40 protein-coding genes and 1 riboswitch (1 of these 41 only partly in view) are annotated in these 43,433 nt (G+C 55.2%); of the genes, 25 read left to right on the top strand and 15 right to left on the bottom strand.

The features are described 5' to 3' along the window. From WA318_RS15090 to ftsY, 10 genes are all read left to right on the top strand, one after another. Positions 1-4,893: beta strand repeat-containing protein (locus tag WA318_RS15090; protein ID WP_443082642.1), on the top strand; the 4,893-nt coding region annotated here is incomplete at its 5' end. A gap of 159 nt (positions 4,894-5,052) precedes the next feature. Next, positions 5,053-5,187, top strand: coding sequence for a 50S ribosomal protein L34 (gene rpmH / locus WA318_RS15085; RefSeq protein WP_007091264.1), 135 nt, complete (start codon positions 5,053-5,055; stop codon positions 5,185-5,187). Between the two features lie 4 nt (positions 5,188-5,191). Next, positions 5,192-5,653 (top strand): ribonuclease P protein component, encoded by a 462-nt coding sequence (rnpA, locus tag WA318_RS15080; RefSeq protein WP_336082390.1) that lies wholly within the window; start codon positions 5,192-5,194, stop codon positions 5,651-5,653. Then, complete coding sequence (gene yidD / locus WA318_RS15075) at positions 5,650-5,961, top strand: membrane protein insertion efficiency factor YidD (RefSeq protein WP_114098892.1); 312 nt, start codon at positions 5,650-5,652, stop codon at positions 5,959-5,961. Before rnpA ends, yidD begins: the two co-directional genes overlap by 4 nt. 45 nt (positions 5,962-6,006) lie before the next feature. Continuing rightward, positions 6,007-7,719 (top strand): membrane protein insertase YidC, encoded by a 1,713-nt coding sequence (yidC, locus tag WA318_RS15070; RefSeq protein WP_114098893.1) that lies wholly within the window; start codon positions 6,007-6,009, stop codon positions 7,717-7,719. 73 nt (positions 7,720-7,792) lie between these two features. Next, positions 7,793-8,455, top strand: a complete 663-nt coding sequence (yihA, locus tag WA318_RS15065) for a ribosome biogenesis GTP-binding protein YihA/YsxC (RefSeq protein WP_336082387.1) — start codon at positions 7,793-7,795, stop codon at positions 8,453-8,455. 37 nt (positions 8,456-8,492) lie between these two features. After that, entirely contained in the window at positions 8,493-9,422 is a 930-nt protein-coding gene (gene argB, locus WA318_RS15060; protein WP_336082385.1) for an acetylglutamate kinase, read from the top strand. 150 nt (positions 9,423-9,572) lie between these two features. Beyond that, positions 9,573-10,598 (top strand): GGDEF domain-containing protein, encoded by a 1,026-nt coding sequence (locus tag WA318_RS15055; RefSeq protein ID WP_336082382.1) that lies wholly within the window; start codon positions 9,573-9,575, stop codon positions 10,596-10,598. Between the two features lie 219 nt (positions 10,599-10,817). Continuing rightward, positions 10,818-12,065, top strand: a complete 1,248-nt coding sequence (mtaB, locus tag WA318_RS15050; RefSeq protein WP_336082380.1) for a tRNA (N(6)-L-threonylcarbamoyladenosine(37)-C(2))-methylthiotransferase MtaB — start codon at positions 10,818-10,820, stop codon at positions 12,063-12,065. Then, positions 12,062-12,997, top strand: a complete 936-nt coding sequence (gene ftsY / locus WA318_RS15045; protein WP_336082378.1) for a signal recognition particle-docking protein FtsY — start codon at positions 12,062-12,064, stop codon at positions 12,995-12,997. Before mtaB ends, ftsY begins: the two co-directional genes overlap by 4 nt. A gap of 55 nt (positions 12,998-13,052) precedes the next feature. Here ftsY and WA318_RS15040 read toward each other — a convergent pair whose 3' ends face one another. Both WA318_RS15040 and WA318_RS15035 read right to left on the bottom strand, forming a co-directional pair. Next, complete coding sequence (locus WA318_RS15040) at positions 13,053-14,432, bottom strand: diacylglycerol/lipid kinase family protein (protein ID WP_336082376.1); 1,380 nt, start codon at positions 14,430-14,432, stop codon at positions 13,053-13,055. A gap of 74 nt (positions 14,433-14,506) precedes the next feature. Then, the gene (locus WA318_RS15035) at positions 14,507-15,010 is read right to left on the bottom strand and encodes a Dps family protein (RefSeq protein WP_114098899.1); all 504 of its coding nucleotides are present in this window, start codon (positions 15,008-15,010) and stop codon (positions 14,507-14,509) included. A gap of 225 nt (positions 15,011-15,235) precedes the next feature. Here WA318_RS15035 and WA318_RS15030 point away from each other — a divergent pair, with 225 nt between their 5' ends. Beyond that, positions 15,236-15,703 (top strand): hypothetical protein, encoded by a 468-nt coding sequence (locus WA318_RS15030; protein ID WP_114099037.1) that lies wholly within the window; start codon positions 15,236-15,238, stop codon positions 15,701-15,703. Positions 15,704-15,799: 96 nt separating this feature from the next. Beyond that, positions 15,800-16,390 carry a YqaA family protein gene (locus WA318_RS15025; protein WP_336082372.1) on the top strand — a complete coding sequence of 197 codons (591 nt, stop codon included), beginning with the start codon at positions 15,800-15,802 and terminating at the stop codon, positions 16,388-16,390. Positions 16,391-16,462: 72 nt separating this feature from the next. On the opposite strand, the gene WA318_RS15020 is transcribed toward WA318_RS15025, so the two are convergent. Then, a complete protein-coding gene (locus WA318_RS15020) occupies positions 16,463-16,672 on the bottom strand; it encodes a hypothetical protein (RefSeq protein ID WP_147252016.1) in 210 nt (69 codons plus the stop codon). A 344-nt stretch (positions 16,673-17,016) separates the two neighbouring features. On the opposite strand from WA318_RS15020, the gene WA318_RS15015 reads away from it, so the two are divergent. The 4 genes from WA318_RS15015 (at position 17,017) to chrA (ending at position 21,236) form a co-directional block, all read left to right on the top strand. Continuing rightward, the gene (locus WA318_RS15015; RefSeq protein ID WP_114099038.1) at positions 17,017-17,544 is read left to right on the top strand and encodes an RNA polymerase sigma factor; all 528 of its coding nucleotides are present in this window, start codon (positions 17,017-17,019) and stop codon (positions 17,542-17,544) included. A 1-nt stretch (position 17,545) separates the two neighbouring features. Continuing rightward, positions 17,546-17,788 carry a hypothetical protein gene (locus WA318_RS15010; RefSeq protein WP_336082369.1) on the top strand — a complete coding sequence of 81 codons (243 nt, stop codon included), beginning with the start codon at positions 17,546-17,548 and terminating at the stop codon, positions 17,786-17,788. A gap of 515 nt (positions 17,789-18,303) precedes the next feature. Further along, positions 18,304-19,773 (top strand): AMP nucleosidase, encoded by a 1,470-nt coding sequence (locus WA318_RS15005; protein ID WP_114098903.1) that lies wholly within the window; start codon positions 18,304-18,306, stop codon positions 19,771-19,773. A 236-nt stretch (positions 19,774-20,009) separates the two neighbouring features. Beyond that, the gene (chrA, locus tag WA318_RS15000; protein ID WP_336082366.1) at positions 20,010-21,236 is read left to right on the top strand and encodes a chromate efflux transporter; all 1,227 of its coding nucleotides are present in this window, start codon (positions 20,010-20,012) and stop codon (positions 21,234-21,236) included. Between the two features lie 45 nt (positions 21,237-21,281). On the opposite strand, the gene WA318_RS14995 is transcribed toward chrA, so the two are convergent. The 6 genes from WA318_RS14995 to WA318_RS14970 form a co-directional block, all read right to left on the bottom strand. Next, a complete protein-coding gene (locus tag WA318_RS14995) occupies positions 21,282-22,742 on the bottom strand; it encodes a serine hydrolase domain-containing protein (RefSeq protein WP_336082364.1) in 1,461 nt (486 codons plus the stop codon). Between the two features lie 95 nt (positions 22,743-22,837). After that, complete coding sequence (locus WA318_RS14990; RefSeq protein WP_336082362.1) at positions 22,838-24,004, bottom strand: MFS transporter; 1,167 nt, start codon at positions 24,002-24,004, stop codon at positions 22,838-22,840. A gap of 119 nt (positions 24,005-24,123) precedes the next feature. Beyond that, complete coding sequence (locus tag WA318_RS14985) at positions 24,124-24,705, bottom strand: helix-turn-helix domain-containing protein (protein ID WP_336082360.1); 582 nt, start codon at positions 24,703-24,705, stop codon at positions 24,124-24,126. Positions 24,706-24,822: 117 nt separating this feature from the next. Next, positions 24,823-25,392: a 16S rRNA (guanine(966)-N(2))-methyltransferase RsmD gene (gene rsmD / locus WA318_RS14980; RefSeq protein WP_336082358.1), complete on the bottom strand. Its 570-nt coding sequence runs from the start codon at positions 25,390-25,392 to the stop codon at positions 24,823-24,825. Positions 25,393-25,398: 6 nt separating this feature from the next. Then, the gene (locus WA318_RS14975) at positions 25,399-26,724 is read right to left on the bottom strand and encodes a pseudouridine synthase (RefSeq protein ID WP_336082356.1); all 1,326 of its coding nucleotides are present in this window, start codon (positions 26,722-26,724) and stop codon (positions 25,399-25,401) included. Next, positions 26,721-27,443 (bottom strand): gamma-glutamyl-gamma-aminobutyrate hydrolase family protein, encoded by a 723-nt coding sequence (locus tag WA318_RS14970; protein WP_114098910.1) that lies wholly within the window; start codon positions 27,441-27,443, stop codon positions 26,721-26,723. The genes WA318_RS14975 and WA318_RS14970 overlap by 4 nt, the downstream gene beginning before the upstream one ends. 309 nt (positions 27,444-27,752) lie before the next feature. Between WA318_RS14970 and WA318_RS14965 the strand changes: the two genes are divergently transcribed. After that, positions 27,753-28,205 carry a nucleoside deaminase gene (locus WA318_RS14965; RefSeq protein ID WP_114098911.1) on the top strand — a complete coding sequence of 151 codons (453 nt, stop codon included), beginning with the start codon at positions 27,753-27,755 and terminating at the stop codon, positions 28,203-28,205. Between the two features lie 37 nt (positions 28,206-28,242). Here the strand turns inward: WA318_RS14965 and WA318_RS14960 are convergent, their stop codons facing one another. Further along, positions 28,243-28,680, bottom strand: a complete 438-nt coding sequence (locus WA318_RS14960; protein ID WP_336082351.1) for an RrF2 family transcriptional regulator — start codon at positions 28,678-28,680, stop codon at positions 28,243-28,245. Between the two features lie 156 nt (positions 28,681-28,836). On the opposite strand from WA318_RS14960, the gene WA318_RS14955 reads away from it, so the two are divergent. Then, positions 28,837-29,481 (top strand): class I SAM-dependent methyltransferase, encoded by a 645-nt coding sequence (locus tag WA318_RS14955; RefSeq protein WP_336082349.1) that lies wholly within the window; start codon positions 28,837-28,839, stop codon positions 29,479-29,481. Positions 29,482-29,560: 79 nt separating this feature from the next. Here WA318_RS14955 and WA318_RS14950 read toward each other — a convergent pair whose 3' ends face one another. Then, on the bottom strand, positions 29,561-30,307 hold the full coding sequence (locus WA318_RS14950; RefSeq protein ID WP_220150330.1) for an SDR family oxidoreductase: 747 nt from the start codon (positions 30,305-30,307) through the stop codon (positions 29,561-29,563). A gap of 170 nt (positions 30,308-30,477) precedes the next feature. Between WA318_RS14950 and WA318_RS14945 the strand changes: the two genes are divergently transcribed. Further along, positions 30,478-31,395 (top strand): AraC family transcriptional regulator, encoded by a 918-nt coding sequence (locus tag WA318_RS14945; protein ID WP_336082347.1) that lies wholly within the window; start codon positions 30,478-30,480, stop codon positions 31,393-31,395. A gap of 45 nt (positions 31,396-31,440) precedes the next feature. Here the strand turns inward: WA318_RS14945 and WA318_RS14940 are convergent, their stop codons facing one another. Beyond that, on the bottom strand, positions 31,441-33,042 hold the full coding sequence (locus WA318_RS14940; protein WP_336082345.1) for a glucan biosynthesis protein: 1,602 nt from the start codon (positions 33,040-33,042) through the stop codon (positions 31,441-31,443). A gap of 171 nt (positions 33,043-33,213) precedes the next feature. Then, positions 33,214-33,417, top strand: a riboswitch (cobalamin riboswitch). Between the two features lie 227 nt (positions 33,418-33,644). Between WA318_RS14940 and WA318_RS14935 the strand changes: the two genes are divergently transcribed. The 3 genes from WA318_RS14935 to WA318_RS14925 are packed head-to-tail and all read left to right on the top strand — an operon-like array spanning position 33,645 to position 36,572. Further along, complete coding sequence (locus WA318_RS14935) at positions 33,645-34,670, top strand: ABC transporter substrate-binding protein (RefSeq protein WP_336082343.1); 1,026 nt, start codon at positions 33,645-33,647, stop codon at positions 34,668-34,670. Positions 34,671-34,710: 40 nt separating this feature from the next. Further along, a complete protein-coding gene (locus WA318_RS14930) occupies positions 34,711-35,775 on the top strand; it encodes a FecCD family ABC transporter permease (protein WP_336082341.1) in 1,065 nt (354 codons plus the stop codon). Beyond that, positions 35,772-36,572: an ABC transporter ATP-binding protein gene (locus tag WA318_RS14925; protein WP_114098917.1), complete on the top strand. Its 801-nt coding sequence runs from the start codon at positions 35,772-35,774 to the stop codon at positions 36,570-36,572. Before WA318_RS14930 ends, WA318_RS14925 begins: the two co-directional genes overlap by 4 nt. 32 nt (positions 36,573-36,604) lie before the next feature. On the opposite strand, the gene purD is transcribed toward WA318_RS14925, so the two are convergent. Continuing rightward, complete coding sequence (purD, locus tag WA318_RS14920; protein ID WP_336082338.1) at positions 36,605-37,888, bottom strand: phosphoribosylamine--glycine ligase; 1,284 nt, start codon at positions 37,886-37,888, stop codon at positions 36,605-36,607. Between the two features lie 119 nt (positions 37,889-38,007). Between purD and xseA the strand changes: the two genes are divergently transcribed. Genes xseA through WA318_RS14905 form a run of 3 tightly spaced genes read left to right on the top strand, consistent with a single transcriptional unit; the run spans position 38,008 to position 42,107 of the window. Further along, positions 38,008-39,690 carry an exodeoxyribonuclease VII large subunit gene (gene xseA, locus WA318_RS14915; RefSeq protein ID WP_336082336.1) on the top strand — a complete coding sequence of 561 codons (1,683 nt, stop codon included), beginning with the start codon at positions 38,008-38,010 and terminating at the stop codon, positions 39,688-39,690. After that, entirely contained in the window at positions 39,690-40,544 is an 855-nt protein-coding gene (locus WA318_RS14910; protein WP_114098920.1) for a M23 family metallopeptidase, read from the top strand. The genes xseA and WA318_RS14910 overlap by 1 nt, the downstream gene beginning before the upstream one ends. A 15-nt stretch (positions 40,545-40,559) precedes the next feature. Then, complete coding sequence (locus WA318_RS14905; protein ID WP_336082332.1) at positions 40,560-42,107, top strand: gamma-glutamyltransferase; 1,548 nt, start codon at positions 40,560-40,562, stop codon at positions 42,105-42,107. Between the two features lie 4 nt (positions 42,108-42,111). Here WA318_RS14905 and WA318_RS14900 read toward each other — a convergent pair whose 3' ends face one another. Together WA318_RS14900 and WA318_RS14895 are read right to left on the bottom strand one after the other, a co-directional pair. Continuing rightward, the gene (locus WA318_RS14900; protein ID WP_336082330.1) at positions 42,112-42,702 is read right to left on the bottom strand and encodes a TetR/AcrR family transcriptional regulator; all 591 of its coding nucleotides are present in this window, start codon (positions 42,700-42,702) and stop codon (positions 42,112-42,114) included. A gap of 85 nt (positions 42,703-42,787) precedes the next feature. Further along, positions 42,788-43,433, bottom strand: the 3' portion of a protein-coding gene (locus tag WA318_RS14895) for an aldo/keto reductase (protein ID WP_114098923.1). 419 nt of this gene lie beyond the right edge of the window; 646 of the gene's 1,065 nt are visible here — the last part of the coding sequence; the start codon falls outside the window, past its right edge; the stop codon is at positions 42,788-42,790.

Raw genomic sequence — 43,433 nt, 5'->3', positions numbered from 1 at the left:
TCTTTGAAACTGGTTAAGCCGTCTTCAGCGCAGCTTGTAGCCGTTTTGTGCGCGATTGCAACGAAATGCAAGAAATCAGACCTCGAAGGTCTGACACTTGCCCCTGCGGATGATTATTCAGGGTCCTTCGATCTAGGTGTCACCGTCACATCGACTGATGGTGACGATACCGCAACTACATCCGGCTCGATAACCGTTGATGTAGCGGGTGTCGCAGATGCTCCGAGCCTTGAAGTCTCGGATGCGTCTGGCAGTGAAGAAGGCGCGATTGCGCTTGATATTGACGCTGGCCTGACTGACGCAAGCGAAGTCCTGTCGATTACGATCTCTGGTGTGCCGGATGGGGCAGAACTTTCTGCTGGTACCGATAATGGTGATGGCACCTGGACGCTCACAGCGGATGATCTTGAAGGTCTGACGATCACGCCAGTCGATGATTATTCCGGTTCGTTCGATCTGGGCGTCATCGTCACCTCGACTGATGGTGAGGATACCGCGACTACCTCGGGCTCAATCACCGTTGATGTTACCGGTGTTGCGGATGCGCCGACCCTTGAAGTGTCGGATGCTTCTGGCAGCGAAGAGGGCGCGATTGCGCTCGATATCGATGCGGGCCTGACTGACGTAAGCGAAGTCCTTTCTATAATCATCTCTGGTGTTCCAGATGGAGCAGTGCTCTCTGCCGGTGCCGATAATGGTGACGGTACCTGGACACTCTCTGCTTCTGATCTTGAAGGGCTGACGATTACCCCTGCCGATGATTATTCAGGGTCGTTCGATCTGGGTGTCACCGTCACCTCGACTGATGGCGACGATACCGCAACCACTTCGGGTTCCATCACCGTTGATGTTACCGGTGTTGCGGATGCACCAACCCTTGAAGTGTCAGATGCTTCCGGCAGTGAAGAAGGTGCAATTGCGCTCGATATTGACGCTGGCCTGAGTGATGCATCGGAAGTTCTGTCGATCACGATTTCTGGTGTGCCCGAAGGAGCCGTGCTGTCGGCTGGTTCTGATAATGGTGACGGCACCTGGACGCTGTCTGCCTCTGATCTTGATCTTGAAGGGCTGACGATCACGCCTGCCGATGATTATTCCGGCTCGTTTGATCTGGGCGTCACCGTCACCTCGACCGATGGTGAGGATACCGCAACCACTTCGGGTTCCATCACCGTTGATGTTACCGGTGTTGCGGATGCTCCGACCCTTGAAGTGTCAGATGCGTCTGGCAGCGAAGAAGGTTCAATTGCGCTTGATATCGATGCGGGCCTGACTGACGTAAGCGAAGTCCTTTCCATAACCATCTCTGGTGTTCCAGATGGAGCAGTGCTCTCTGCCGGTGCCGATAATGGTGACGGCACCTGGACGCTGACGGCGGATGACCTCGAAGGCCTGACGATTACGCCTGCCGATGATTATTCCGGATCGTTTGATCTGGGTGTTACGGTGACCTCGACGGATGGGGACGATATCGCGACCACTTCGGGTTCAATCACCGTTGATGTTGCCGGTGTTGCAGATGCACCGACGCTTGAAGTCTCGGATGCTTCTGGCAGCGAAGAGGGTGCGATTGCACTTGATATTGACGCTGGCCTGACTGACGCATCGGAAGTTCTGTCGATTACGATCTCTGGCGTGCCCGATGGAGCCGTGCTGTCGGCTGGTTCTGATAATGGTGATGGCACATGGACGCTCACAGCGGATGATCTTGAAGGTCTGACGATCACGCCCGCCGATGATTACTCTGGTTCGTTTGATCTGAGTGTGACCGTTACGTCTACGGATGGTGAAGATACGGCCAGTGTTAGCGACACTATTACCGTTGATGTTGCTGGTGTCGCAGATGCTCCGACACTTGAAGTCTCCGACGCGTCGGGCAGCGAAGACAGTGCGATCACTCTCAATATCGACGCGGGACTCGCGGATAGTTCAGAAACCCTGACAATAACGATTTCCGGTGTGCCGGAAGGTGCGACCTTGTCGGCAGGTACTCTGAATGATGACGGAACCTGGTCGCTGACGTCGGATGATCTTGACGGGCTGTCAATAACGCCTCCCGATGATTATAGCGGTAGTTTTGATCTCGAAATTACGGCGAGTACTCAGGACGGCGTAGATATCGCAAGTGTGACGGATACCGTCATGGTCAATGTGATTGGCGATGCAGATTTGCCAACCCTTGAAGTGTCTGATGCTTCGGGTAACGAAGAAGGTGCGATAGCGCTCGATATTGATGCGGGCCTGACGGATGCATCGGAAGTTCTGTCGATCACGATTTCTGGTGTTCCGGATGGCGCCGAGTTGTCAGCCGGGACCGATAATGGCGATGGTACCTGGACGCTCTCGGCCTCAGACCTCGAAGGTCTGACGATCACGCCTGCCGATGATTATTCCGGATCGTTCGATCTGGGTGTGACGGTGACTTCGACCGATGGTGATGACACCGCAACGGTCACTGATGCCATTACTGTCGATGTTGCCGGTGTCGCAGATGCGCCGACCCTTGAAGTGTCGGATGCTTCTGGCAGCGAAGAGGGCGCGATTGCGCTCGATATCGATGCGGGCCTGACTGACGTAAGCGAAGTCCTTTCTATAACCATCTCTGGTGTTCCGGATGGAGCTGTGTTGTCAGCCGGTACCGATAATGGTGACGGTACCTGGACGCTCTCGGCCTCAGACCTCGAAGGTCTGACGATCACGCCAGCCGATGACTATTCCGGTTCCTTCGATCTGGGCGTCACCGTCACCTCGACCGATGGTGATGACACCGCAACGGTCACTGACGCCATTACTGTCGATGTTGCCGGTGTCGCAGATGCACCGACCCTTGAAGTGTCGGATGCTTCCGGCAGCGAAGAGGGCGCGATTGCGCTCGATATCGATGCGGGCCTGACTGACGTAAGCGAAGTCCTTTCTATAACCATCTCTGGTGTTCCAGATGGAGCCGTGTTGTCAGCCGGTACCGATAATGGTGACGGCACCTGGACGCTCTCGGCGGATGATCTTGAAGGTCTGACGATTACGCCCGCCGATGATTATTCCGGATCGTTCGATCTGGGTGTGACGGTGACTTCGACCGATGGTGATGACACCGCAACGGTCACTGACGCCATTACTGTCGATGTTGCCGGTGTTGCGGATACTCCGACGCTTGAAGTAACGGACGCGACCGGTGAGGAGGGTAGTAGTGTTGCCCTTGATATTGATGCCGCTGTAACCGACAGCAGTGAAACACTGACGGTGACCATTAGCGGTGTGCCCTCAGGGGCGAGCCTGTCGGCCGGTACCAATAACGGTGATGGCAGCTGGACGTTAAGTGCAGCCCAGTTGGCTGGCCTTACGATCGCGACGGCAAGTGACTATTCCGGGACATTCGAGCTGACTGTTTCTGTGCAGTCCCAGGATGGAGAGGATACCGCCACGACCACAGCAATCCTTGAAGTAACGATCGAGGAAATGGCAGCGGGTGACGAAACCCTTTGGGGAACTGACGCGAGCGAAGTCTTCGAGACGGGGGCTGGTAACGACACTGTCGGCGCTGGTGGTGGCAATGATACGGTTTCGACGAATGCCGGTGACGATACGATCTGGGGCGGTAACGGCAATGATGTGATCTATGCCGGGGATGGTAACGACAGCATCACCGGTGATGGCGGCAATGACTATATTGATGGTGGTGCCGGTGACGACACCATTCATGGTGGCGAGGGAACCAACACCATCTATGGCGGCGCCGGGAACAACTACATTACCGGTGGCAGTGGCAATGACAGCATCTATGCCAGTGATGGTGACAACATCATCTATGCCAATGAGGGCAATAACCACATCGAAACCGGTGCTGGAAATGACAGCCTGTATGCCGGAAGCGGTGACGACACCATCATTGGCGGAGATGGCAATAATTATGTCAGTGCCGGTGAAGGTAAAAACTATGTCGAGACCGGGTCGGGCAATGACACGATCACGTCAGGCAGCAATGATGACAAAATCAATGCGGGTGATGGTGACAACCTGATTTCTGCTGGCGAGGGCAAAAACACCATCTGGGGTGGTTCGGGTGCGGACAGCATCAGTGTCGGTTCTGGCGATGACAGGATTTATGCCGGGGACGGTGACAATACCGTCAATGCCGGCGAGGGCCGGAACTATATCGAAACCGGCAGCGGCGATGACACCATCACGTCGGGCAGCGACAACGATACGGTTTCGTCGGGGGCTGGCGATGACAACATTGATGTCAGCGGCGGCAAGAACACTGTCTGGGGAGGCGACGGCAACGATTCCATTCATGGAGCCTGGGGCAACGACACTTTCTATGGCGGGGCTGGAAATGACATCCTGAATGCGGATGGGGGCGACAACTATTTCGATGGCGGTGCCGACAACGATACCCTGACCGGTGGCTGGGGCAAGGATACCTTCTATGGCGGATCGGGCGATGACACGCTTGATGGCGGTGGCGGGGATGACAGGCTGTATGGTGAGGACGGGGATGACACCCTTTCTGGCGGTGCAGGCAAGGACACACTCAGTGGCGGAGATGGTAATGACCTTCTGCTGGGTGGGGATGACGACGATACGCTGATGGGCGGGATCGGGGACGACACGCTGTATGGCGATGGCGGATCGGATCTGTTCATCTTCAATATGGGCGAGGGCAATGACCATGTAGATGGTGGTGCCAATGGCTGGACGACCGATACCATCGAATTGCACGGTATTGGCGGCGGCAATCTCGACTCGAGTGACTGGACCTTGATCCTTGATGAGGGAACCATCACCGATTCGAAGAAACACTCGCTTGAACTTTCCACCGATTCGTCTGGAACCATCGTCTTTTCGGATGGTTCCGAGTTGACATTCTCCAATGTCGAACGTATCGAGTGGTGACGAATTCACATTTCGGGTGCCGTCGGGACGAAATCCCGGCGGCATTGCCGGTTTTCTGGGGGTGAACACCTTGTCTCGAGTTGACAGCCATGGTGTGAAGCCCTATACAGCGGACCTCGAATTTTATCGGATTACCTTATTTAGAACGGAGTAAGTGCAGTGAAGCGCACCTACCAGCCAAGCAAACTCGTACGGAAACGCCGCCACGGCTTCCGTTCCCGCAGCGCGACCGTCGGTGGCCGCCGTGTGCTGACCGCACGCCGCGCCAAGGGCCGCAAGCGTCTGTCGGCCTAATGTTGTGACCATTTCGGTGGAACGCCTTAAAAAGCGTGCGGAATTCCTCCGTGTTGCGGGCACCCGCCGAAAATGGGTTACACAGGGGTTGATCCTGCAGGGCGCACCACGCCCGGGGATCAAGCCGGATACAGAATACGCCGGTGAAGAACGACTCGCCCGAGTCGGTTTCACTGTCACCAAAAAGGTGGGAAAGGCCGTCGTCCGCAATCGCGTTCGGCGGCGTTTGCGTGCTGTGGCAGAGCAATTGATGAGCGAACTCGCATTGCCCGGATGGGATTATGTCGTGATCGGTCGCGCCCAAACCATTGATCGGCCTTTTGAAAAGTTGATTGATGATTTGAAATTTGCTCTGCGTCGGGTTCCTGATGCCAAGCCGTCTGCACCGGATTCGCGCCGTCCCCGCAAGGGACGCAGTGCCAGTTCGTCAGGTGGGACAGCAAAGGCAGGAGGTCCGTCAAAATGACCTCTTCGAATCCTGCACCCGGTTTCCTTGCCCGCCTTCTTCAAATCGCAGTTCGCGGTTATCAGCTGTTTTTGTCGCCTTATATCGGGTGGTCATGTCGCTATCAGCCGACCTGTTCGGCATACATGATGGAAGCATTGGCCCGGCACGGGGCAATAAAAGGCAGCTGGATGGGAATTAAACGGATAATGCGTTGCCATCCATGGGGTGGTCATGGTTATGATCCCGTGCCCGGATGTGGCTGCGAACAAAACAAAGCGTCGTCGGATGGTGAAAACCGGTCCCCGGCGCTTTCGTCATGTAAATAGAATAAGCGGTCGGCAAATGCTGGCTGAGCAAAGCGGAATGAGGCGATGAACGAACAACGTAACCTGTGGGTGGCAATTGCATCGGCAGTTGTGATTCTTATCGGGTGGCAATTCTTCTTTGCGCCGGAACCTGATACCCAGGTTCGCGAAGCGCAAGTTCGTGAACAGCTTGATGCAAACGGCAGCAACGCGCCGCAGGTATCAACCGGTGGGCCCAGTGTCCCGGGCGGTCAGCCAGCAGTGCCGACTGTCAAGCGTGAAGACGCGTTGGCGAAATCGCCGCGTATCACCATCGAAACCCCGCGTGTCGAAGGCTCGATTCGCCTTGTCGGCGGTGTGATTGACGATATTCAGCTTCAGGATTACCGCGAGACCGAAGAACCTGACAGCCCGCTGATCCATGTTCTGAACCCGACGGGCAGCAATGATGCCTATTTTGCGGAGTTCGGCTGGGTCGCCGGTGAAAAGGGGATCAGTCTTCCCAATAGTGATACCCGCTGGACCGCAAGCAGTGACAAGCTGACGCCCGATAGTCCGGTAACGCTGAGCTGGGATAACGGCGCAGGCCTTACCTTCAAGCGTCAGATCGCAATTGACGAGAACTATCTGTTCACCGTCAATCAGTCGGTCGTGAACAACAGCGGTGGCGCAGTCACCCTGTATCCGTACGGACTGATTTCGCGTAAGAACAAGCCGCTCACTGCCGGTTTCTATATTCTGCATGAAGGTCCGCTTGGTGTGATCGACGGTACGCTTACCGAGATCGACTATGACGATCTGGCCGACGACGGTGCAGTTGAAAAGAAAACCACCGGCGGATGGCTTGGCATAACAGACAAATACTGGCTGGTTGCTCTTGCGCCGTCTTCGGACGAAGCGCTGACCGCACGTTTCAGCCACCATGTGGCGGACAATTCCGACAAGTACCAGACGGATTATCTTGGTGCGCCGCGCACGATTGCTGATGGGGCAGAAGCCGCTGCCGAGACGCGTTTGTTTGCCGGTGCAAAAGAAGTCACATTGCTCGATAGCTATGCCGAGGAATACGGGATTACCAACTTTGATCTCGCGATTGACTTTGGCTGGTTCTACTTCCTGACCAAGCCGTTCTTCCTGTTCTTGCAGTACCTGTATCATCTGGTTGGCAACTTTGGTGTGTCGATCCTGATCATCACGGTCATCATCAAGGGGATCATGTTCCCGCTTGCAAACAAATCGTACAAATCCATGAGTGCGATGAAAAAGTTGCAGCCGCAGATCACCAAGATGCGCGAACAGTTCAAGGATGACCGTCAGCGTCAACAGCAGGAAATGATGGCTCTGTACAAGCGCGAGAAGATCAACCCGGCTTCGGGTTGCCTTCCGATCATTGTCCAGATCCCTGTCTTCTTTGCGCTTTACAAGGTTCTGTTTGTCAGCATCGAAATGCGCCATGCGCCGTTCTTTGGCTGGATTCAGGATCTGTCGGCGCCGGACCCCACGTCGTTGTTCAACCTGTTTGGTCTGATTCCATGGGATCCGCCGCAGATGCTGATGATCGGTGTCTGGCCGTTGATCATGGGTATTACCATGTATCTGCAACAGAAACTCAACCCGGCTCCGGCTGATCCGACCCAGGCAAAGATCATGATGTTCCTTCCGCTGATCTTTACCTTCATGCTGGCAAGTTTCCCGGCGGGTCTTGTGATCTACTGGGCATGGAACAACACGCTGTCGATTATTCAGCAGCGCTACATCATGTACAAGATGGGGGTTTAACCCCCCATCTACCCTTTACGGGTCCATCTTCCCTTCGGGGGAAAATCCCCGCAAAACCGGGGAAGGAATAACGATGACACAAGAAAATCTGCCGTCGGCAACTGCAATTCCGACGCATGAAGACTCAGTAATCGAAGCCGGGCGGAAGCTTTTTAGCCGCCCGGTTAACTTCGTTCTTGGTGTGGCGCAGCTCGAACAGCTGCCGCCCGAGGAAAAAACCGAAATCTGTTTTGCCGGACGCTCAAACGTTGGCAAATCCAGCCTGATCAATTCGATCACGGGGCGTAAGGACATTGCACGCACGTCCAATACGCCGGGTCGTACCCAGCAGCTGAACTATTTCGATCTTGATGGCGCATGCCATATTGTCGACTTGCCGGGCTATGGCTTTGCACAGGCCCCGAAGGATATTGTCGATACCTGGCATGCCCTGATCAAACAGTATCTGCGTGGGCGTGTTACGTTGCGTCGCGTGTTTGTTCTGATCGATTCCAGACATGGTTTCAAAAAGGCCGATCTGGACATGATGAAGCTGCTTGATGAGTCGGCTGTGCCATATCAGGTTGTACTGACCAAGTCGGACAAGCTAAAAAAGGGACAGCTTGAAAAACGCATCAAGGAAGTGGTCGATGCTCTGGTGAAACATCCGGCGGCCTTGCCACAGATTTTTGCGACATCAAGTGAAAAGAATACCGGACTTGCGGAATTGCGGGCAGAAATCTCGACGCTGCTCTGAGGCCGTCAGGTTCATCGCTTAAATATGGGGAAGTGAGATGAACGAAGAAATCCGTTCTGAAGAAGATCAATCGGAATCCAGCGCATACCGGACGTTGGCACGCGCCAAAGTCCTTTCCGAGGCTCTTCCCTATATGCGACGATTCAATGGCCAGACGATCGTGATCAAGTATGGCGGTCACGCCATGGGTGATCCGGAACTGGCGCGTCTGTTTGCGCAGGATATGGTGCTTCTCAAGCAGGTTGGCATGAACCCGATTGTCGTTCATGGCGGTGGCCCGCAGATTGGCCAGATGCTCAAGCAGCTCAATATCCAGTCGGAATTCGTTGACGGTCTTCGCGTAACCGATCAGCAAACAATCGACGTTGTCGAAATGGTTCTGGCGGGCAAGATCAACAAGGAAATCGTTTCCAATATCAATGCCGCAGGTGGCATCGGTGTTGGCCTGTGCGGCAAGGATGCGCATCTTATCACCGCGCGCAAGCTGACCCGTACCAAACGCGATCCGGAAAGCAATATCGAGAAGGTCCTTGATCTGGGCTTTGTTGGCGAACCGGCAAAGGTCAATCCCCACGTTCTTGATTGCTTCATCAATACCGACATCATTCCGGTTATCTCACCGATCGGTGTTGGCGAAGACGGTCAGACATATAATATCAATGCTGATACTGCTGCCGGTGCAATTGCCAAGGCAGTTGGTGCGCGTCGTCTCTATATGCTGACGGATGTTAAGGGGATTCTTGATGGCGAGAAGAACCTTGTAAGGGATGCGGATATTGACCACATCAATGCAATGATTGCAGATGGTACCATTCAGGGAGGCATGATCCCGAAAACCGAAACCTGTATGGATGCGGTTAAAAACGGGGTCGAGGCAGCGGTTATTGTTGATGGCCGTGCGCCACACGCCGTCTTGCTGGAGCTTTTCACCGAGCGCGGTGCCGGGACAATGATCCGCGGAAACTGACCGTCAACAGAGAGCCAACACTTTAGTATAGTTTTGTGCGACGTATATCTGGTTCCGTGAATTGAATTAGGATATGTTGATGCGATAAATAACGCCGGTCAGGCGTAACGTATTGACTTAACTATGAAAACACGAGCTGGAGCAACCGTTGTGACCACGACGGAACAACAGATATCTCGCCACTGGGATTATGCGGAAGCGACTTTGAAGGCTCTGCGCGAGCGGGGCCTTCGTCCGACGCCTGAACTATACCATGTGTGGTTCGTTTACTTTGCTGAAGAAAATCCTGAAATCCTGCGGGTTATCGATGCTGTTCAGGCCAGTGGTGACCAACTGGCCGAAGACACGCTGCTTCAGCTTTATTACCGCTATATTTTCGACCGGCAGGCGGCTGATTTCCTTCAGCGCGGCATGGAAGACTTTTCCGAACTGGTTGAAAACAGTGACGAATGCCTGACCACGGCAAAGTCGGGTCTTGGCAGTTATGGTGACTTGCTGAACAGGTCGCTCAAGACACTGGAAAAGCACAAGGAAGTCAGTCCGGTGCTGCGTGAAGTCATCAGCCATACTGACCAGATGAAAGAAACCATCGATAATCTTCACAAGCGTCTGGATAGCTATCTGAACAGTGTTGCGCTGTTGCAGCGCGAACTCGACGAGACCCGCGAGCGGTCCTATACCGATGGCCTGACCCGTGTTTCCAACCGCATGTATTTCGAAGAGCAACTGGCACTGCTTGCCGCCGAATATGATGCCTCGGCAAGCCCGGAGCCGTTCTGCGTGATGATGGTCGATCTTGATCAGTTCAAATCGGTCAATGACCGGTTCGGGCATCGGATTGGTGATGAAATTCTGGTCCTGATTGCCTCGATGCTGAAGGCCAATATCAAGGGGCGTGATATTGTGGCGCGCTATGGCGGGGATGAATTTGCCATCCTGTTGCCCCAGACACCGTTGGCCGATGCCATGGCCCTGGCCGAAGATATGAGCAAGCGCATTGCCGCGCGCGAAATCAAATCAAAGTCCTCCGGGGCATCTTATGGTCATATGACGGTATCTGTCGGTGCTGCGCAATATGTCGCCAACGAGGGCGGCGCCAAACTGATTGATCGCGCGGATAGTGCGCTATATCGCGCCAAGAAGGATGGTCGGAACCGTAATTTCGCGGCCGAGTAACGAATTCTACCGTCGATAGGGGCTGCTGGCGTGGTTTTAAGCCTGCCATGCATGTGTGCCATGACGGTGGCGGACTTGCATTGAAGCGTTCAAAAGCGTATGTAACCAGCGCCCGGCACGGTCAGACGACTTTGCCGGGCGTTCCGCACTTGCTGCATCTGACTTGTTTGCGCAGGCGGAATGTTTCCCGGAATAAAGACAGATCACAGAAAGCCGAGCATGAAAGAGCCGCGCGTAGTTACATTTGGATGTCGTCTGAACACCTATGAGTCCGAGGTGATGCGCGATCATGCCAAAAATGCCGGCCTTGATGATGCGATCATCATCAATACCTGTGCTGTCACGACCGAGGCCGAACGCCAGGCGCGCCAGAGCATCCGTAGGCTGCGCCGGGAAAATCCCGATGCCAAGATTTTCGTGACCGGCTGCGCGGTACAGGTCAATCCGGACAAATTTGCCAAAATGACCGAGATCGACCGTATCTTTGGTAATGATGCCAAGATGAAGGCCGAAACGTTCCTGATGCCGGAACATGAACGTGTTGTCGTCAATGACATCATGTCGGTGGAAGAAACTGCAAGTCACCTTGTATCGGGGTTCGAGGGGCGTGCGCGTGCGTTCGTTCAGGTCCAGAACGGTTGCGATCATCGTTGTACGTTCTGCATCATTCCGTTTGGTCGCGGCAATTCGCGCAGTGTCCCGATGGGCGAGATCGTCACCCAGGTCCGGGAGCTGGTTGCCAATGGCTATGGCGAGGTTGTCCTGACCGGGGTCGATATCACGTCCTATGGTCATGATCTTCCGGGGCAGCCGACCCTTGGGCAGATGTCGCGCCGTTTGCTGGCGCAGGTTCCTGAATTGCCGCGCTTGCGCATTTCATCAATTGATCCGGTCGAAGTTGACGCAGACCTGTTTCGACTGATCGAAACCGAACCGCGCCTGATGCCGCATATGCATATCAGTTTGCAGGCAGGTGATGACATGGTGCTTAAACGCATGAAGCGCCGCCATCTGCGTCAGGATGTTGTGGATTTCTGCAAAAAGGTCCGCGAATTGCGCCCCGACGTGACATTCGGTGCCGATATCATCGCAGGTTTCCCGACCGAAACCGACGAGATGGCTGAAAATACGCTGCGCCTTGTTGATGAATGCGGTCTGATTTACCTGCATGTCTTTCCCTATTCAGCGCGCCCGGGAACCCCGGCCGCACGGATGCCGCAGGTGCCAAAGGATCTTCGCAAGGAACGCGCAAGTGCGCTTCGCGACGCAGGCGACGTTCAGTTGAACAATTTCCTGAAATCACGCATCGGCATGATCGAGAATGTGTTGGTTGAAAAGGAAAATACCGGCCATACGGAGCATTTTGCTCCCGTTCTGCTTGATCGCGTGATAGAACCGGGCTCGATAGCAAAGGCCAAGGTTACCGGTCTTGAAGATGGAAAACTGATTGCGGAGCTTGTGGGATGACCGAAGAGGGGAAAAAGAGCTGGTTTAGCCGCCTGAAAGACGGGTTGAAACGCTCCTCCTCAAAGCTGACCACCGGGATTGCCGATATCTTCACCAAGCGTCGTCTTGATGACGATGCGCTTGAAGAATTTGAAGACCTTCTCATTACATCGGATCTGGGTGTCACAACCGCGGCCAAACTGAGCGCGGAGCTGGCGAAAACGCGTTTCGACAAGGAAGTCGATTCAAGCGAAATTCAGGAATTCATTGCCGACGAAGTCGCCAAAATCCTTGAACCTGTTGCCAAGCCGCTGGTGATTGATCCGGGCAAGAAACCCCATGTGGTTCTGGTTGTCGGGGTGAACGGATCGGGCAAGACGACCACGATTGGCAAGCTTGCCAAAACCTACAAGGATCAGGGCCTTAAGGTCATGATGGCGGCGGGCGATACATTCCGTGCTGCTGCGGTTGAGCAGCTCAAGGTCTGGGGTGAGCGGACCGATTGTCCGGTGATAGCGCGTGATACCGGTGCCGATGCGGCCGGTCTTGCCTTTGATGCCATTGAGCAGGCCCAGCGCGAAGGCTATGATCTGTTGCTGATTGATACGGCCGGTCGCCTTCAGAACAAGGCGCATCTGATGGACGAGCTTAAAAAGATCGTCCGCGTGATCAAAAAGCGTGATGAAAGTGCCCCCCATGACACGCTTCTGGTGCTTGATGCCACGACCGGACAGAACGCCCATTCACAGGTCGAAACCTTTGGCGAGGCGACCAATGTTTCCGGCCTGATTGTGACCAAGCTTGACGGGACGGCAAAGGGTGGTGTTGTGGTTGCCCTGGCAGAGAAATTCGGCAAGCCGGTTCATGCGATTGGTGTTGGCGAAGCTGCCGAGGATTTGCGCCCGTTTGAGGCAAGGTCATTTGCACGCAGTCTGGCCGGGCTTGAAGACTGATTGCAGACAAAGCCGAAATGACGAAAGGCAGCCTGGTAGGCTGCCTTTTTCCGTTCTAGCGGGTCTTGATAAAGTCGTTAATCGAATTGCGAAACTGGCCGATTTCCCGATCAAGGGCGGCAACCGGATCGCGCAAATCTTCGGGCAGTTTTTCAATGACCAGTTCGTCAAGTTCTGCCGCCAATTGTGCGGCCCGCTGATCAAGGCCGATGGCCAGGCGCTGATCGGCATCATTAAACAGCCAATCCATGATCCGGTCCCGTAACTCTTCAAGGCTTTGCAAATCAGGGTCTGGTATTGCCGCAATAACGCCGAGCGGGCGCAAGGCCAGTTCGATCTGACGATAGATGTCGCGCAAGTTCCGGGTGCTGTCATGGCAAAGTGATTTCAGTTTGCTGTCGCGGACAACCGGAAAAATCGCCTCAAGCCGAAGTGCGAAATCAAGAGTATCGCGCAAGACATCCTTGACCGCGTCTTGCTGAGGGATTGTGGTCGGGCTGTTTGCCTGATGCCTGTTTTCTTCCTCGACATAGCTGTTGGGGGCAAATACAGGAAGGGTGCTTGCGCGAAGGGTAAAGCGTGCCGGAAGTTCCCCGATGATTTCACCGTCGGCAAGAACTGGCGCGCCGTCGGCCCCTTCAATCGTGATTTCGTTGCATTCCATCGCCATGGCATAGCTGCTGTTATCGACCGAACCAAACAGAAGCTCGGCTGCGATATCAAGACCGCTTAGCGTATCGACGCTGTCGCGGATGGCAAACATGTGCAAGAGCCCGTCCTCGGGGCTTTTGGTGTCGCTGGGACGCAGGCCGCCGCCAAAATACCGGCCATTGGTAATGGTGACCTGACGCAGTTTAAGGTTTTGCGGTTTTTCGTCGCCACAGGTGATCGACAGATCAAGCGGATCCATTTCATGCCAGCTTTGCCAGTTGGCAACGGCATAGCTGATTGCGCCCAACGTTCTTTTAAGGTCGGGATTGATCCGTTTGCGGGCATCAGCCGGGACACCGATACTGGCCGCATTGATAAAGCTGTGATCATTGACCCGGCCGACATCAAGCATTCTGATCTGGCCGTGAATGGTTGCACGTGCTGCATCAATCAGATCATCGGGCAGGCCAAGGGTGCGCGCAAAGTCGTTTGCGGTGCCAAGCGGCACAGGGATAAGAACCACCTTTGCCGCGATTACGGTATCGAGAACGGCATTGATCGTGCCATCACCACCCCCAACCGCGACAATATCGCCAGCACGGGTATTTGAGCGGATAAAGGCACAAATATCGTCCGGATTGTCACACAGGGTCAGCTCGGTCTGATAGCCGGCGTCTTCAAATACGGCTCGCAATGGCTGTGCGCCGTTGCCACGCCAGTCTTCGGGAAGTTTTCCCTTTGTCAGAAGCAGACAAACCTTACCCGTCAGATCAGAATTTTTCACGACAACGGACTTTCACATGTGAATGGGGGGGGCGAACCGGCATCAAATGTGCCGGTTCGCGTCAGTTTTACAGATCAGGAAAGTGTCGCGCGCAGCATCCAGGCTGCTTCTTCATGCACGCCGATACGGTCGGTCAGAAGGTCGGCTGTTTTCACATCGTCAACTTCCTCGGCCGCAGCGACACCATCGCGGATCAGGCGCGCCATCTTTTCATGGTCATCGACGAGCTCGGTAACCATGTCATTGGTGGTCAGAAGTTTTTCCTGATCGGCAATGACCGAATTTTCCATCATTTCCTTGAGACCCGTCGGGGCTGCAAATCCGATGGCACGAATGCGTTCGGCCATGTCATCGATCGCCACATGAAGGTCTTCATATTGCTCCTCGGTCATTTTATGGAGCGAATAGAAAGCCGGACCCACGACGTTCCAGTGTACGCCGCGCATTTTGGCATAGAGTACGTGCGAAGAACCAACGATCTGGGTCAGCATCGTGGCCAGTTCGCGGCGATCCTTGCGATTCACGCCGGTTTCGACGGGAAATTCCTTTGCAACGGTCTGCATACTGCTATGTGCCATGGTTAAACTCCTTTTGGTTTTAGCGCGTCCCCGCGAAGCATCGGACTTGGGTGGTTGATGCTTTCCTTATTCGGCAGGGGCGCTTTGACCATATTAACGTCGGCATTTTTGAAAAGTTCCGCGAAATAAAATAACCACAATTGGAACATTCTTTTGTACCACCCGTTTGCCATTGTAAGCAGCGCGCAAGTAATTGTGCTGCCCTTAATGAATAAGGAGGTTGTGATGTTGAGCAAGAACATGCTGATGATTGGTACGGTACTTATGTCTGTGGGTGTTGCGGCACCGGCCTATGCCGGGTCGTCCTCGGCGACCGATACATCAGGAACGATGGCAACCGATGATGCGATGAAGTCGGACGCAAACAAACTGGGTGACAAGGTTGCCGCCCAGTATGAGAAAGCCAAGGACTTCACCTTTGAGCAGAAAGAAGATTTTCTGGCATGGGTCGGTGAAAAATCCGATCAGCTTGGTGACCAGTATGATGACGTATCTGCGCGTGTGAAAAGCGATAGCGAGGAAGCGGTCGATGAGCTGGCAGAAGCCTGGGACAGCGCCAGTGATGAGCTGAGCGATGCGATGGCATCGGCCAAGGACGCTTCAGCAGACACGTGGGAAGACGTCAAGAAGGACACGCTGAATGCACTTGAGAGTGCACAGAAAGCGATCTCGGGCAGCGGGTCTGCCGAATAGGACGTCACAACCTGAACTCGGCGGCCTGATAAACGTCCGAGGAAGACAGCCCGCCCGTTCTGGGCGGGCTGTTCTTGTCTGTGCAGTGAAGAAGGAATGATTGTGAACCAGAATCAGAAATCATTGGTGGCACGCCTGAAGGACTTTTCCAGAACGGCCCAGCGGTATCTGGCCAGTCTGGCTGCGGGTCGGAAGGGGCTTGCCGGAATTGCCGGGGCGTCGTTCCTTGAGACCACGATCATCCCGATCCCGATCGAACTGGTGATTGCGCCTGTCATGGCCGCGTCGCGGGCGCGCGGCTTTATTGTCGCGACGGTTACTCTGGCCGGAAGCGTTATTGGCGCTTTCGGACTTTATATTCTTGCATGGGCATTGTTCGATGATCTGGCGCAGCCCCTGATTGATCTGACGGGCGGGCAGGCGCAGTTTGATGATCTTGAGGCCAAATTTGAAACAGGGGGCTTCTGGTTGGTCTTTTTGATCAGCATTGCGCCGGTTCCGATGCAGATTGCTGCTTTGGCGGCAGGTGCTGCCTCTTATCCCGTCTGGCTGTTTCTGATTGCCATCATTGTGTCGCGCGCTTTGCGGTATTACGGATTATGGCTTTTGGTTTTGGGATTCGGGGTTGGAATCGCCCGGATATTTGAAGGCAAGAAGCCAAAAATACACTCTGAATCGTCCCGATGAGGCATTGTTTCAGAGCGGAAAAGCAAAAAAGGCCCGGAAAATAGCCGGGCCTTTTTTGTGGAAAACTGATTTTTATTCCGACTCAACGCGGAAATCGGTCGTGCTTTTGCCTTCGGTATCGGGTTCTGCGACATCTTCGGCGATCAAGCCACGGCGGATCAATTCACGGATCGCAGCCGCGCGCGTTGGCATGCGATGCTCGAAACGCCAGTCATCAATGACTTTCAACTCCTCGTCATCGAGCATGATCTGGAGCTTTTCGGTTCTTTTCGACGTTGGCACGTGGGGTTTCCTGTCAAAGTCAGGGGCTATAAAAACCGCCTGAAGCCATTGAAAATCAATGCATTCAAAAATTTTGGAGTAACTTACGTTACCTCCGTTTCCTCCATAAGACAACCATCTTGCCTAAGTGCGGTAACTGCCTGTGATGCTGTAAGTAATGGAAAGTAATTATGTGAAGTAACCCATGTAGTATATTGAAGTTATCTACAATATGTCAGATATGTGTTTTGATGTTGTTGTATATATGCTGTCTGTTCATTGTATTACCTTAGTTAACCATACGATTTTACTTTAAATATTATTTTCGTTTGTTACGGTTGGGGCATCCGAACAAGGAGGTTGTGATGTCTATGCAAGTGATGAACGAAATCGAAGACCATGTGCCTGCTTTGCGCCGTCATGCGTATCGCCTGACCGGCAGCATGGATATGGCCCAGGATCTGGTTCAGGACACTTTGTTGAAAGCCATCAGCAAAAAGGACCAGTTCGAAGAAGGTACGAGCCTTAAGGCCTGGCTGCACCGTATTCTGTTCAATACCTTTATTTCGGGAAAGCGCCGCGAAAAGACCCGTGGTCCGCAGGTGGACTGGGATGATCTTGGGGACATTTACGGTCATGGCAGCAATCAGATGGCGCGTTTGCAATTGCGTGATGCTGATCGCGTTCTTGAATCTCTGCCCGAGCAGGAGCGCGAGGCGATTATGCTGACAGCTGTCGAAGAGGTTTCCTATCAGGATGCAGCGGATCAGATGTCGGTCGAAATTGGCACGGTGAAATCAAGGGTCGGTCGCGCGCGCCGCAAGCTGCGTGCATCGGTTGGCCGAATCGAAGCCCGCGAACATGCGTCGCGTTACGTCGCAGAGGCAGCATGATATGAGCCCGGTTCTTGCGATATACGGCAAGGAGCACATTCTTGGCTATGTTCGCGGGACACTTGAGGACGACGAAGAACAACAGGATATCGAAAGTCTGGTCGAAAGTGATCCGCGCGCTGCCAGAGTAGTCTGTGACTTGCAAATGACCGATATAGGTGACTGTGAGGCATTTGATGAAGCCGCACGTCGCAGGCTTGGCAAGCTGCAAAGGATTGCAGGCAACGCGGGCATATTAGCGTGAGCTATGCATGCTGCGAATGAAAGGTCCGCGTTGATTGAAATTGACATTGCTGACCAGTGGTCATATATATGCGGATATCAGGGTTGACCGTCTTTTCCCTCAACGTCTAAGGCACCTCCCTGAAATTGCCGAAACCGTCCCCCGGTTTCGGCACTTTTTTTATCCGGATTCCATAATGGGCTGATTGAGCAATGACACGGAATGTCTGCGGGCCCGTCAGTTATGAGCCCCGCATCAAAACTGTCATTTGGAATTCTTGAAAATAAATCCGACATATAAGTCATAAGCTTCTGAAACCGACTGAAAATCGGGGGTATGTTGTATATCCCGGTTTGTTCATGAATGGATATTCGCCCGGTGATTGTGGATGGCGAAAAAAGTTTTCGGTTGTCAGAAGGCGGGCGAGCGGTGATAAATCTCTCGCTCCAAGGGCTTTTGTAATTGATCGGGCGTGATTTCGCGCACCTTGATCAGACAGAAGTTCCAAACAACAATAACAAAAAGGAGCATCCATTATGGTTTCTGGAGTCCACGGATCGGTACGCGATCTGTTTGAATTCACCGACGCTGACAAGGCAATTGCGCGCATCAAGGATATTTATGCGACCGGTGCCAGTGCCGTCCAGGAGGCCTTTGCCCGTTTTGGCCAAGGTCAGCAATCTTCCCCCGTCCGCGCCTATTACCCGTATCTTGGCATCGAAGTGCCGCCAGAAAAGCTGCATGTTGAAAGCACGCTGTCATTTGGTGCGCCGCGTGATCCCGGTGTATATGGCACGACGCTAACAAGGCCTGATCTGTTTGACGAATATTATCGCGAACAGATCGAACTTCTGTTGAAAAACCATGACGTGCCGGTTGTGGTTGGCGTTTCTGATCGGCCTATTCCGTTGCCGTTCCTTGTTGAATCCGCAACAGACAGCATCGGACCAACCGATATTCGCCCGATGCAGCTGATCTTTGATATGCCTGATCTTGCCCGCACCGATGACGATATTGCCAATGGTGTGCATTACGGTAATAGCGACGGCCCAAAACCATTGTCGCTGTTTTCAGGGGAACGCGTTGATTACTCGCTCGCACGGTTGCGCCACTATACTGCGACTGCGCCCGAACATTTTCAGAAGTTCGTCCTGTTCACCAACTATCAGCGCTATGTTGACGAGTTCATCGAGTTTGCCAAAACCCAACTCGAAGACCCCAAAAGCCCCTATGTGGCCTTTGTCGAACCGGGGCCGAAAGTCCATGTGCGCAAAAACGCCCCCAAGGGCTGGGTAGAATCCGGTGAACCTGTCAGGCAACTGCCGCAGATGCCGTCATATCACCTGATCCGAGAAGACGGTCTGGGCGTGACATTGGTCAATATCGGTGTTGGTCCGTCAAACGCCAAAACGGCAACCGACCATATTGCCGTCCTGCGTCCGCATTGCTGGTTGATGCTTGGTCACTGTGCCGGTCTGCGTCGCAGTCAGTTGCTTGGGGATTACGTTCTGGCCCACGGCTATGTCCGTGACGACCATGTCCTTGATTCTGACTTGCCGCTGTGGATTCCGGTGCCGCCGATTGCCGAGGTGCAGGTTGCGCTGGCAAATTCCGTTGCCAAGATCACCGGCCTCAGAGGCCGCGAGATGAAGGCACGCATGCGCACAGGTACGGTAGCAACGACCGACAACCGGAACTGGGAATTGCGATACAGTGAACTGTTCGTGCGTTTGAACCAGTCACGCGCCATTGCGGTCGATATGGAAAGCGCAACCATTGCCGCCAACGGTTTCCGCTTCCGCGTTCCGTATGGCACGCTTTTGTGTGTGTCGGACAAACCGGTTCATGGTGAGTTGAAGTTGCCGGGTATGGCGAACAATTTCTATCGCCAGCGCATCGGACAGCATCTTCAGGTTGGTCTGGATACGATTGATACCCTGCGTCAGGAAGTCAATCAGCTTCACTCACGCAAGTTGCGATCCCTTGACGAGCCTGCTTTCCGCTAAGCCTGTCTGATCGTGCGAATTGCACATTCAAATCTGTTAGCCCCTGCCATCGCATAACCGTGTTGGCAGGGGTTTTGTTATGAAATGATGACGAATGGTCGGGGAGCTGCTTTTGGCTTTGCCATTGTCGGCCTGTTGCGTATGGTCAGGCGAAAATAAAACCGCCATCTGATCAGGGATCATAATCTGCAATGCCAAGTTCGAGCCCACATAGCGACCCGGCGCCTCAAAAAACAATGTCGGAACAGCAGGGAAGCATGCCGATGGTCTCGGTCGGGTTGTGGCAGATTTTCCTGATTTTCCTGCGTCTTGGTTTGACCAGCTTTGGTGGGCCGGTTGCCCATATCAGCTATTTCCGCGAAGAGTTCGTTGCCCGTCGCAAATGGCTAGGCGATGCACGTTATGCCGATCTGGTTGCCCTTTGCCAGTTCGCCCCGGGGCCCGCAAGTTCGCAAGTCGGGATGGGCATCGGTATGGCATTGGGCGGGGTGCCCGGATCGCTTGTTGCATGGCTTGGCTTTACCATGCCATCGGCAATTGTTCTGGCGACCCTTGGTATGGCCTTTGTCGGTTTTGATCTTGCCTCGGTCGAAGGTGTGTTGCGCGGATTGAAGCTGGTTGCTGTCGGGGTGGTTGCCCATGCGCTGTTTGGAATGGCGCGCACACTTTGTCCTGATGTCCCGCGGGCCATACTTGCTGTGTTGGCGGCAATCATCATGATCGCAAGTGATACTGTCACAGCACAATTTGCCGTCATTCTTGGCGGCATGCTGGCCGGACTGATCCTTTTGCGGGGCAAGGCGGACGTGTCGGAAGCCGGTTTTGGCAAGCCGCATTCGGTCAAGGGTGCGGTTGTGGCGCTGTGTGCTTTCTTTGCCTTGCTGATCCTGTTGCCGGTTGCTGCGCGGATGGATCAAAGCGGACTGTTTGCCGTTATTGACGGATTTTATCGAAGTGGTGCACTGGTATTTGGTGGCGGGCATGTTGTTTTGCCGTTGCTGCAAAATGCGGTGGTGGCACCGGGCTGGGTCGATGGTGAAACCTTCCTTGCCGGATATGGTGCGACACAGGCAGTTCCCGGGCCGATCTTTACCTTTGCCGCGTATCTTGGTGCAGCTCTTCATTCTGGAGGCGGTATCTGGGGCAGTGCGCTTACATCACTTGTCGCCCTGATTGCGATCTTTTTGCCGGCGTGGTTGCTGGTGGCGGGGCTGCTACCGTTCTGGGACCGGGTCCGTCATATGCCGTCGATGCGGGCAGGATTGCTTGGCGTTAATGCCGCAGTTGTCGGCTTGCTGGCGGCGGTCCTGTATGATCCGATCTGGACCGATGCCATCCATGATCTGTTTGATATCGGATGTGTCGCGCTTGCCTTTGTGGTGCTGCAATGGCGGATCATTCCGGTCTGGGCTTTGGTCGGTGTGGGGGCGCTTGCCGGATATCTTGCGGAACTGGTGATCTGATGATCGCGATTGCCATCTGAGACTGGCAGACCCGGCACGATGCAATCAGTCAGTGCTTGAACCGGTATTATTCTGTGCGCTGTCGCCGTCTGGCATATCGTCGGGAATTGCAGGCCTGTCGGGGAAGATATTGCTGATACCGGCAATAAAGTTCCGCAGGTTAAAGGCCCCGTGTTTGCGGGTGATGCCAAGGCGCACAATAACAAGTTCTTTGGACGGGATGACGGTAAGCGACTGTCCATCGTGGCCGAGTGCAAAAAATGCGTCGCCGGGTAATTCTGGAACATCGCGACGCGGATTGCCATCCTCGTCCCGTCCGTCAGGTAGATCCAGCCACCAATGGGCACCATAGGTGCCGTTCGGATCGTCTTCTGCCGGGCGGGTTGAATAACGGACCCAGCCTTCCGGCAACAGGCGTTGACCGTTCCAGACGCCATCTTGCAAATAAAGCTGGCCGATCTTTGCCCAGTCACGTGCCGTCGCACTCATGAAACTGGATGCGATGAAATAGCCGTCCGGGTCGGTTTCAATAACAGCACTTGCCATGCCAAGTGGACGGAACAAAAGATCGGTCGGTCTCGCCAGATAGCTTGTCCGAGATCCGCTCAGATTACGAACCGCAGCAGACAGGATGTTTGACGCCCCGGAATTATACGAAAATGTTGTTCCCGGCGTGTTTTCAAGCGGTTTGGAAACGGCAAACCCGGCTGCTGCGGGCTCGATGAATAACATCTGGACCACATCGGAAAGCGGGTTCCAGTAGGTTTCGTCGAATTCGAGGCCGCTGCGCATTCGCAGCAGATCATCATAAGTGATTGTGGCGCGCGGGTCATTTACCTGTGCCTGCCATTCATTGATTAAAACCGGTTCATGAACATCAGGCATCATGCCTTCCTGACGCATGCGACCCAGAATGGTGTTCCAGACACTTTTGGTCATTGACCAGCCCGGTAACGGTGTTTGCGCGCTGATGCCCTCGGCATAGCGTTCGGCGATGACTTTGCCCTGATACAGGATGACGACCGCACGTGTGCGCCGTTCCGGGATGATGCCGGGTTCGTCCATCGCATCAAACAGGATATTGTTCAGTGCCCGGCGATCTACATTGGCGGGCAGGCTGGCGGTCAGAAGCGGCTTGGGCGTAATCGGTGTGATGACCGGATATGAATTGCGCAGGCGGGCAATATGAGATTGGTCTTCGGCCAGTGTGCAGCCCAGATTCGGGCGATAAATCGCAAAGCGCTTGCGAAAACCGAATGCATGGGCACTGATTGTCTGATTGCGCAGATCGACATTGGTGGTGATCAGGGACAAAAGTGCATTGTTATCGGCCAGCACATCCTCGGCACGGGCCCGGCTGGAGGACAAGCCATCGACAAAAATGGCCGAACACATAGTCTTGGCACTAAAGGCCGCACCAACCGGGGCAAGCCAAATGAAGAACCCGGCGACAAGCGACAGGCCAATCAATATCAGTCCGATAAAGATGGCCTTGATCAAATGCATTCCGCGTCCCTGCCCTGGTTTCATAGCCTCGCATTTTTGAGGATTTGGAGGGTCGCCTGCTTCGTCGGGTAGGTCAAGTCATCGTATCGTATAGGTCATGCAGCCGCCCGGCGCATTGGTGCGCGGATCGCTGAAATCAGGAAGCCGGTGAAATAGAACCCGGCAAGAATACCCGCCGCACCGATCCAGCCATTCCGGTCAATCATTGCACCGGTAAGCGGGGGCACGATCACCACGAAAATCTCGGCAAACTGGGCCAGCATTCCCTGCAAGGCCGGCATCGAAAGCCCGCCCTTGGCAATACCGGGCAACAGGGCAAAACAGGTACCGGCAACCGCCCCCTGGCCGATATTGAAAATGATCAGTGCGACAAGGCTCAGCATCATGTTGTCGCTGACAAAAAGGGTGCCAATGGCCGTTGCCATGACGGGCAAAAAGATAACCAGTATGGTGCGACCGGAAATGTCACGGCCAAGCGCCATGCCTGCACCGATGCTGCCGACAATATTTCCGGCAATTGCGGTGGTGCCGATGATGCCAGCGGCCAGTGCAATGCCGATATCAAGATTATCAACCATCATTGCGGGCATGAAGGCAAGGGCGGCGGATGTCGCACCGGCAAAGGCCGAAAATGTCAGCGCAACTTTAAGGGCAGCACGGGATTTCAGAACACCGATGACCCCGACACTCAGTGACTTCCGGGCTGTTGGTGTTGCGGGCTTTTCCATCATGGCAAGCAACGGCAACAGGATCACGATGGGTAAGGTGCAGGCACCAACCGCCAGTCGCCAGTCAAGCCAGACAACCATTGCCGCGCTGACCCAGTTGCCAAGTGCAATGCCAACCGGAATGAAAGTGCCCCAGATGCTCATGGCCATGGCGACCAGCTTGGGATTGTTAAATCCGGCCATCCAGCTTGGAGCGCCAACAACGATCAGCAAATAACCGATACTGGTAACCAGTCGTCCGACATAAAGAAGGGTGGTGATATTGGCGGTGGCAAAAATTGCGGCACCGGTAAACATCATCACACAGCCCAGAACCAGCGATTTGCGCAATCCGGCCCGCGCGGCCCAGACGCCGGTCGGAATGGCGGTCAGGGCGCCCGCCGCCGTGATCAGGGACGCTACCAGTCCGAATTCTGCCTGACTAAGGCCAAAACCGGCGCGCAGATCAGGCGCGATGGGGCCAATCAGGCCAACCTGCATGGAGGCCGTCAGTCCAAGTCCATAAAGAATGACAATGGCAAGGATCGGGGGCATGGGGCATTTCCGTCGGATATTGTTCTGGTGGCACAGGGGCGATGAAGAATGCTGCTATCACTACCCGATATCGGTGTAACTTTGCCACGTATGAAATATGCGCGGGAACCGAATAGTGCCTAGATATGGGTGGGCGCGTCATCATATCCGGTGGTCAGACGTACAGCCGTTCCGTCAGACAAAAAGAACCGTTCCCAGAGAATAAAGCTGTCAACAATGCGCATCGGTGCGCCGTCACGGCGGGATGTTTCAAATGTCAGATGGTCGGTCTGGTCTTCGTGCCAGCCAAGGTCATGCAGGCTTTTTTCAGCCGTCGCGATTTCCGGGGTGGCAAACCGCCAAAGCGACATGCCCAGAAGTTCGGAACAATCGCGTTGCCATTCATTGGAGCGCGCACCGGATGCGCACAGCAAACGATGCGATCTGTCTTCGATCAGATGAACGCGCTGACTGGAATGGGTCACCAGCCGCTTGATCGCGTGATCAAGCCGGAAGTTGCGTTTGCGCGTCATCATTTGGTGGATCAGCTCATGCTGCAACGGGGCAGGTCGCTGGGTGCCATTTTCCCAACGTGAAACGGTGGCCTGCGTTACACCAAGAATATCTGCAAGACGCGCTTGCTTGATGTCGCTTGTGCGGCGCCATTGGCGCAGCAGGCGTCCGAATTCCTTGTCTGGTGCAATCGGGGACAGGGCTTGCATCACAATCTACCGTTTCAAAACTGGCGAAAAGGTATCACAGATTGTTTTTGTTGGCAGCAGGTTGGTGCGAATGGCTGGTCTGCAACACGGGCCCAAAAAGGTGAGTGGTCATCGAATTCAGCCGGTCAGACGACCGATATCAATCTGGCAACGGCCATATTTACGCGAATCACAAAGCTCGAACCCGGCAAGGCCGATTTCGGGATCACGGGGATCACGTTCGGCAATGATCAGGGTATTGGCACCAATCCATCCGGCACTCGCAAGGGCGGTGATGCTGGGTTCCAGCAACTCCTTGCCATAGGGCGGATCAAGAAAGATCATGCTGGCCGGTTCAATGGCGCGCGGCGGCTTGGTCGCATCGGCGCGCTGTACCTTGGCCTTGTCATTGACCTTAAGTGTGTCGATGTTTTGTTCGACAATGGCGATTGCCTTGCGGTCGGTGTCAAAGAACACCGCTTTGGATGCACCGCGCGAAAGGGCTTCAAGTCCCAGAGCGCCGGACCCGGCATAGGCATCAAGTACCACACCGTCATAAAGCGGGTGGAAATCATCGTCATACCAGCGCGATGCATGCGAAAGGATGTTAAAAAGCGCCTCACGCACACGATCAAGGGTCGGGCGGGTGTCGCGCCCTTCAGGCGCGCTCAAGACCCGTCCACGATGACTTCCGCCGACAATCCGCATCTATGCTCAGTCCTTCTTGCCGCGCGGGCGATTGCCTGCGGGCTTGCGGCCCGGGGCGCTGGTGCCTGCATTGCCGCCTCTGCCCGACGGACGACCACCGGATTTGCCAACCGGCTTGTTGCTGACATCGTTGAAGTTGCCACCGGAACGACCAGCACTGCCGCTGCGGCCACGACCGCCTGCATTGCCGCCAGCCTTGCGATCATCAGATGCGCTTGCCTTGCCGCCCGGCGTGTAACGGCCGCGACCCTTGTTGGTCGGGCGGCCCGAATTGCGATCACCCTGTTCGTTGCGGTCATCGCGTTCGGGGCGTGCATTCTGGGCGGCCGGTTTGCCACGTCCAAGCGGACGCGGAGCCGCACCGATGCGCGGGCCCTTGCGTGCAGCACCTGAGCCCGGACGCGAACCGGTACGGGTGTCGCGCTGTTCTTCGGCCTCTGCGGTGTTCTGGGCATTCCCAGCCGGGCCACCCTGCGGGCGTTTGCGTTGTGCGGGCTGGCCAAATACCGTGCGCGGTGCCTTGGGGCGACCGGTACCACCACGGGCAACAGATTTCTTTTCGGAAACCTTGCTGTAATCACCGCGGAAGAACGCAGCGAGCTGTTCTTTCATTACCTTGCCGGTGATTTCCTCGCACTCGCCCGGTGCCAGACTGCCAAGCTGGAACGGGCCATAGGAAACACGCATCAGGCGCGTTACCGGCCAGCCCAGATGTTCCATCACGCGGCGGATTTCGCGGTTCTTGCCTTCGCGAAGGGTCACGGTCATCCAGGCATTGGTGCCTTTCTGAACGTCGACTTCGGCCTGAATGGAACCATAGTTCACACCGTCAACCGTGATGCCTTCTTCAAGCTGTTTCAGCTTTTCTTCCTCGATCCGGCCATGAACGCGCACGCGATAGCGGCGCGCCCAGCCGGTTGCTGGCAGTTCAAGATAACGCGCAAGCTCGCCATCATTGGTCAGCAACAGCAAACCTTCGGAGTTAAGATCAAGACGGCCGACCGAAATCACACGCGGGACATAGCTTGGCAGATGTTCAAAGACCGTATCGCGGCCCTGTTCATCGCGGTGGCTGGTGACCAGTCCACGCTTCTTAAACAGACGCCAAAGACGCGGTTTTTCCTTTTCCGGAAGCGGTTTGCCATCGACAATGATTTCGTCCTCGTCGGTGACGGTCACGGCCGGGCTGTCAAGCTTCTTGCCGTTCAGTCGCACCAGACCCTCGGCGATCATGCGTTCTGCATCGCGCCGGGAACAGACACCGGAACGGGCAATGCGTTTGGCAATGCGCTCGGGCTTGTTGTCGTTCTGGTTGTCGTCTTTTTCGCTCATTTGCGGGCCTCGGAAATCAGGGCGTCGAAAATCTTCGCATCGCCCGAACTGATATGAAATTCGGGATGCCACTGGACCCCGAGACAATAACGGTATTTCGGATGCTCAATCCCCTCGATGACCCCGTCGGGGGCATAGGAATTGATGATCACATCCGGGCCAACCCCATCAACCGCCTGATGGTGGGCGGAATTGACCGACAGTGTTTTTACATCGCCAACGATCCTGGCCAGCAGCGTATCGGCTTCGACTGTGACGTCGTGACCGGGCTCGTTGCGCGGGTTCGGCTGTTCGTGGGGCAGACAGTTTTCAACACTGTCAGGAATATGCTGGATCAGGGATCCGCCCAGAATAACGTTCAGCAATTGCTGTCCGCCACAAATGCCCAGAACCGGCATGTCACGTTTCAGCGCACCTTCGGCCATCGCCCATTCAAATTTGGTGCGCCGATCCTTGGTGACAACCGTGTCATGTTTTTCGGTCGCGCCAAAAAGGCCGGGATCAACGTCAAACGCGCCACCGGTGACGACCAGCCCGTCGATCAGATCAAGAAGATCCGGCACCAGATCAATTTCATGGGGCAGGGGCATCGGGATGCCACCTGCGGCGGTCACGGCACCGGCATAGTTTTCACGCAGCGCATACCACGGGAATTTCGAATAACCGCCCGGTTCTTCGGAATCGAGTGTGATGCCAATGATCGGCTTGCGCTTGGTCATGACGAACGGAACCTTGATGCTGGTAACGGGATGGCGAATTAAGTTTGGCGGAAACTACCTGTGTAAGTCGCTTTGGGCAACGGCAATTCACGCCGATAGTCTATGCGTTCTGCGCAGGCAGGCAAGGATTGTTCCCGGTGATGTGTTCCCGTGATCATGGCTTGACCGATCCGGTGCTCTGAGAGGACAATGATCTTTGCCGACTTACGGGCCAAGATATGAGCCAAGGGTCCTAAAATGAAGTAAAAGTACGGATCAGGCCACGACAGATCATACCATTTGTCGAAACAATCAGCGGGATGGAAAAGCATGAGCGCAGACAGCTATATGGACATGGCCCTTGAAGAAGCGCGTGCAGCTGCGCGTCGCGGCGAAGTGCCCGTAGGTGCCGTTCTGGTCGATGCTGATAGCGGCGAGGTACTTGCACGCGCCGGGAACCTGACCGAAGAGCTCAATGATCCGACGGCCCATGCCGAAATTCTGGTGATCCGTGCTGCGGCCGGGGCCAAGGGCGAACCACGTCTTCCCAATTGCGATCTCTATGTCACGCTGGAACCCTGCCCGATGTGTGCAACCGCAATTTCCTTTGCCCGTCTGCGCCGGGTGTATTTCGGTGCCTATGACCCCAAAGGCGGCGGTGTCGATCACGGCCCGCGTGTGTTCGAAAGCACAAGCTGTCATCACCGGCCCGAAGTCTATGGCGGCATTGGCGAGGTCGAAGCCGCCAAGCTTTTGAAGGATTTCTTTGGCAGTCTGCGTTAAATCAGCCGTCCTGTGGGCCGGTATGATGCAGATCGTCCTAGGTTAGGCCCAATTCAGCCAGCCGTTTCTCAAAATCATCTGCCAGATCGGCCATCGTCACCGATGACAGGATGCCGATGAAGGTTTCCGATGCCTTTTGAAGGGCTTGGGCCGTTGCCGCATTGGCGGCCTTCTCCATCAGGCACGGACTGCTTTCATTGCTGTATCCCAATGCAAACAGGGTTGGCGCACCCAGCGCCTCATAGATTTCTGCGAGTGTGATCTGATCCAGTGTCTTTGCCAGTTGCCAGCCGCCGCCATGCCCCTTGATGGATGTCAGGATTCCCTGTTCACGCAGACCTGCCATCGTGCGTCTCACGACGGCGGCATTGGTGTTGAGCATCCCGGCGAGTTGTTCGGATGTGGCCGGGTCTTTCATGTCGCTCAGATGCAAAAGCGCATGCAAAACACGGGGAAGACGGTTGTCCTGACGCATGAAATCGGTCCTGTGTAGCGGTCAGTTTTCCAGTTGTTTCTATCACACGTAACAATCAAAGATACATGAAATTGACAGATGCCACGAATCATGTAACTTTTAATGTTACGTGATTCGTGATCACGGTTATCCCCCGATCTGATCAAGAGGCCTCCGATGAAATTTAATCCGAACATTGATACCAGTATGGATCCGAGAACCTTCTGGGAAGAAACCTATGAAAAGGCGTCACCTGTAACCAGTGGCAAACCATCAGCCGTCCTGGAACGGTTCGTCAAAGACAGGCCGGTTGGCCGTGCGCTTGAACTTGGCTGCGGCAAGGGTGATGATGCTGTCTGGCTGGCAAAAAACGGCTGGGAAGTCACCGCCGTTGATATCTCCGAGACCGCACTGGGATATGCTCGATCAAATGCCAGTCGAAATGGTGTAAAGGACCGGATTGCGTTTGAAGCCCACGATCTGAACAACAGTTTGCCTGACGGCATGTTCGATCTTGTGACCGCGCAATTCCTGCAATCGCCTGTCAAATTCGCCCGCGAGAAGATTTTGAACCGTGCTTCACAACAACTATCCCTTGGTGGATTGTTGCTGATCACATCCCACGGATCACGACCATCCTGGTCGTGGGTGGCCGAAGGCACAGTATTTCCCACACCGCAGCAGGCACTTGATGCGCTGTTGCTCGATATGCGTGAATGGGATCTTGTGACGGTTGATAATTTTGAACGGATGGCAACCGGGCCCAAGGGTGAAAAGGGTAAGGTGACTGATACAGTCATAGCGCTTGAACGTTGCGCCTGACGGCACATTAAATACAACCGGCACCGCAAGACGGTGCCGGTTGGTGGTGTCGGTTGGCGGGGCGGGCAGTTATGCCGGATCAAAAGGCCGAAGCCGTCGGGCGCACAATGACTTCGTTGACGTCAACATCTGCGGGTTGATCCAGCGCATAAAGAACCGCACGGGCAATGGCGTCAGGTGTCAGCGCGATCTGGCGGAACTGGGTCAGCAATTCCTTGCTGGTCGGGTCGCTGATATCGTGGCCAAGTTCGGTTTCAACCACGCCGGGCGAAATGGTGGTGACGCGGACATTGTCACTTTCCTGACGCAGGCCTTCGGATATCGCCCAGACGGCATATTTGGTCGCGCAATAGACGACGCCGCTTGGCACAACAACATGGGCGCCGATTGAGGCGGTATTGATGACATGGCCGCTGCCTTGCGTCTTGAAAATCGGAAGGACGGCGGCAATGCCGTTCAGAACGCCCCGGATATTGACGTTAATCATGTTGTCCCATTCGTCGGTTTTAAGTTCCGACATCGGGGCAAGCGGCATGACACCGGCATTGTTAAAGATCGCATCCACACGACCAAACAGGTTATGCGCATTATACACCAGTGCTTCGACGCTATCGACACTGGTGACATCAACGGATCTGGCCATCGCGGTTCCGCCAGCAGCTTCGATTTCCGTGACAATCTGATCAAGGCGTTCGGTGCGACGTGCACCAAGAACAACTTTGGCCCCGCGTGATGCCAGAAGTCGGGCGGTGGCTTCCCCGATGCCGCTGCTGGCACCCGTGATGATAACGGTTTTGTTTTCGAGATAATTGATCGGGTTCGTCATGACATGCTCCTTGTGTTTGTGTCATGGCGCTTACTGTGTCGATCAATGACCGATTGATGAATACACAGAACTCGAATTGGATTGCCTAATCCTCCAAATGCAGAAAAGTGAGCTTTGTTCGGGTTATCCGACGTGTATATTACATCCTTGGAAATTGAAGGAACCTGGTCATGGATAGCTATCAACGGCTTTGTAATCTGATTGACAAATACTGCGAGTCAGATGGTTCTGTGCGAACCGCGATCGAGCCGGTCTGGATGTTTCGATCCACGGGGCCGACCCTTAAGGTGCCGACCATCTACAGGCCGTGTTTATGTCTGATTGCCTCGGGGGCCAAGGAAGTCACGTTGGGGCAGGAAGTCTATCGCTATGAACCCGGACAACTTCTGGCAGCATCGGTGGATTTACCGCTTGTCGGGCATGTCACGCTGGCCAGTGACCATCAACCCTATCGCAGTCTTTCGCTTGATCTTGATGCCCAGATACTCAGCGAACTTGTCACCAACATGGATCTTAAAATCGGGACAGAGGGTGAAAGTGCGCGTGGACTGTTTGTGGAACAAACGACCGAAAGTCTGATTGATGCCGTCCTTCGGGTGGTCGAGCTGCTCGAACGTCCAGATGATGTTGCGGTGATGTTGCCGCTTCTGATGCGCGAGGTGCATTACCGCCTGTTGCGCACCGGAAAGGGGGCCCTGATCGCCGGGCTTGCGATTGGTGGCAGCAACATGCAGCGGATATCTGCCGTCCTTCGACGGATGAAGGATAATTTCGACAAGCCGCTCAGGATCGAAGAGCTGGCCGATTACGCCAATATGAGCCCGTCATCCTTCCACCATCATTTCAAACAGGTCACCGCGATGAGCCCGCTGCAATATCAAAAGCGGCTCCGCCTGACGACAGCACGTCAGATCATGCTGGCAGAAATGAAGGATGCGGCAAGTGCCGCCTATGAGGTCGGCTATGAAAGCGCATCACAATTCAGTCGCGAATATGCCCGGATGTTCGGGGCTCCTCCGATGCGTGATGTCATGGCGATCCTTGGCCAAAACGGGGATGCCCGAACCGGTGAAACTGTCACCTATTGATCGGGCATCCATCCGGGTTGCGAGAACACGGGATGATTGACCTCATCAGCCCTGATGCTGGTTGCCGACGGCGGGCAGGTGCTGATACATCCAGGTTTCACTGAGCGGTCCATCACCGCGTTTGAGATACATGCGCAGATCAACCGGATCGGTGCCAGCGGCCTTAAGGTCAAAGGCTGCGCGCCAGATGCGGGTATCCATGATCGGTTCGATCTTGGTGCGGGTGATTTCACCGCGTGATGTCGACACCACGATTTCGGGGAACTCGCCATAGGCAAGGGTTCCAAGAATATCGCCCTCGAACTCGACGGAAAACTTGATTTCGTCTCTTGGGCGATTGGTGCCCGGTTCACCACCACGACCCATGCGGGTCGCTGTCGCACGCGCCAGTTCCGCAACCGGGAACGGGTTATGTGCCTGCCAGTGCAGGCGGTATTTGAACGCATAGGAATTACCTGCCCTGGCCGGGCCATTGGGCACCCAGAACGCCGCGATGTTGTCGTGAATCTCGTCATCCGTCGGGATTTCGATCAGCTGCACGGCACCATCATTCCAGTCACCTTTGGGTTCGACCCACAGGCTGGGGCGACGGTGATAGCGTACGCCATCGAGATAGTTCTTCACATCGCGGTCACGCTGCATCAGGCCAAAGCCGCGCGGATTATGATCGGCAAAGGCCGATGCGCGGATCGTTTCGGGATTGTTGAGCTGTCGCCAGATACGTTCACCGCTTCCTGTCCAAAGTTCAAGACCATCGCTGTCATGGACTTCCGGGCGCCAGTCAAAGCGGAATGATTTGTTCTGTTCGGAATACCAGAACATGCTGGTCAGCGGTGCGATGCCAAGGCGTTCGATATCGCGGCGAACAAACAGATGCTTTTCCACATCCATGGTCACGCCCTGACCACGATAGAGCAGGAATTTATACGCACCCGTGATACTTGGCCCATCCAGAAGGGCATAGATCGTCACCGGGTCTTCGGCATTTTTTGCAGGTTCGATAAAGAACTGCCGGAAGTCCGGAAACTCTTCGGGCACCGAAGTTGCCGTATTCACGGCAATCCCGCGCGCAGACAGGCCATATTGTCCTTCATCACCGATTGCCCGGAAATAGGATGCGCCAAGGAATGCTGCCCAGTCCTGGGTCTTCCAGTCATCACGCGACTGGTTTTCATGCAGGCGGAAACCGGCAAAGCCGCTGTTTGGCGGTAACTGGCGGGCAATGCTGTCTTCGGGCATGTCAAAGTAATCGGGCTTATAGATAACTTCGCGTGCTGCACCGTTTTCCAAAAGATACATATGGACCGGTTTGGCGAAATACATGCCCAGATGGAAAAAGGTCACCGGATAGGTGCCCGACCCGTCGGAAAACGGCGAATGATCGCGTTTGTAGTGAAGCTTGCCATGGGTGTCATAGTCAATCCGCCCGACAATTTCCGGGTTCGGAGCCACGGGGGGCTCATATGCGGCCTGCGCCATGGATTTGGTGCGCGCAATCAGATCGGCAAACTCGAACGGTTGGGGATTGCCAAGATCAAGCCCCGGAACTTCTGCCAATGCCGTTTGATAGATCGACAGCCCCGGCAGGATCAGCCCGGCTGCCGCGATGGATTTCAAAAAGCGTCTGCGTTCCACAGAAGTCGTCATTTGCATCATGTTCCAATGGTTTCACGTGTCGGGCAAGGATACCGGACAGTGTGGAGGTAATCGGGATGAAACATGGCAAATTCAAGGTCGTGTCGACTGCTTTTTATGCATGGACCCTTGCATAAATGCCACTGGTGATTGGCCAATTTCCTTGACCGGCATTTTGGTTTAATCTAACCGTCAGATGTCGGTATCCGGATATCGGATAAAGGGAATTCGACGTGACCTGTCAAACAGGTCATTAACCGAAGCTGCCCCCGCAACTGTAGGCGGTGAGTGTTTTTCTGACCAATGCCACTGGGAACCAACCCGGGAAGGCCAGGAAAAGCATGATGACCCGCGAGCCAGGAGACCTGCCGACATGAATGCGACGGACCGGGCGGGGTGCCCCGGAGAATGTCGGCTTATGTCCCGGTCTTCGGGAGCTCGCCAAGGTTTGACCTGAGCTCTGACCCCGACATCTTCCGCCATTTCCCGACACTTTTGCCAGTCCCTTGACAGTAGAAACGTGATCGTTATGTTATAACATAACATTTGTGGTGTGCTGTGTTTGGAGCAGGGAAACCTGATCCTGGCCAGTGCATCGGTGAAAGGAAGTCGAAGTGATCAATCACTATAAACGTGCGCTGGCGGTCGGGGTGTTTGCCGCTGGTTCTATGGCATCTGCCGCAAGTGTATCTGCAACCGAATATCCGCTTCAGATCCGCAATTGCGGGACCGTACTTCAGTTTGATTCTGCACCGGACCGCGTCGTGTCCCTTGGGCAAAGCACAACAGAAATCCTTTATTCACTCGGACTTGCCGACAAGGTCAAAGGGACCGGTGTCTGGTTTGGCCCGGTTATGGATGAATTCAAGGATGTGAACGCAACCGTTCCGCGTCTGGCTGATAATGATCCGGGATTTGAAACCGTGGTTGCGCAAAAGCCGCAACTGGTTGCCACCCAGTATCAATGGCATGTCGGTCCCAAGGGGATTGTCGGAACCACCGAGCAGTTCAACGAACTTTCCATTCCGGTTTATACCGCACCGGCCGATTGCGTCGGCAAGGACAATACGGGTGGCGGCGACGGTGTCCGCCATGACGATTTTACCATGAACCTGATTTATCAGGAGATCACCGATCTTGCGCAGATCTTTGATGTCGAGGATCGCGGCGAAGCCCTGATTGCCAAACTACAGGCCCGCGAAGCCCGGTCGCTGGAACAGGTGAAGGCAAGCGGACATGATAATGTATCTGCCGTTTTCTGGTTTTCGAGTGCCGAGATCAAAAGCGATCCCTATGTGGCTGGTAAAAATGGCGCAGCGGGTTATATCGCAGGCAAACTTGGGGTCACCAACATCATCGATAGTCCGGAAGAATGGCCGACCGTTGGATGGGAAACCATTGCACGTGCCAATCCCGATATCATCGTGATCGGCAAGATGGGGCGTCGCCGTTTCCCGGCAGATGACTGGCAGGTCAAAATGGACTTCCTGAAAACCGACCCTGTCACAAGCCAGATGAAGGCGGTGAAAAACGGCAATATCGTTGTGATGGATGCCCAGTCGATGGATCCGACAATCCGCCTGATCGAGGGGATTGAAACACTGGCCGAGGCCGTCGAACGACTAAGTGCTTCGAACTGATCGCATAAGGCAAAGGCGTTCGATATGCCCGGAGAATTCAATGTTTGAAAAAACGCCAGTTCATCCGCCTGCACAAAGACGGGCGGGACGGGCATATCTTGTGCGAACCGGTGCGGTTTTTTTCGCACTGGTCTTGCTGATCGGTGTGATTGCGATTGCCGCAGCCAAGGGGGAAACGGAAATCCCCCTTGGCACGGTTCTTCACACCATTGCCAATCACATCTGGAATGCCGGTTTCGACGTTGATCCGATTGATGGGGGGATCATCTGGAATTACCGCATATCAAGGGCGCTTGTGGCCGCCGCTTGTGGTGCATCGCTGGCGTTGTCAGGTGCGGTTTTGCAGGCGCTGTTGCGCAACAGTCTGGCCGATCCCTATTTGCTGGGTATTTCGGCAGGTGCATCGACCGGTGCGGTCAGTGTTGCGATCCTTGGTTTTGGTGCGGGGATGGTATCCCTGTCCCTTGGGGCCTTTGTCGGTGCACTGGTGGCATTCGGATTTGTTGCGCTTTTGGCTATTCCGGCGGGACGGAGTGCCGGGGCAATTATTCTGGCCGGTGTTGCCGGATCACAACTTTTTAACGCGCTGACATCATTCATCGTCACCAAGGCCGCGACCGCAGACGAGGCACGCGGCATAATGTTCTGGTTGCTTGGCAACCTCAGCGGGGTGCGCTGGCCCGATGTTTATCTTGCGCTTCCGGTCGCGGTGATCGGATTGCTGGTGTGTCTTTGGTATGCGCGTGCGCTTGATGCTTTTACCTTTGGTGTCGAGTCAGCCGCATCGCTTGGTGTGCCGGTTCGCCGGGTTTACGTGGTCCTGATTGCCGTTGCGGCATCCATGACCGCCGTGATGGTCAGTATCGTCGGTTCCATCGGGTTTGTTGGCTTGGTCATCCCGCATGCTGCGCGCTTTTTTGTCGGAACGCGCCACGGGCTGTTGTTGCCGGTATCCGCCCTGATCGGGGCGATGTTCCTGGTGGCGGCTGATATCGTGTCGCGCATCATTCTTGATGGTCAGGTATTGCCAATCGGGGTGATAACAGCCCTGATCGGGGCACCGGCCTTTGCGCTTATCCTTTGTCATGGAAGGGTTCTGCGATGACCCTTGAATTGCGCAATGTCGGCTGGAATGCCGGGTTCAAGAAAATCATCAGTGATGTGTCACTCAGCGTGGAGCGGGGTGAGTTTCTGGGGCTGATCGGGCCGAACGGGTCGGGTAAAACCAGCCTGATGACGGTTCTTGCCGGTATTCGTGCACCCTCAACAGGGCAGGCGTTGCTTGTTGGTCAGGCCATGAAAAAGATCGGGCGTCGCAATCTGGCGCAACAGATCGGTTTTGTTGAACAGCAGGCCGATACGATTGACCGTATTACGGTACGCGAGGCGGTTTCGCTTGGCAGAACGCCATATCTGAGTTTGCTTTCACCATGGTCTGAACGTGATGATGAAATCGTTGCGGATGCGCTTGGCAGTGTCGAAATGTCCCAGATGGCAGATCGTATGTGGCAGACCCTGTCGGGCGGGGAAAAGCAGCGTGTGCATATCGCGCGTACCCTGGCCCAGCAGCCTGACTTTTTGTTGCTTGATGAACCAACCAACCATCTCGACATCCATCACCAGTTGGGATTGCTTGAACTGGTGCGCGCGCTTCCGGTGACGGTGGTGGCCGCCCTGCATGATCTGAACCATGCCGCGATGTTCTGTGACCGCATTGCAATGATGGATCGTGGTAAACTGATTGCGGTCGGAACACCGGAACAGATTTTAACGGCGCAAAATCTGCGCGATGTTTTCGGGGTTGCCGCCGATATCGAAATTGATGATCAGGGCCGCTGTCATATCCGCTATCACGTCGGAACATCGGGCCATGCGGGCATAAAAAAAGACCGGGTTGCGTAACCCGGTCTTTTGGAAATCCGATCTGGAACGGCTTATGCCTGTTCGCGGGCAACTGCGCGCCAGCCGATATCACGGCGGCAGAAACCACCGTCCCAGTCAATTGCATCAACGGCCTCATAGGCGCGTTGCTGGGTTTCGGTAACGGTCGTGCCGCGTGCGGTTACGCCAAGAACGCGGCCACCGGTCGCAACCAGCTTGTCGCCATCCATTTTGGTGCCAGCGTGCAGAACCTTGACCTTGTCCATGGCATCCGCGGCCGCGACATTTTTGATCTCGGTGCCTTTTTCATAAGATCCCGGATAGCCCTTTGCTGCCATGACAACCACCATCGCGGTTTCGTCATGCCATTCCGGTTTGACTTTATCGAGGGTGCCGGTCGCCGCACCATCAAGGATATCAAGAACGTCTGATTTCAGACGGGTCATCAGGACCTGACATTCCGGATCACCGAAACGAATGTTGTATTCGATCAGCTTTGGGTTGCCTTCATCGTCAATCATCAGACCGGCAAACAGTACGCCCTTGAACGGATGGCCTTCATTGGCCATGCCCTTGACGGTCGGGACGATGATCTGTTCCATGACTTTGGCTTCGACCGCATCGGTGAAAACCGGGGCCGGGGAATAGGCGCCCATGCCACCTGTATTCGGACCCGTATCGCCTTCGCCAACCGCCTTGTGGTCCTGGGCTGCGACCAGCGGGATAACGTTTTCGCCGTCACAAACCGCAAAAAATGAGGCTTCCTCACCTTTGAGGAATTCCTCAATCACGATTTCCGCGCCAGCATCGCCAAACTTGCCGCCAATCATGCATTCATCAATCGCGGCAAAGGCTTCGTCATTTGTCATACAAATGGTGACACCCTTGCCCGCTGCCAGACCGTCGGTTTTTACCACGATCGGCGCGCCATGCTTTTCGACAAATGCCTTGGCATCTGCCGGATTGGTGAAACGGCCATAGGCCGCGGTCGGGACACCGAATTTTGCGACCATGTCCTTCATGAAGCCCTTGGAGCCTTCAAGCTGGGCTGCGGCCCTGGAGCAACCAAACGACTTGATACCCGCCGCGTCGAGCGCATCAACAAGGCCAGCCACCAGCGGGGCCTCGGGGCCGACAACCACCAGATCGACGGCATTGTCCTTGGCGAAGGTTACCAGACCGTCGATATCGCCATCGGAAATCGCGACACATTCGGCGGAATCCGCGATCCCGGCATTGCCCGGTGCACACCACAGTTTGGAAATGCGCGGGCTGCGCGCAATGGCCCAGCACAATGCGTGTTCACGTCCGCCGCCGCCAACGACCAGAACCTTCATGACTTTATCCTTCGACTTGTCCGATTGCTTGATGGTCCATGCGCGATGAACTAGGCTAGACCCAAACGCCATCCCGCAAAATGATTCAATGTGCGGGCTTTTAGCATAAAGTACCCTTGATGACGCAAGATTTGTTCGACCCCTATGCCCCGGTACCGGAAACCCCTGTGAAATCGGGAAATACGCCCGAATTTTCGGTTTCGGATTTGTCCAATGCGCTCAAACGCACGGTCGAGGATGCCTTTTCCTTTGTCCGGGTGCGCGGGGAAATTTCCGGCTTTAAACAGGCCAGCAGCGGCCACATGTATTTGGCACTCAAGGATGACAAGGCGGTTCTTGATGGCGTGTGCTGGCGCGGGCAGGCGACCAAACTTGGTCTGGTGCCCGAAGACGGCATGGAAGTCATCGTTACAGGACGCCTGACGACATTCCCGGGCCGTTCGAAATATCAGATCGTTATTGAAAGCATGGAAGTGGCGGGCGAAGGCGCGCTGCTTAAACTGCTTGAAGAACGCAAAAAGAAACTTGCCGCCGAAGGTCTGTTTGACCCGGATCGTAAAAAGCCGATCCCGTTTCTACCCAATGTCATTGGTATTGTGACCTCTCCCACCGGGGCGGTGATCCGCGATATCATGCATCGTCTGCGCGAACGTTTTCCGCGCCGGGTTCTTTTGTGGCCGGTGCTGGTTCAGGGGCAGGGTGCTGCCGAACAGGTGGCCGAGGCCGTGCGGGGCTTTAATGATCTTTTACCCTATGGGCAAATCCCCCGTCCGGACGTCTTGATCGTCGCGCGTGGCGGCGGATCGCTTGAAGATTTGTGGTGCTTTAACGAGGAAGTCGTTGCCCGTGCGGTGGCGGACTCCGATATTCCGGTGATTTCGGCGGTCGGGCACGAAACTGATACGACGCTGATTGACTTCGTATCAGACCTGCGCGCACCAACGCCAACCGGGGCGGCCGAAAAGGCCGTGCCGGTCCGTATGGACCTGATCGGTCAGGTCGAGGAAGATGGTCTGCGACTGGCACAGGCGGTCCGTCGTTTGGGTCTTGAAAAGAAAACTGCACTTGAAAGTCTGGCGCGTGGTTTGGGTGATCCCAAAAGGATGCTCGAAGAACGTGCGCAGATTCTCGATAACTGGGCGGATCGTTTGCCACGCGCAGCCGTAAACCTGACAGCGCAGGCACGTGCGCGTCTGAACGAGGCCAGTGCGCGTCTTGTCAGTCCGCGAGAACAGCTTTCGGAAAAACGCGGGCGTCTTGAAAATGCGGCATTGCGTCTGGATGGTGCAATGAAATCCGCCCTTCAGATGCAGCAATCCCGACTTGACCGGGCATCTGCCGGGTTGCGTCCGACCGATGCCAAACGCGATATCCTGCGCGCGGACAAACAAATTGCTGATCTTGCTGGCCGAATGCAGGCGGCAGTGCGCAACACGCTTACGCGTGAGGCCGAAGGACTGGCGCGTTACGACCGGCTTCTGGAAAGCTATTCCTATCGCAATGTTCTTAAACGCGGCTTTGCGGTCGTGCGGGATGGTGCGGGCAACCTTGTTGGCAAGTCGGGCGATCTGGTGACCGGCCAGCCCTATGATCTTGAGATGGGCGACGGCATCACCCGTGTTACGGCGGGCGAGGGCGTTGGAACCCCGGATCCCGCGCCAGTGCAGCGCCAGGATGATAGTGCTAACATCGCTGATCCGAACCTTGCCACATCGGCGCCCGAAACATCCGCCAAACCGAAACCGTCAAAGAAGAAAAATCCGCGACCACAGGAAGATGACAGACAGGGGAGCCTTTTGTAATGCGCTTGGCATTTAAAACCATTATCGCAGCCGCCAGTCTGTTGGGCGCCAGCATCACGGCACAGGCGGCCGAGCCGACCTATAAAGGCCAGTTTGTTCAGGGCGGGATTGTCTTTGGCCAGACAGCGGCGGGCGATGCCATTTTTCTGGATGATGAAGCGATTGATACCATTGCACCCGATGGTCGTTTCATCATCGGCTTCCCGCGCGACTATGAAGGCCCGGCCAAGCTGACAATCCGGCATTCGGACGGCAGCACCGAAGAATTCGCCTATGACATTGGTGATCGCGCGTTTGACATTCAGCGGATTGATGGCCTGCCCAAAAAGATGGTCACCCCCGATCCCGAGGTCATGAACCGGATCAAGGATGATAACCGTCAGGCCCGCGAAGCACGTGTCGAACGCTTTACCGAGAACTTCCTAGAAAACGGGTTCATCTGGCCAGCGATTGGTCCGATCAGCGGTGTCTATGGATCGCAACGCATTTTAAATGGCGAACCGCGATCCCCGCATTGGGGAGTAGATATTGCCGTTCCGACCGGAACGCCGGTTGTGGCACCGGCTGACGGGATCGTGACGCTGGCCCATCCCGATATGTATTTTTCCGGGGCGACGCTGTTTCTTGATCACGGACTGGGTATGGTGTCGGCCTTTTTGCATCTGGCTGAAATCGATGTCAAAGTTGGCGATGTGGTCAGGCAGGGGGATGTGATTGCCAAGGTGGGGGCATCGGGCCGGGCGACCGGGCCGCATCTGGATTGGCGGATCAATGTCGGGGCCGCACGGGTCGATGCCCAATTGCTGGTCCCGCCGATGGAAGAAGCGCAAAAGGCGGCAAACGCCAACAACTGACGGGAAACGCAAACCATGAAAAAGCACGGGGCCGTCGCCGCAGGACATGATGTCACAGCACTTGCGGCTGCCCGTGTGCTTGAAGAAGGTGGTAATGCGTTTGACGCGGTGGTGGCTGCGATGTGGGCGGCCTGTGTTGCCGAACCCGTATTGGCATCCCTTGGCGGTGGTGGCTTTGTCATGGCGCGTCCTGCGGGCAAACCGCCGCGCCTTTATGATTTCTTTGTCGAAACGCCACTTGAAAAACGATCCCGCGAAGATCTGGAATTCGAGAGCCGCCTTGCGACCTTTGCCGGTGGCGTAACCCAGGAATTTCATGGCGGATACGGTTCAGCTGCGACACCGGGTGTTGTGGCGGGCCTGTTTAAAATCCATGCCGATCTGGCCCGTTTGCCAATGGCGCAACTGGCTGAACCGGCCATGATCGCCGCACGGGATGGCGTGGTTCTCGATGACTTTCAGCGCTATGTGATGGGGATCGTTGAACCCTTGTTGGCGTTTGCCCCCGATAGCCGGACAATCTTTGGTAAACCGGGCCACACCGACGAGGCCGGGTTTGAACTGCTTGAGAGTGGCGCGCTTCACGTCCAAACCGACCTGGCAGATAGCATCGATTATCTGGTGCGAACCGGGGCAGACGGGTTTTATCGCGGTGATCTGGGGCATGCGCTGGTAACGGAATGCAAGGAGTTCGGTGGGTATCTCGGTGCCGGGGATATGGCAGCCTATCGTGTTCTGGTGCGTGATCCGCTGCTTGTCAGCGGGCGAAAGGGACGCTTCATTCTGAACCCGCCACCGGCATCGGGCGGTGTTCTGGTCGGATTTGGGCTTAAGCTGGCGCGCGAGATGTCCTTGGGGAGTTTCGGATCGGCCCGTCATCTTGAAGCCATGTCACGGATTATTCATGCCACGGGGCTGGTTCGCGGGGATTATGGCGCAACCTCGGCCATTCTTGCCGACGAGCTTTGCGAACGGTATCGCCTGATGATCGGCGAACGCCCGTTGAGCCAGCAGGGAACAACCCATATTTCGGTCGTTGATGAAGACGGGAACCTTGCGGCTGCGACGATATCGAACGGATCGACATCGGGCCGGATCGTTCCGAAAACCGGGATCATGATGAATAACATGCTGGGCGAGGCTGATCTTTCACCCGACGGGTTCCATCTATGGCCGTGCGGCGTTCGGATGACATCCATGATGACGCCTGCGCTTTACCTTGGCGATGACGGGAATTCGGTGGCATTGGGGTCGGGCGGATCTAATCGTATCAGATCGACGATGCTTCAGGTCCTGTTGAATATCGATGCCTTTGACATGACCCTGCATGGGGCGGTTTCCGCACCGCGCATGCATGTTGAGGATGATCTTCTATCCGTTGAACCGGGATTTGATGACGCCTTGCTTGATCAACTGAGTCTTGAAAATCAAAGCCGTTGGGACAGCGAAGATATGTTCTTTGGCGGGGTGCATGCCGCCAAGGTCAGTGCGGATGGCATGACTTTTTCTGCCGTCGGCGATGCAAGACGCAACGGGCATCACATCAGCATTTCGAAAGACTGACTTATCAGAATAACCCGACCCGTTCCTTGACGGCCCGACGGCTGGAAGCAAGGATGCTTTCGGCTTGTTCATCATCAAAGGTTGCCCGTGCCATGGCAAGGGCCCCGGCCATTTCACTTGTCAGGGATTTTGCCAAAGATGCGGTATCGACGGATTTCGGTTCGATCTGTTCGAGATGTTCCGTGATGACCTGATGCATCATGGAAAGGCCGCGTCCAAAGGCCTGTTTTCCGGCGGCGTCCATACGGGCTACATCACCTGAAAGTGCTGCCATCGGGCATCCTGTTTCGGGGTGATCACGGTGGTCACGCCCCAGATAAAGATCGATGTAAAGACGCAAACCCTGAGATGGTGTACCGTTTGCCAATGTTCTGGTCAGATGAATAAGGGTTGTTTCAAACATCTCGGTGATGGTTTGTGCGACAAGGTCTTCCTTGGATTTGAAGTGGGCATAAAAGCCGCCATGGGTCAGACCGGCCTCTGACATCAGCTTGGCAACGCCAACGCCATCCGGCCCTTTGAGACGGATGGTCTGCGACGCACTGGCAAGAATGCGTTTGCGGGTTTCTTCCTTGTGGCTGGCATCATAACGCATGGCAAAATCCGGTTCATTGGTGGAGCAACCCTTCCCGAATGCGTAAATCGGGAAGGGTTGCTTAAAGCATGAAGAAACAGCGCTGTCACGCGGTGGTGACAAAGCTTGCCCGACGAATGATTTTGTCGCCACCGCGCGCCTGCGCACCAAGGGACTGGATTTGATCATGGGGTGTGCCGCGCTCAAAGGCGCTTACCGACGTCAGTCTGTCAATTTGATCCTGTGTCAGATGAACATCAAGCGCACCAAGTGTCGCGTCAAGTTGGGACAGGGTACGGGGCCCGAGGATCGGAACCATGCCGGTCGACAGATTGCGGGATTGATCAAGCAGCCATGCAATGGCGACATTTGCAGGTGTTGTATCGGCCTCTGTCGCGATGCTGATGACGGTATCAAGAATTGCAGTTTTGCGACCTGATTGTTCAGAGTGAACAAGAATACCCCCCAGCCCCTGCAGGCGGCCCTGTTCGTTGTTGCGGTATTTTCCGGTCAACATGCCACCTGCCAATGGTGACCAGGTGGTGATGCCAAGTCCAAGGGCATCGGCCATCGGGATCAGGTCGCGCTCAGCACTGCGTTCGACCAGATTATATTCGGTTTGAATAGCAACAAGCGGCGACCAGCCGCGAAGTTCGCCAATCATGTCCGCGCGTGCGATGCGCCATGCCGGAAAATTTGAAAGGCCCGCATAATGGATTTTCCCGGCCTGTACGAGGTCTTCAAAGCCCCGC

The sequence above is a fragment of the Thalassospira sp. CH_XMU1448-2 genome, from assembly GCF_037027285.1.
GTDB classification, from domain to species: domain Bacteria; phylum Pseudomonadota; class Alphaproteobacteria; order Rhodospirillales; family Thalassospiraceae; genus Thalassospira; species Thalassospira profundimaris_C.
The sequence above is the reverse complement of the archived record's forward strand: the minus strand, read 5'-3'. Positions and strand labels throughout refer to the sequence as shown.

Bases quoted from the DNA above. Each gene is read 5' to 3' on its own strand.
- yidC (WP_114098893.1), top strand. From the start codon at position 6,007: ATGAACGAACAACGTAACCTGTGGGTGGCAATTGCATCGGCAGTTGTG.
- purD (WP_336082338.1), bottom strand. From the start codon at position 37,888: ATGAAGGTTCTGGTCGTTGGCGGCGGCGGACGTGAACACGCATTGTGC.
- chrA (WP_336082366.1), top strand. From the start codon at position 20,010: ATGTCGGAACAGCAGGGAAGCATGCCGATGGTCTCGGTCGGGTTGTGG.
- WA318_RS14930 (WP_336082341.1), top strand. From the start codon at position 34,711: ATGTTTGAAAAAACGCCAGTTCATCCGCCTGCACAAAGACGGGCGGGA.
- WA318_RS14940 (WP_336082345.1), bottom strand. From the start codon at position 33,042: ATGACGACTTCTGTGGAACGCAGACGCTTTTTGAAATCCATCGCGGCA.
- ftsY (WP_336082378.1), top strand. From the start codon at position 12,062: ATGACCGAAGAGGGGAAAAAGAGCTGGTTTAGCCGCCTGAAAGACGGG.
- WA318_RS14965 (WP_114098911.1), top strand. From the start codon at position 27,753: ATGAGCGCAGACAGCTATATGGACATGGCCCTTGAAGAAGCGCGTGCA.
- WA318_RS14950 (WP_220150330.1), bottom strand. From the start codon at position 30,307: ATGACGAACCCGATCAATTATCTCGAAAACAAAACCGTTATCATCACG.
- argB (WP_336082385.1), top strand. From the start codon at position 8,493: ATGAACGAAGAAATCCGTTCTGAAGAAGATCAATCGGAATCCAGCGCA.
- WA318_RS14945 (WP_336082347.1), top strand. From the start codon at position 30,478: ATGGATAGCTATCAACGGCTTTGTAATCTGATTGACAAATACTGCGAG.
- WA318_RS14985 (WP_336082360.1), bottom strand. From the start codon at position 24,705: ATGCAAGCCCTGTCCCCGATTGCACCAGACAAGGAATTCGGACGCCTG.
- xseA (WP_336082336.1), top strand. From the start codon at position 38,008: ATGACGCAAGATTTGTTCGACCCCTATGCCCCGGTACCGGAAACCCCT.
- WA318_RS15030 (WP_114099037.1), top strand. From the start codon at position 15,236: ATGTTGAGCAAGAACATGCTGATGATTGGTACGGTACTTATGTCTGTG.
- WA318_RS14975 (WP_336082356.1), bottom strand. From the start codon at position 26,724: ATGAGCGAAAAAGACGACAACCAGAACGACAACAAGCCCGAGCGCATT.
- yihA (WP_336082387.1), top strand. From the start codon at position 7,793: ATGACACAAGAAAATCTGCCGTCGGCAACTGCAATTCCGACGCATGAA.
- WA318_RS15005 (WP_114098903.1), top strand. From the start codon at position 18,304: ATGGTTTCTGGAGTCCACGGATCGGTACGCGATCTGTTTGAATTCACC.
- WA318_RS14905 (WP_336082332.1), top strand. From the start codon at position 40,560: ATGAAAAAGCACGGGGCCGTCGCCGCAGGACATGATGTCACAGCACTT.
- WA318_RS14960 (WP_336082351.1), bottom strand. From the start codon at position 28,680: ATGCGTCAGGACAACCGTCTTCCCCGTGTTTTGCATGCGCTTTTGCAT.
- rsmD (WP_336082358.1), bottom strand. From the start codon at position 25,392: ATGCGGATTGTCGGCGGAAGTCATCGTGGACGGGTCTTGAGCGCGCCT.
- WA318_RS14900 (WP_336082330.1), bottom strand. From the start codon at position 42,702: ATGCGTTATGATGCCAGCCACAAGGAAGAAACCCGCAAACGCATTCTT.
- WA318_RS15015 (WP_114099038.1), top strand. From the start codon at position 17,017: ATGTCTATGCAAGTGATGAACGAAATCGAAGACCATGTGCCTGCTTTG.
- WA318_RS15035 (WP_114098899.1), bottom strand. From the start codon at position 15,010: ATGGCACATAGCAGTATGCAGACCGTTGCAAAGGAATTTCCCGTCGAA.
- WA318_RS14925 (WP_114098917.1), top strand. From the start codon at position 35,772: ATGACCCTTGAATTGCGCAATGTCGGCTGGAATGCCGGGTTCAAGAAA.
- mtaB (WP_336082380.1), top strand. From the start codon at position 10,818: ATGAAAGAGCCGCGCGTAGTTACATTTGGATGTCGTCTGAACACCTAT.
- WA318_RS14910 (WP_114098920.1), top strand. From the start codon at position 39,690: ATGCGCTTGGCATTTAAAACCATTATCGCAGCCGCCAGTCTGTTGGGC.
- WA318_RS14995 (WP_336082364.1), bottom strand. From the start codon at position 22,742: ATGCATTTGATCAAGGCCATCTTTATCGGACTGATATTGATTGGCCTG.
- yidD (WP_114098892.1), top strand. From the start codon at position 5,650: ATGACCTCTTCGAATCCTGCACCCGGTTTCCTTGCCCGCCTTCTTCAA.
- WA318_RS14970 (WP_114098910.1), bottom strand. From the start codon at position 27,443: ATGACCAAGCGCAAGCCGATCATTGGCATCACACTCGATTCCGAAGAA.
- WA318_RS15010 (WP_336082369.1), top strand. From the start codon at position 17,546: ATGAGCCCGGTTCTTGCGATATACGGCAAGGAGCACATTCTTGGCTAT.
- WA318_RS14990 (WP_336082362.1), bottom strand. From the start codon at position 24,004: ATGCCCCCGATCCTTGCCATTGTCATTCTTTATGGACTTGGACTGACG.
- WA318_RS15025 (WP_336082372.1), top strand. From the start codon at position 15,800: ATGATTGTGAACCAGAATCAGAAATCATTGGTGGCACGCCTGAAGGAC.
- WA318_RS14955 (WP_336082349.1), top strand. From the start codon at position 28,837: ATGAAATTTAATCCGAACATTGATACCAGTATGGATCCGAGAACCTTC.